At 64.0% G+C, this 57,671-nt stretch carries 48 protein-coding genes and 1 pseudogene (2 of these 49 only partly in view); 38 read left to right on the top strand and 11 right to left on the bottom strand.

The features are described 5' to 3' along the window. Nucleotides 1–1,406: the 5' portion of a serine hydrolase domain-containing protein gene (locus FO013_RS10570; protein ID WP_186293050.1), read on the bottom strand. It extends 28 nt beyond the left edge of the window; the window shows 1,406 of its 1,434 coding nt (coding positions 1–1,406); the start codon lies at nucleotides 1,404–1,406; its stop codon lies beyond the left edge, outside the window. 182 nt (nucleotides 1,407–1,588) lie between these two features. Here FO013_RS10570 and ispG point away from each other — a divergent pair, with 182 nt between their 5' ends. Continuing rightward, the gene (ispG, locus tag FO013_RS10575; protein ID WP_143922641.1) at nucleotides 1,589–2,737 is read left to right on the top strand and encodes a flavodoxin-dependent (E)-4-hydroxy-3-methylbut-2-enyl-diphosphate synthase; all 1,149 of its coding nucleotides are present in this window, start codon (nucleotides 1,589–1,591) and stop codon (nucleotides 2,735–2,737) included. Between the two features lie 59 nt (nucleotides 2,738–2,796). Further along, on the top strand, nucleotides 2,797–3,675 hold the full coding sequence (locus tag FO013_RS10580) for a GNAT family N-acetyltransferase (RefSeq protein WP_143922515.1): 879 nt from the start codon (nucleotides 2,797–2,799) through the stop codon (nucleotides 3,673–3,675). Between the two features lie 18 nt (nucleotides 3,676–3,693). Here the strand turns inward: FO013_RS10580 and FO013_RS10585 are convergent, their stop codons facing one another. Beyond that, on the bottom strand, nucleotides 3,694–4,110 hold the full coding sequence (locus FO013_RS10585; protein ID WP_143922516.1) for an RNA-binding S4 domain-containing protein: 417 nt from the start codon (nucleotides 4,108–4,110) through the stop codon (nucleotides 3,694–3,696). A 77-nt stretch (nucleotides 4,111–4,187) separates the two neighbouring features. Continuing rightward, a complete protein-coding gene (locus FO013_RS10590) occupies nucleotides 4,188–4,919 on the bottom strand; it encodes an NUDIX hydrolase (RefSeq protein ID WP_143922517.1) in 732 nt (243 codons plus the stop codon). Nucleotides 4,920–5,197: 278 nt separating this feature from the next. Between FO013_RS10590 and FO013_RS10595 the strand changes: the two genes are divergently transcribed. Both FO013_RS10595 and FO013_RS10600 read left to right on the top strand, forming a co-directional pair. Then, a complete protein-coding gene (locus FO013_RS10595; protein WP_143922518.1) occupies nucleotides 5,198–7,045 on the top strand; it encodes a proline--tRNA ligase in 1,848 nt (615 codons plus the stop codon). Nucleotides 7,046–7,058: 13 nt separating this feature from the next. Further along, complete coding sequence (locus FO013_RS10600) at nucleotides 7,059–7,865, top strand: TSUP family transporter (protein ID WP_143922642.1); 807 nt, start codon at nucleotides 7,059–7,061, stop codon at nucleotides 7,863–7,865. Between the two features lie 89 nt (nucleotides 7,866–7,954). On the opposite strand, the gene FO013_RS10605 is transcribed toward FO013_RS10600, so the two are convergent. Both FO013_RS10605 and FO013_RS10610 read right to left on the bottom strand, forming a co-directional pair. Further along, nucleotides 7,955–8,974 (bottom strand): aminoglycoside phosphotransferase family protein, encoded by a 1,020-nt coding sequence (locus FO013_RS10605; protein ID WP_143922519.1) that lies wholly within the window; start codon nucleotides 8,972–8,974, stop codon nucleotides 7,955–7,957. Beyond that, nucleotides 8,971–9,948: a hypothetical protein gene (locus FO013_RS10610; protein ID WP_143922520.1), complete on the bottom strand. Its 978-nt coding sequence runs from the start codon at nucleotides 9,946–9,948 to the stop codon at nucleotides 8,971–8,973. The genes FO013_RS10605 and FO013_RS10610 overlap by 4 nt, the downstream gene beginning before the upstream one ends. A gap of 131 nt (nucleotides 9,949–10,079) precedes the next feature. On the opposite strand from FO013_RS10610, the gene FO013_RS10615 reads away from it, so the two are divergent. The 21 genes from FO013_RS10615 (at nucleotide 10,080) to FO013_RS10720 (ending at nucleotide 33,566) form a co-directional block, all read left to right on the top strand. Further along, a complete protein-coding gene (locus FO013_RS10615; protein ID WP_143922521.1) occupies nucleotides 10,080–10,544 on the top strand; it encodes a ribosome maturation factor RimP in 465 nt (154 codons plus the stop codon). An 83-nt stretch (nucleotides 10,545–10,627) separates the two neighbouring features. Next, a complete protein-coding gene (gene nusA / locus FO013_RS10620; RefSeq protein WP_143922522.1) occupies nucleotides 10,628–11,590 on the top strand; it encodes a transcription termination factor NusA in 963 nt (320 codons plus the stop codon). A gap of 77 nt (nucleotides 11,591–11,667) precedes the next feature. Beyond that, a complete protein-coding gene (locus FO013_RS10625) occupies nucleotides 11,668–11,937 on the top strand; it encodes a YlxR family protein (protein WP_260848089.1) in 270 nt (89 codons plus the stop codon). A gap of 132 nt (nucleotides 11,938–12,069) precedes the next feature. Continuing rightward, nucleotides 12,070–15,108 carry a translation initiation factor IF-2 gene (gene infB, locus FO013_RS10630; RefSeq protein ID WP_143922524.1) on the top strand — a complete coding sequence of 1,013 codons (3,039 nt, stop codon included), beginning with the start codon at nucleotides 12,070–12,072 and terminating at the stop codon, nucleotides 15,106–15,108. 284 nt (nucleotides 15,109–15,392) lie between these two features. Then, nucleotides 15,393–15,821, top strand: a complete 429-nt coding sequence (gene rbfA / locus FO013_RS10635) for a 30S ribosome-binding factor RbfA (RefSeq protein ID WP_143922525.1) — start codon at nucleotides 15,393–15,395, stop codon at nucleotides 15,819–15,821. A 205-nt stretch (nucleotides 15,822–16,026) separates the two neighbouring features. Next, nucleotides 16,027–16,920 (top strand): VldE C-terminal domain-containing protein, encoded by an 894-nt coding sequence (locus FO013_RS10640; RefSeq protein ID WP_143922526.1) that lies wholly within the window; start codon nucleotides 16,027–16,029, stop codon nucleotides 16,918–16,920. Between the two features lie 13 nt (nucleotides 16,921–16,933). Next, a complete protein-coding gene (gene truB, locus FO013_RS10645) occupies nucleotides 16,934–17,851 on the top strand; it encodes a tRNA pseudouridine(55) synthase TruB (protein ID WP_143922527.1) in 918 nt (305 codons plus the stop codon). A 100-nt stretch (nucleotides 17,852–17,951) separates the two neighbouring features. Continuing rightward, the gene (locus FO013_RS10650; RefSeq protein WP_143922528.1) at nucleotides 17,952–18,575 is read left to right on the top strand and encodes a hypothetical protein; all 624 of its coding nucleotides are present in this window, start codon (nucleotides 17,952–17,954) and stop codon (nucleotides 18,573–18,575) included. Then, nucleotides 18,565–18,936 (top strand): hypothetical protein, encoded by a 372-nt coding sequence (locus FO013_RS10655; RefSeq protein WP_143922643.1) that lies wholly within the window; start codon nucleotides 18,565–18,567, stop codon nucleotides 18,934–18,936. Before FO013_RS10650 ends, FO013_RS10655 begins: the two co-directional genes overlap by 11 nt. Before the next feature lie 73 nt (nucleotides 18,937–19,009). Then, complete coding sequence (locus FO013_RS10660; RefSeq protein ID WP_143922529.1) at nucleotides 19,010–19,948, top strand: bifunctional riboflavin kinase/FAD synthetase; 939 nt, start codon at nucleotides 19,010–19,012, stop codon at nucleotides 19,946–19,948. A 92-nt stretch (nucleotides 19,949–20,040) separates the two neighbouring features. Further along, nucleotides 20,041–20,310, top strand: coding sequence for a 30S ribosomal protein S15 (gene rpsO, locus FO013_RS10665; RefSeq protein WP_009882989.1), 270 nt, complete (start codon nucleotides 20,041–20,043; stop codon nucleotides 20,308–20,310). A 398-nt stretch (nucleotides 20,311–20,708) separates the two neighbouring features. Next, the gene (locus tag FO013_RS10670) at nucleotides 20,709–22,928 is read left to right on the top strand and encodes a polyribonucleotide nucleotidyltransferase (RefSeq protein ID WP_143922530.1); all 2,220 of its coding nucleotides are present in this window, start codon (nucleotides 20,709–20,711) and stop codon (nucleotides 22,926–22,928) included. A 68-nt stretch (nucleotides 22,929–22,996) separates the two neighbouring features. Next, nucleotides 22,997–24,250 (top strand): M16 family metallopeptidase, encoded by a 1,254-nt coding sequence (locus FO013_RS10675; protein ID WP_143922531.1) that lies wholly within the window; start codon nucleotides 22,997–22,999, stop codon nucleotides 24,248–24,250. 119 nt (nucleotides 24,251–24,369) lie between these two features. Next, nucleotides 24,370–25,011 carry a TetR/AcrR family transcriptional regulator gene (locus FO013_RS10680; RefSeq protein WP_260848091.1) on the top strand — a complete coding sequence of 214 codons (642 nt, stop codon included), beginning with the start codon at nucleotides 24,370–24,372 and terminating at the stop codon, nucleotides 25,009–25,011. Between the two features lie 106 nt (nucleotides 25,012–25,117). Beyond that, complete coding sequence (locus FO013_RS10685; protein ID WP_260848092.1) at nucleotides 25,118–26,374, top strand: glutamate dehydrogenase; 1,257 nt, start codon at nucleotides 25,118–25,120, stop codon at nucleotides 26,372–26,374. Nucleotides 26,375–26,378: 4 nt separating this feature from the next. Next, nucleotides 26,379–28,481 (top strand): acetate--CoA ligase family protein, encoded by a 2,103-nt coding sequence (locus tag FO013_RS10690; RefSeq protein ID WP_143922532.1) that lies wholly within the window; start codon nucleotides 26,379–26,381, stop codon nucleotides 28,479–28,481. Continuing rightward, on the top strand, nucleotides 28,478–30,163 hold the full coding sequence (locus FO013_RS10695; protein ID WP_143922533.1) for a thiamine pyrophosphate-binding protein: 1,686 nt from the start codon (nucleotides 28,478–28,480) through the stop codon (nucleotides 30,161–30,163). The genes FO013_RS10690 and FO013_RS10695 overlap by 4 nt, the downstream gene beginning before the upstream one ends. Next, nucleotides 30,160–31,326 carry an acyl-CoA dehydrogenase family protein gene (locus FO013_RS10700; protein ID WP_143922534.1) on the top strand — a complete coding sequence of 389 codons (1,167 nt, stop codon included), beginning with the start codon at nucleotides 30,160–30,162 and terminating at the stop codon, nucleotides 31,324–31,326. Before FO013_RS10695 ends, FO013_RS10700 begins: the two co-directional genes overlap by 4 nt. Before the next feature lie 197 nt (nucleotides 31,327–31,523). Continuing rightward, on the top strand, nucleotides 31,524–32,150 hold the full coding sequence (locus FO013_RS10705; protein WP_092107348.1) for a superoxide dismutase: 627 nt from the start codon (nucleotides 31,524–31,526) through the stop codon (nucleotides 32,148–32,150). Nucleotides 32,151–32,358: 208 nt separating this feature from the next. Beyond that, nucleotides 32,359–33,108: a 4-hydroxy-tetrahydrodipicolinate reductase gene (gene dapB / locus FO013_RS10715; RefSeq protein ID WP_143922535.1), complete on the top strand. Its 750-nt coding sequence runs from the start codon at nucleotides 32,359–32,361 to the stop codon at nucleotides 33,106–33,108. Continuing rightward, complete coding sequence (locus FO013_RS10720) at nucleotides 33,108–33,566, top strand: hypothetical protein (protein ID WP_143922536.1); 459 nt, start codon at nucleotides 33,108–33,110, stop codon at nucleotides 33,564–33,566. The genes dapB and FO013_RS10720 overlap by 1 nt, the downstream gene beginning before the upstream one ends. Here FO013_RS10720 and FO013_RS10725 read toward each other — a convergent pair. After that, nucleotides 33,563–34,897: a DUF1624 domain-containing protein gene (locus tag FO013_RS10725; RefSeq protein WP_260848093.1), complete on the bottom strand. Its 1,335-nt coding sequence runs from the start codon at nucleotides 34,895–34,897 to the stop codon at nucleotides 33,563–33,565. The two genes, FO013_RS10720 and FO013_RS10725, sit on opposite strands and share 4 nt — an antisense overlap. A gap of 48 nt (nucleotides 34,898–34,945) precedes the next feature. Here FO013_RS10725 and ypfJ point away from each other — a divergent pair, with 48 nt between their 5' ends. The 5 genes from ypfJ to FO013_RS10750 all read left to right on the top strand — a co-directional run bounded on the left by ypfJ (nucleotide 34,946) and on the right by FO013_RS10750 (nucleotide 41,430). Then, nucleotides 34,946–35,827: a KPN_02809 family neutral zinc metallopeptidase gene (gene ypfJ / locus FO013_RS10730; RefSeq protein WP_143922537.1), complete on the top strand. Its 882-nt coding sequence runs from the start codon at nucleotides 34,946–34,948 to the stop codon at nucleotides 35,825–35,827. Nucleotides 35,828–35,943: 116 nt separating this feature from the next. Beyond that, nucleotides 35,944–37,911, top strand: coding sequence for an oxidoreductase (locus FO013_RS10735; protein WP_143922538.1), 1,968 nt, complete (start codon nucleotides 35,944–35,946; stop codon nucleotides 37,909–37,911). A 22-nt stretch (nucleotides 37,912–37,933) separates the two neighbouring features. Next, nucleotides 37,934–38,659, top strand: a complete 726-nt coding sequence (locus FO013_RS10740; RefSeq protein ID WP_143922539.1) for a TetR/AcrR family transcriptional regulator — start codon at nucleotides 37,934–37,936, stop codon at nucleotides 38,657–38,659. Between the two features lie 166 nt (nucleotides 38,660–38,825). Further along, entirely contained in the window at nucleotides 38,826–39,749 is a 924-nt protein-coding gene (gene dapA / locus FO013_RS10745; protein ID WP_143922540.1) for a 4-hydroxy-tetrahydrodipicolinate synthase, read from the top strand. A 34-nt stretch (nucleotides 39,750–39,783) separates the two neighbouring features. After that, nucleotides 39,784–41,430, top strand: a complete 1,647-nt coding sequence (locus FO013_RS10750; protein WP_143922645.1) for a ribonuclease J — start codon at nucleotides 39,784–39,786, stop codon at nucleotides 41,428–41,430. A 173-nt stretch (nucleotides 41,431–41,603) separates the two neighbouring features. Here the strand turns inward: FO013_RS10750 and FO013_RS22835 are convergent, their stop codons facing one another. Together FO013_RS22835 and FO013_RS22840 are read right to left on the bottom strand one after the other, a co-directional pair. Next, nucleotides 41,604–42,515, bottom strand: coding sequence for an L-lactate permease (locus FO013_RS22835; RefSeq protein WP_260848094.1), 912 nt, complete (start codon nucleotides 42,513–42,515; stop codon nucleotides 41,604–41,606). A gap of 82 nt (nucleotides 42,516–42,597) precedes the next feature. Beyond that, a pseudogene (locus FO013_RS22840) lies at nucleotides 42,598–43,440 on the bottom strand (L-lactate permease); the annotation flags it as partial. 316 nt (nucleotides 43,441–43,756) lie between these two features. On the opposite strand from FO013_RS22840, the gene aceB reads away from it, so the two are divergent. The 4 genes from aceB to FO013_RS10775 all read left to right on the top strand — a co-directional run bounded on the left by aceB (nucleotide 43,757) and on the right by FO013_RS10775 (nucleotide 49,587). Further along, the gene (gene aceB, locus FO013_RS10760; RefSeq protein WP_143922541.1) at nucleotides 43,757–45,361 is read left to right on the top strand and encodes a malate synthase A; all 1,605 of its coding nucleotides are present in this window, start codon (nucleotides 43,757–43,759) and stop codon (nucleotides 45,359–45,361) included. Between the two features lie 145 nt (nucleotides 45,362–45,506). Continuing rightward, nucleotides 45,507–46,967 (top strand): FAD-linked oxidase C-terminal domain-containing protein, encoded by a 1,461-nt coding sequence (locus FO013_RS10765; protein ID WP_186293051.1) that lies wholly within the window; start codon nucleotides 45,507–45,509, stop codon nucleotides 46,965–46,967. Further along, nucleotides 46,964–48,115, top strand: a complete 1,152-nt coding sequence (locus tag FO013_RS10770) for an FAD-binding oxidoreductase (RefSeq protein ID WP_186293052.1) — start codon at nucleotides 46,964–46,966, stop codon at nucleotides 48,113–48,115. Before FO013_RS10765 ends, FO013_RS10770 begins: the two co-directional genes overlap by 4 nt. Further along, nucleotides 48,115–49,587 (top strand): heterodisulfide reductase-related iron-sulfur binding cluster, encoded by a 1,473-nt coding sequence (locus FO013_RS10775; RefSeq protein ID WP_186293053.1) that lies wholly within the window; start codon nucleotides 48,115–48,117, stop codon nucleotides 49,585–49,587. Before FO013_RS10770 ends, FO013_RS10775 begins: the two co-directional genes overlap by 1 nt. A 52-nt stretch (nucleotides 49,588–49,639) precedes the next feature. Here the strand turns inward: FO013_RS10775 and FO013_RS10780 are convergent, their stop codons facing one another. Both FO013_RS10780 and FO013_RS10785 read right to left on the bottom strand, forming a co-directional pair. Next, a complete protein-coding gene (locus FO013_RS10780) occupies nucleotides 49,640–50,101 on the bottom strand; it encodes a universal stress protein (RefSeq protein WP_143922544.1) in 462 nt (153 codons plus the stop codon). Between the two features lie 13 nt (nucleotides 50,102–50,114). Continuing rightward, nucleotides 50,115–51,614, bottom strand: a complete 1,500-nt coding sequence (locus FO013_RS10785) for a CitMHS family transporter (protein WP_143922545.1) — start codon at nucleotides 51,612–51,614, stop codon at nucleotides 50,115–50,117. Nucleotides 51,615–51,756: 142 nt separating this feature from the next. On the opposite strand from FO013_RS10785, the gene FO013_RS10790 reads away from it, so the two are divergent. Beyond that, nucleotides 51,757–53,580: a sensor histidine kinase gene (locus FO013_RS10790; RefSeq protein ID WP_143922546.1), complete on the top strand. Its 1,824-nt coding sequence runs from the start codon at nucleotides 51,757–51,759 to the stop codon at nucleotides 53,578–53,580. Continuing rightward, the gene (locus FO013_RS10795) at nucleotides 53,577–54,236 is read left to right on the top strand and encodes a response regulator (protein ID WP_260848095.1); all 660 of its coding nucleotides are present in this window, start codon (nucleotides 53,577–53,579) and stop codon (nucleotides 54,234–54,236) included. The genes FO013_RS10790 and FO013_RS10795 overlap by 4 nt, the downstream gene beginning before the upstream one ends. A gap of 4 nt (nucleotides 54,237–54,240) precedes the next feature. On the opposite strand, the gene FO013_RS10800 is transcribed toward FO013_RS10795, so the two are convergent. Continuing rightward, nucleotides 54,241–55,590, bottom strand: coding sequence for an MFS transporter (locus tag FO013_RS10800; protein ID WP_260848096.1), 1,350 nt, complete (start codon nucleotides 55,588–55,590; stop codon nucleotides 54,241–54,243). 123 nt (nucleotides 55,591–55,713) lie between these two features. Here FO013_RS10800 and FO013_RS10805 point away from each other — a divergent pair, with 123 nt between their 5' ends. Next, nucleotides 55,714–56,313, top strand: a complete 600-nt coding sequence (locus FO013_RS10805; RefSeq protein ID WP_395949617.1) for an ArsR/SmtB family transcription factor — start codon at nucleotides 55,714–55,716, stop codon at nucleotides 56,311–56,313. A 208-nt stretch (nucleotides 56,314–56,521) separates the two neighbouring features. Beyond that, nucleotides 56,522–57,671 carry the 5' end (the start) of a DNA translocase FtsK gene (locus FO013_RS10810; protein WP_260848097.1) on the top strand. 1,760 nt of this gene lie beyond the right edge of the window, so 1,150 of the gene's 2,910 nt are visible here — the first part of the coding sequence; its start codon is at nucleotides 56,522–56,524; its stop codon lies beyond the right edge, outside the window.

A 57,671-nucleotide genomic window follows, 5' to 3' on the forward strand; every position in this document is an offset into this window, starting at 1 on the left:
TCGCCGAGGTGGTCCAAGCTCACCGTGATCGTCGCCGTCGTGTCCGCGGAGTCGGTTTCGTCTCCGGACCGCGAGTCAGGAACAGTCACGGTCCCCTTCAGCGGGGTGGTCATAGTGACATCGTCGGCTGTGAAGGGCTGAGTCAGCTGCAGCTCGTCTCGCCACGCGTCGAATCGTTCACGGCGTTCGGCACGGGGCTCGTCGAGGTCCATGTTGATGGTGAAGAGTTCCTCGGCGACGCTCTCCTCGAATTCGATGACCAGGTTCGCTGCCCGCAGCACGGTCGCGGACTGTGCGGGTGCAACTTGGTGGTGAGGTGCCGGCACCGAAGTGGATGTGCGTGTCAGCCGCAGACCGGGATCGCCGGTGGCCGCGGCCCAGCCGGCGTCGATGGCATCCCTGACGGTGCTTTCGGCCGGGTAGTACGTCGTATTGCCGAACACGACGATGCTCAGGCCCATCTCGGGGAACCAGCGCATGTGCGAGCCGTACCCGGGATAACCGCCGGAATGGCAGACGACGCGACCGAAGCGGGAGTCGAGACGGGGCTGCAGGCCGAAGCCGTAGTTCACCGATTCGGCATGGTGCTCGCTTCTCTGGACCTCGACGAGTCGATGCGACTGCTGGTTGTCCGTCAGGATCCGCGGCAGTGCTCCCGGCGCATAGGCGTCGAGGTGCTCCAGGGCGTCCATATGGGCATTCATCCAAGTCCCGATGTCGTTGACCGTGGAGATGACTCCGCCGATGGGGGAGAAGACACCTGGGCCGGTGAGTTCGGCCGGGTGGCCCTCGCCGTTGCGGTCGATGCGGATGCCGGACATCAGGTCTGGGAAGTCGGCGACGTCGAAACCGGTGCGACTGAGACCGATTGGATGCAGCACCTCGGCGGTGACGAATTCGATGAACGACTTCCCGGTCACGGACTCCGTGACGAGCCCGAGGAGTGCGTAGCCGAGGTTGGAGTACTCGTATCCGGTGTCGGCTGGAGCGATGGGGATGGCTCCGCGCTTGACGTAGTCGATGAGTTCGGTGCGCGTCATCGCCTCCACCCGATCGGCCCAAGGGTCGTCCTTCGTGAACCCGGTGCCCATCGTCAGCGCCTGTCGGCAGGTGCGGTCGGCAATCGATGTGCCTGCAAGTTCGGGGATGATCCGGTCCAATGGACTGTCAAGATCCAGACCATCGGCGGCGAGGAGACCGATCGCGGCGGCCGTGAACGACTTCGTCATCGACGCGATCCGGTACGGAACGTCGCCGTTGGCTGCTATTGCCGTCTCGCCTCGGCGAAAGACACCCCAGGCGAGTGTTCCGCCCTGCTGGGCGAGGGCATCGGCTGCAGTCTCGAGGCGACCGACGATGGCCTGGATATCGGGGTGGGTGAACGGCACGGAATCTCCTCGGCTCACAGGCATCTCCTCTACATGTATCTTCTGATCGGACGGCAAGTTTCCTTCACAATACCTGCGAAATGATGCTGTGGTGAGCGATCACACCGTGGTCAAGGAGCCCGGACACGGTTTGAAGTCCTACAATATGAATGACTCGAACGATCAGTCTGGTCACCAGTGAGAATGAAGGGATTGTCTTCGTGACATCGGTCAACCTCGGAATGCCTGCTCCACCACCTCCCGTGCTCTCGCCGCGACGGAAGACGAGACAGATCCAGGTCGGAAAGGTCGGCGTCGGTTCCGATTTCCCTATCAGCGTCCAGTCGATGACGACGACTCAGACCACAGACATCAACGCCACCCTGCAGCAGATCGCCGAGCTCACCGCCTCGGGCTGTGACATCGTGCGAGTGGCCTGCCCGTCACCTGATGATGCTGCGGCACTGCCGGCGATCGCGCAGAAGTCGCAGATTCCGGTCATCGCCGATATCCACTTCCAGCCGAAGTACGTCTACGCCGCGATCGACGCCGGCTGTGCCGCGGTGCGCGTCAACCCCGGCAATATCCGCAAGTTCGACGACCAGGTCAAGGAGATCGCGAAGGCGGCAAGTGATGCCGGAACCTCGATCCGGATCGGTGTCAATGCCGGATCCTTGGACAAGCGGATCATGGAGAAGTACGGCAAGGCCACTCCGGAGGCGCTCGTCGAGTCCGCCGTGTGGGAGGCATCGCTGTTCGAAGAGCACGACTTCCACGACTTCAAGATCTCCGTCAAGCACAACGACCCTGTGGTCATGGTTCGGGCATACGAAATGCTCGCTGAGCGCGGTGACTGGCCCCTGCACTTGGGCGTGACCGAGGCCGGACCCGCCTTCCAGGGCACGATCAAATCCGCCACCGCCTTCGGCTCACTGCTGTCGCAGGGCATCGGCGACACGATCCGCGTCTCGCTCTCCGCACCACCAGTGGAGGAGATCAAGGTCGGCAACCAGATCCTGGAGAGCCTCAACCTCAAACCTCGCAAACTCGAGATCGTCTCGTGCCCGTCCTGTGGACGCGCCCAGGTCGACGTCTACACCCTCGCGGACAAGGTCACAGCTGGTCTCGAAGGCATGGAAGTTCCTCTGCGAGTCGCTGTCATGGGTTGCGTGGTCAACGGTCCCGGCGAAGCACGCGAAGCCGACCTCGGTGTGGCCAGCGGCAACGGCAAGGGCCAGATCTTCGTCAAGGGTGAGGTCATCAAGACAGTGCCAGAGGCCCTGATCGTCGAGACTCTCATCGAAGAGGCCAATCGCATCGCAGCGGAGTCCGACGCCCCGTCCGGATCTCCCGACGTCGTCGTCGGCTGATACCCGACCTGTCCGAAAAGCTGCCCGGTGTGTGAGGATCAGAACAAGGAGGCTCTCCCGTGCTGAGAGTCACTCGTCTGGGACATCAGCACACCGGTTGGCTGAAGAGTCTGCTCGCGCTCAACCCGTGTGAGAACGTCTACCTCATCGCGCTGCTCGAAGTCACAGGGACAGCGCAGATGGGCTCACCGGCCGGTTCCCTGCTGGGTGTCTTCGATGGCGACCAGCCGGTGGCAGCCTACTGGGTGGGCGGCAACATCATTCCCGTGGCTGCGACCTCGGGAACTAATCAGGCATTGGCGCAGAAGCTCAATGCCGATGGGCGCTACTCCTGCTCCCTCATCGGTTCCCGTGAGATCATCCTCGACCTGCACAGCCGTCTGAACTGGGGACGCCCTCGCGGCGTCCGTGACCGGCAGCCGCTATTGGCGATCAGCTCCGACCCCTTGATCGAACCCGACGAGGCGGTGCATCTGGTCACGGTGGAACAGCTGCCCGCGGTGTTCTCAGCCAGTGTCGACATGTTCACCAACGAGGTGGGCTTCTCTCCGATCGAAAGTGGCCAGTCAAGCTATCTGGCTCGCGTCCGCAACATCATCAGGGGCAAGAACTGCTTCGCTCGCATCTCGGACACACTGCCCCAAGGGGGTCCGGTGCGCCGCTGGCCTGCAACGGACCAGGCCGAGCAGGTGCTGTTCAAAGCAGACATCGGCATCCGGGCACCGCGCATCGTTCAGGTGCAGGGCGTCTGGGTCCATCCCGACGTGCGGCAGCAGGGTCTGGGTGCTGCCGGAATGGCTGCAGTAGTGGCCCAGACCAGGGCGGCCGGCCACCCCACTGTGAGCCTCTACGCCAATGATTACAACGAGGTGGCCCTGCGCATGTACACACGGGTCGGCTTCGAACAGGTCGGCACCTTCGCCACGATCATGTACTGACTTACCGCAGCGTCGGCTTCAGGGGTCTCGGCGATCTCGGTTGCGAGGCTTGGCCATGTCGCCCAGGAACTTCTCCATCTCCCGGCGGTCCTTCTTCGTCGGCCGACCCAAGCCCTTGTCTCTGCGGGGGACGAATCCGCGCAGAGCGGGATCCGGCGGCGGGGTGAGATCCTCATAGCACTGCACTGCGATCGATGACTGCGGACGTGTGGGCACGAAGCCGGTGATCTTCCAGATGAACTCGGTGCTGGCCTTGCGTACGCGCACCTCCTGTCCGATGGAGACCTTCTGCGCCGCCTTGACACGCTGACCCTCGACTTGGACGTGACCGCCACGGCAAGCCTGAGTAGCCAGGTTTCGGGTCTTGAACATCCTTGTCGTCCACAGCCACACGTCCACGCGAACGTGCTTGCCGGGTGAGCGGTCAATCTCCACAGTCAGCCTCCACTACCTCAGTGTCCACTACCTCAGTGTCCACCACAGACAGCCTCCGCTGCCTATGAGCTCCATCCTCAGCGTCCGCCATTCTCAGCGCCGGTGCTCGGGCCCACGATGTCAACATCGCGACGCAGGGCGATCTCAGCGCGGCGGGTGAATGTCTGAGCGGGGCGGCCGCGTCCCTGGGACACGGCCTGACCGGTGGGCGCCAGCAGCGGCAGCATCGTGCGGCGGAAGGTGTCCGCCTGCAGGTCCTCTCCCGAGACGATCTCATGCAGCTCACGCAGCTGCCGCAGCGAGAACTCGTCCGGAAGCAGCCCGAACGGGTCTGGCGTGCGCTCATGCAGCGAACGCAGGCGGTGGACCGCAACTCGGACGATCTCCTGATGTTCGGCGCTGAGCTCACGGACCGAATGCACGGGTGCCAGTTTGCGCCGGCGCGCGTCCTGCGGGTCAGGTTCTGTCTCCGGGGAACTCGCGTCTCCGAATCCCACATCTCTCGTCGACAGCACGTCGAGGTGGGCCACCGAGATCACCCACCCGCGATCGTCACGATCGGGCTGGTCGAAGACATGGAGCTGAACTGGGGCGCGGTCTATGAGCCGCGCCTTTTCGCGCAAGCACCGGGCAACCGCCTCGGCGAGTCGCTCCTGGGGGCGAAGAATCGACCCCGGCAGCTGCCACGCGCCGTCGCCGGAATGGGTGAGGAGCACGTGCAGGCCACGTCGGGGGACGGGGCAGAGGACCGCGGTGTCGACCGCGACCGAGGGCCGCGGGAACTGCGTCAGTTGAGTGGAATCAGGCATGCTCTTCGTATCGGTCAGCGAGTCGGTCGGACAGCGAATCGGCCTGAATCGCTCAGGCCCTGGTGGACGTGTGTGCCCACCAGTCTAATTCGCTTCCACCACCTGACGAATCCAGGCCCACAGCTGGGCGGATCCATGGTCGGCTCACGGCAGAATCTCACCTGCCAGATGACTGTTCTGCGTCGCCGGTCTGATCGGTTTTGCCTCATAATTGCCGTGCGGATACTCGCGTGCGATAGTGTTCGATCTGAGTCTTGACAAGTTGAGGAGTATCACCCATGGCCCTGCGCATGTCGTCCCTGTTTGTGCGAACCCAGAAGGAGGACCCGGTCGGAGCCGAGGTCGCCAGCCACAAACTTCTGCACCGTGCGGGATACATCCGCCGATCGGCCCCGGGGATCTACACATGGCTCCCGCTGGGACTGAAGGTTCTGGGCAAGATCGAAGCCATCGTGCGCGAGGAAATGGCCACAGCCGGATCACAGGAAGTCCATTTCCCTGGACTGCTGCCCGCCGATCCGTACCGAAAGTCCGGACGCTGGGAGGCCTTCGGTCCCGATCTGTTCCATCTCAAGGACCGCAGGGACAACGATTACATCCTCGCTCCCACCCACGAAGAGGTATTTACCCTCCTCGTCAAGGACCTCTACTCCTCCTACAAGGACCTCCCGCTCTCGATCTACCAGGTCCAGACCAAATACCGGGACGAGGCCAGGCCCCGCGCAGGTCTGCTGCGCGGGCGCGAGTTCATCATGAAGGACGCCTACTCCTTCGACATCGACGACGCCGGACTCGACGCCTCCTACGAAGCGATGCGCGTGGCCTACCTGCGAGCCTTCGCCCGACTCGGCGTGCCCTGCCTGCCGGTCAAGGCCACCCCAGGAGCCATGGGCGGATCGGGCACCGAGGAATTCATCTACCCCTCCGAAGTCGGTGAGGACACCTTCGTGCGATCACCCGGAGGGTACGCCGCCAACGTCGAAGCCGTGACCTCGATCGTGCCCGAGACGATCCCGTTCGAGAACTCACCTGCAGCTCACGTCGAGGACACCCCTGACACACCCACCATCGAGTCCCTCGTTGCCGCCGCGAACGCAGACCACCCCCGCGAGGACCGCGCCTGGACCGCCGCCGATACGCTCAAAAACGTCGTCTGCGCCGTCACCCACCCCGACGGCACCCGCGAGATCATCGTCATCGGCCTGCCCGGTGACCGTGACGTCGACCTCGACCGCGCCGCTGGCACCGGAATGCTGGGCAACGGCGAAGTCGACCTCGAGGCCGCCACAGCCGAAGACCTCGTCGCTCACCCTGAGCTCGTCAAGGGCTACATCGGACCGGGCCTCGACCTCGACAATCAGGTTCTCGGCCTCGAGGGCACCTCGAAGCTCCGCTTCCTCCTCGACCCACGTGTCGTCGAGGGCACCCGCTGGATCACCGGCGCCAACGAGCCCGGCCGGCACGTCTTCGACCTCGTCGCCGGTCGCGACTTCACCGCTGATGGCACCATCGAAGCCGCCGAGGTTGTCCTCGGTGACCCCGCACCCGACGGTTCGGGCCCGCTCGAGCTGGCCCGTGGTGTCGAGATCGGTCAGATCTTCAAGCTCGGCCGCAAGTACGCAGAATCCCTCGACCTCAAGGTCCTTGACCAGAACGGCAAGGCCACGACCGTGACCATGGGCTCCTACGGCCTCGGCGTCACCCGCGTCATGGCCTGCATCGCGGAGGAATACCACAGCGAATCCGGTCTCCTCTGGCCCCAGCACCTGGCCCCAGCCGATGTGCACATCATCGCCGCAGGCAAGGGTGAGGACATCGCCGCGGCCGCCGAGAAGCTGACGGCCGAACTCGAATCGGAAGGCGTCACCGTTCTCCTCGACGACCGCCTCAAGGTCTCACCCGGCTTCAAGTTCGCCGACGCCGAACTCATCGGCATCCCGACCGTGATCGTCGTCGGTCGTGGCCTGGCTGACGGAGTCGTCGAAGTCCGCAGCCGTCTGACCGATGAGAAGTCAGAACAGCCCGTCGCCGAGGTCGTCGCCTCCACCGTGGCCACGATCCGTGAGGCCTACGCCACGGCCGCCGCTGCGGCAGACGCCGCAATCGCGGAAACAGCCGCACGGTGAACCGACGCAGGTGATGGAGGCACTCACCGCAGGCATCGATGTCACCCTCGGCATGCTTCTGTGGCTCTTGGCCGCAGGAGTTCTGGCCGGATGGATCGATGCCGTCGTCGGCGGCGGAGGTCTGATCCAGCTGCCGGCACTGCTGCTGGTGCCGGGAATGACACCGGTCCAAGCAGTCGCCACGAACAAGGTGGGATCGATTGCGGGTACGACCGCCTCGGCGGTGACCTTTCTGCGCAAGATCACCCCGGACAGGTCGGCGACGATCCCAGCCGCTGCCACGGCGTTCCTCGGAGCCGTCCTCGGCGCCAAACTCGCGACCTTGGTCCCAGGTGAGCTCTTCACACCGATCATCCTCGTCGCGCTCATCGGGGTCGGAGTCTTCACGGTCCTCAACCCCAGCCTCGGCGCCGATGCGAGCCTGCGCTTCGGGGAGTCCTCGAAACGTCATCATGGGCTGTCGTGGCTGATCGGGCTCACGATCGGCGTCTACGACGGAGTGCTCGGCCCGGGCACCGGGTCCTTCCTCGTCATCGCGTTCGTCACAGTCATCGGGTTCTCATTCCTCCAGGCCTCGGCCACGGCGAAGGTCATCAACTGGGCGACGAACTTCGGGGCACTGGTCTTCTTCATCCCCGATGGCCAGGTCGTATGGGCACTCGGTCTCGTCGTCGCCGTGGGCAATGTCGCCGGCGGAATCTTCGGTGCGCGCACGGCCCTGAAGAAGGGATCCGGATTCGTGCGGGTCGTCTTCGTCGTCGTGGTCTCCGCCATGATCATCAAACTCGGCTACGACGTGATCTCCGGCCTCATCCACTGACGCATCTCATCGCTCAACCTCCCCGACGTCACTAATTGCGCCCGGCGCCACGCGGTATTAGTGACGTCGGGGAGGTTGAGCGGGGGCGCTCAGCCGATGGGTTTGAGCGCGTGGGCGTTGACGCCGGCGACGTCTGCTCCCGACAGTGCCCGCGCAACCCACAGGGACCTCGCGGCATCGGCCAGCGCCCCGGTCGATCCGCTGCGGGCTGACCTGAGGTACCAGAACATGTTCGTGACCTCCCGGGCGACGGCGGCACCCATCCCGTACTGCGGATCCATGCCTGCGCACAGCGCGAGGTCGGTGGCGAAACCGCGCAGCCACGCGGCCTGGGCCTGCGGATGCTGGGACGGAATCTCCATGAGACGGTTCCACAGCACCGGCGCCAAAGTGTAGGCGGTCGGACCAGACAAGGGCTGCGGGTCGATGGCCTTCCAGGTCGAGATGCCCGTGGCATCGGGGTTGCCGGCGAGGATGTTGTAGTAGTGCAGATCGGCGTGGATGAGCCAATTCTCCTCAGACGAGGCAAGAGTGCGCATCCAGTTGCGCGCGAAGGAGAGTAAGAGAGAATCACCAGGACCCGCCTCGGTCCAGCCGCTGAGCAGACTCGCGTCGGCTTCAAAGGTGCTCAGCCATCCTGCGGCCACATCCTGGACACGCAGGAAGTCGGAATCCGAGGGAATCTCAAGCGACTTCTGCAGGGCACCCCAGACCGGGGGCACATCGGCCAGGGGCAGCACGGAGAGATTGTCCTTCGTTCGCAACCGCTCCTGCAGGGTCACCCTGAAGCTGTGATCGTCCCTGATCACCCGGACAGCGCCGTGCCCGTTCCACATCTTCAGCGCCCGCAGAGCCTGCGCATGTGCAGCCGATGCCGCCGAGGTGGGGGCTGCAAAGCGCAGCACCCCCTGATAGTTCTCCTGAGTCAGAACCGGGATGACGAGGCTTTCGCAGCCGGCCCAGGGTGAGCCCGGGACCTCGTCGAAGCTCAGCTTCCACCGGTCGATGAGCTCATTGGCCATGAATTCCAGTGCAGCGACCCAGGAAGAGGTGCGGTACTCGCCGATGATCTCGCGAGTGGAGTTGTACAGGACCGGTGGGACCTTCACTGCTGCGCCTCTGCCTCTCCCGAATCCCCGGGATACGAGTACCGGAGCACCTGCGGGCTGGCGAAGACCGTGCGCGCTCGTGCCGACTCCCACAGCCGCAGCGCGGCCCCCGAATCCATCTGCAGCCAGGGAAGGATCGCTGCTGACACACCGTCTTCGAGAGCCAGAGCCAGTTCCTTCGCGGTCTCCGGGTCACTCGGGGTGGGGTTGAGTTTCCACGAAGGAGCATCAGGATCAGCGTTCTTCTCACCCAGCTTTTCGAGCATCTCGCCTGCCAGTGAGCCCAGGGACTCCAGTCGCGCCACGGCACTGCTGCGCTCGTGTGACTTCGTGTTGAAGTTCACGGCGAGCCGCTCGTAGCCATATGTCGCTGCCCTGGCCTGGTTGAGGATGTCATTCCACACTGGGGGAGAGGTCGAATCGTCTGCGGGCGGCGGCTGCGACTCGGGTGAGTTCGAAGCCGCCGGGGCACCCGATGAGCCGGAAGCTTCGGCAGCGCCGGATTCGCGTGAGCCACGGATCAGGGCGTCTGCGCTGCGAATGATCTCGGCGTGCTCGGTGCCCGCAGTCAGCGCCAAACCGGTTGCCACGTCCACGAGGACCGGAATGAGGGTCGAGCCCAATGTCGGTACGGCGGTGAAGACGGCATCCGACACCACCTCGGCGGCTTCGATGTAGGTGCGGGGATCTTCCGACGGCGGGGGTTCGGTGGCCATTTCGGTTGGCGGCGACCACACGGGACCGATGGCGTCCCGGAGTTTCTGCAGGTCCTCTCCAGCGGTCTCCGGGTCGCTGTCTCCGGCGGTGGTTGCGGCGAGGATTCTGGCGATGCGGTTGCGCAGCCGGTTCGTCTCATCGAGGGTCGGAACGTCCGGGGGAGTATCGAGTCTCACACCGCATCCCGACAGCAGGCTCAGACTCGCCCCGCCCACACCGTAGAGGAGAAGAGAGCGGCGGCTGACGGGAAAACGCATAGGCCAATCCTAGCGGATGCTTAACCTCGCCCTGGGAGTCGCTTAGGGTGGTGCTAAGGCAATCAGCAGGGCAGAAGAGACGTCGCCGCGCGGGGCACACCTTCGTCAGCGGGACGAGGACTGGAGGACACATGGACGAGGACGTGGCGCAGATAGAGAAGCTTCTGCGCGAGCCGCTGCAGACCTCTGGGTTCTACCTGGAGTCGGTGAAGGCCGTGGCTGCGGGACAACGTCGGGCGCTGACGGTCGTCGTCGACCTTGATGAGTCCAGCACAGAGCCCATGTCGATGGAGAAGATCGCCGAATCAAGCCGACTCGTCGGCGACGCCCTCGACGAGGTCGAGGTCTTCCGTGACAAGCCCTATCAGCTCGAGGTCACGAGCCCAGGTGCAACGAGGAAGCTCGAGTCCGCGCGGCACTTCAAACGGGTGCTTGGTCGCCGACTCGAAATCAGCACGAAGAAGGACTCCTTCAAACTCGATCTCGACGATGTGGGCGAGAACTCAATTTCGGGAATCGATCCCGCCAGTCGTGAGAAGCGGACAGTCTCACTCGGCGACATCGTCAAGGCGCAGGTCGAACTCAAATTTCGGTGAGCGTAATCTGAGATAGAATGTCACGCCTGCATAAATGAAGACCGACAATTCAATGCTCGAGGGAGCCGGAGAGGATATAGGCCATGGATATCGACCTCAGTGTTCTGCGCATTATCGAGCGAGAGCGGGAGATTCCGCTCGATACTCTGATCGAACTCATCGAACAAGCTCTCTTCCTTGCCTATCAGAAGACCGAGGGTGCGTGGCCGGATTCCCGCGCCGAGCTGGACAAGACCTCCGGTGAAGTCCGCATCCTTGCCGTCGAGTTCGACAATGATGACAATCCGATCGGCGAATTCGACGACACTCCCACAGGCTTCGGACGCATCGCTGCGCAGACGGCTCGCCAGGTCATCCACCAGCGACTGCGCGATGTCGCAGACGAATCGGTGCTCGGCAACTTCAAGGGCCGCGAGGGTGAGATCGTCTCCGGCACCGTCCAGCAGGGCCGGGACCCGCAGATGGTGCAGGTCGACCTCGGTGATGTCGAGGCAGTCCTGCCGCCGCACGAGCAGACTCCCGGGGAGTCATACCGTCACGGAACGCGCCTGCGCGTCTACATCGCCGACGTCCACAAGGGCCCAAAGGGAACGTCGGTCACTGTTTCGCGTACGCACCCGAACCTCGTCCGCCGACTGTTCGCGCACGAAGCACCGGAGATCGCCGACGGCACTGTCGAGATCGTCTCCCTGGCTCGTGAGGCCGGCCACCGAACCAAACTGGCAGTTCGCGCCACGAAGCCCGGTGTGAATGCGAAGGGCTCATGCATCGGTGAGCTCGGTTCCCGCGTGCGGGCCGTGATGAACGAGCTGGGCCAGGAGAAGATCGACATCGTCGACTACAGCGACGACCCGGCCAAGTTCATCGGCCATGCACTCTCACCCGCCAAGGCGACGAAGGTCGACATCCTCGATGCCGATCTGCAGGAATCACGCGCCATCGTGCCCCGTGACCAGCTCTCCCTGGCCATCGGCAAGGAAGGGCAGAACGCGCGCCTGGCGGCCAAGCTCACCGGCTGGAAGATCGACATCGTCCCAGGCGAATAGGCATCGGGCGTGATCTGAACCACTCGGGGTGTGGCACGGGTGGGGACGGAAGTGCTGTAGAATTATGTACTGTGATTGTGGGCGCGGCACCTCGAAGGACGTGCATCGCCTGCAGGCAAAAGGCCGACCGGGACGAACTCACACGATTTGTGATTCGACCCGATCAGCATCCAGCCATCGTCCATGACGTGTCAGCGACACTTCCGGGACGAGGAGCCTGGGTGCACCCGGACGCCACATGCCTGAAGAGGGCATTGACGACCGCATCCTTCGCTCGAGCCTTTCGAACGAAGGTCACCGCCTCGGACCTGCCGAGGATGGATACCGAACCCAAGAAGAGCGGGTAGCCCGAATGGATGACAAGTTGTGAGTGTCGTGCGATGACACCGCTATCGGAATTCGAGAGAGCAGTGAAATGAGAACTGCTCTTCATTGATGAGGTTCTTTCCTGACCGGGAAAGAACCCGGACAGGAGAACTGTGGCAAAGCCCCGTGTCCATGAGCTCGCAAAAGAGCTCGGCACTACAAGTAAGAACGTCCTCGAGAAACTCCAGGGCCTGGGCGAATTCGTTCGCTCCGCATCCTCGACCCTCGAAGCACCCGTTGTGCGCAAGGTGAAGGAAGCATTCGCCGAGTCCGGTCCGGCCGGCTCCGGCAACAAGCCTTCCGGCGCATCCGCCGACTCGAAGCCGGCTGCTAAGCCAGGCGCCAAGCCTGCCGCGAAGCCCGGAGCTCCCAAGCCCGGTGCAAAGACTTCGGCCAAGCCTGGAGCCAAGCCAGGAGCCAAGCCCGGCGCCAAGCCAGCTTCGGCACCGACCGAAGCAGCTGAATCCACTCCTGCAGAGGCGCCCCCCGCAGCTAAGCCGACCGGCGCGAAGCCGAGCGCGAAACCTGTTGCAGATGCCAAGCCCGCTGCAGAAGCCAAACCCGTTGCAGATGCCAAGGCTGCTGACGCGGACGCGTCCGCTGCAGGCACCAAGTCTGCTGATGCCCCTGCAGAGCAGGCCAAGCCTGCAGCGCGTTCGAACGCGCCGAAGCCCGGTGCTGCTGCGAAGCCCGCTGCGGCTCCTAAGCCAGGTTCGGCACCCAAGCCTGGCTCTGCTCCGAAACCGGGCGGTCGCTCGCCGGCCCGTCCCGGAAACAACCCTTTCGCCCCAGCACAGGGCATGCCCAAACCGGCAGGACGCGGCGGACCGAAGACCGGCAATCGTCCCGGCGGCCAGGGTGGCCAAGGCGGCCCAGGCGCGCGCCCGGGCAACAACCCGTTCGCAAACTCGCAGGGGATGCCGAAGCCAGGTCAGAAGCCACCTCGTGCATCCGGTGAGGAAGGCGCAGCAGGTCCACGTCCGGCACCACGTCCGGGCGCACCTCGCCCCAATCCATCGATGATGAAGAACTCTGCGCTGAACAAGCCGGCTCCAGGCCGCGGTCGAGGCGGAGGACGCGGCAACGCTCCCGCCGGCGGCGGCGCACCCGGTGCGCCAGGTGCAGCTCCAGGCGGCGCACCTGCAGGTCGTCGCGGACCCGGCGGCGGTCCCGGCGGTGGTCCAGGCGGTCGCGGTTCAGGTCGCGGTCGCGGAAGCACCCAGGGCGCATTCGGCCGTGGAGGCGGTCCTCGTCAGAAGGGACGCAAGTCGAAGCGGGCCAAGCGCGCCGAGTTCGAGCAGATGCAGACACCGTCGGTCGGTGGCGTCTCTGTTCCACGCGGCGACGGCAACACTCCTCTGCGTCTGCGTCGCGGATCCTCGCTGGCCGATTTCGCTGAGAAGATCAACACCGATCCGACGAACCTCGTGACGGTGCTCTTCCACCTCGGCGAGATGGCGACCATCACCCAGTCACTGGATGAGGGCACATTCGAGGTCCTCGGCGAGGAACTCGGCTACAAGATCGAGATCGTCTCACCCGAGGACGAAGATCGTGAGCTGCTCGAGACCTTCGACATCGACCTTGACGCGGAAGCCGCGGACGAAGCCGACGAGGATCTCGCAGCACGTCCACCGGTCGTCACGGTCATGGGACACGTCGACCACGGTAAGACCAAGCTGCTCGATGCCATTCGCTCCGCGAACGTGGCTGCGCGCGAAGCTGGCGGAATCACCCAGCACATCGGTGCCTACCAGGCCGAGGTCGAACACGAAGGCATCGATCGCAAGATCACTTTCCTCGATACCCCAGGTCACGAGGCGTTCACCGCTATGCGTGCCCGTGGTGCGAAGTCGACCGACCTTGCGATCCTCGTGGTCGCGGCCGATGACGGCGTGATGCCGCAGACCGTTGAGGCACTCAACCACGCTCAGGCGGCGAACATTCCGATCGTGGTCGCAGTGAACAAGACCGATAAGGAAGGCGCTAACCCCGCCAAGGTCATGCAGCAGCTGACCGAGTACAACTTGGTTGCCGAGGAATACGGCGGCGAGACCATGTTCGTGCCGATCTCTGCGCTCAAGCGCGAGGGCATCGATCAGCTGCTCGAATCCGTGCTGCTGACCACCGATGCTGCGCTGGACCTGAGGGCCAATCCGGACAAGTCGGCTCGCGGCATCGCGATCGAAGCCAAGCTGGACAAGGGCCGTGGCGCGGTTGCGACCGTGCTCGTCGACTCCGGCACCCTGCGTCAGGGAGATGCCATCGTGTGTGGCACCGCCTACGGACGTGTGCGTGCGATGTTCGATGAGAACGGCAACCTCGTCGAGGAGGCGGGACCATCCCGTCCCGTCCAGGTGCTGGGTCTGTCCTCCGTGCCACGTGCCGGCGATACTTTCATCTCCACCGAGGACGATCGCACCGCCCGTCAGATCGCTGAGAAGCGTGACGCCATCGAGCGCAATGCCGCTCAGGCTCGCGGTCGCAAGCGCATCAGCCTCGAGGACTTCACCAAGGCGCTGGCCGAGGGCAAGGTCGACATGCTCAACCTCATCCTCAAGGGCGACGTGTCCGGTGCCGTCGAGGCGCTGGAGGATTCGCTGCTCAAGATCGATGTGGGCGACGACGTCGACCTGCGCATCATCCACCGCGGTGTGGGTGCGATCACGGAGAACGACATCAACCTGGCCACGGTCGACAACGCGATCGTTCTGGGCTTCAATGTCCGTCCGGAGGCGAAGGCGCGCGACCTGGCCGAGCGCGAAGGCGTCGATGTCCGTTACTACTCGGTCATCTACCAGGCGATCGACGACATCGAGAGCTCGCTCAAGGGCATGCTCAAGCCGGAGTACGAAGAGGTCCAGACAGGCACCGCGGAGATCCGCGAAGTCTTCCGGTCCTCCAAGTTCGGCAACATCGCCGGTTCCATCGTTCGCGATGGTCACATCACCAGGAACGCGTCTGCTCGCGTCACCCGTGATGGAGTGGTCGTCGGGGACAAGGTCAAGATCGAGTCCCTGCGTCGCTTCAAGGACGATGCCACCGAGGTCCGCGAAGGATTCGAGTGCGGCATCGGCCTGGGCAGCTTCAACGATCTGCGCGTCGGCGACATCATCGAGACCGTCGAGATGCGTGAGAAGCCTCGCGACTGATCGACACGTCGCTCTCCCAAACCGGGTTCTGAACGGGGGATGCGCGAGCGGGTGGCATAAGTCCACTCGCCTGCGCACCTCCCGGGCAGGACCCGGTCTGCGGTTCGCAGGCCTCTGCGCTGTTGCGCACTGACGTGCCCGGCGATGAGAGAATGTGCCGGGGGAGTGCTCCACGACCACAGCTCCACCCAGACACAGGTACACACAGACACAGATACTCAAGTGGCAGTTCCAAGCGAACTCAGTCACGGACATAGTTCAGACGAAGAAGGAAGTCAGTCACCATGGCAGATGCAACTCGGGCGCGTAAGATCGCCGACCAGATCAAGGTCATCGTCGCCAGCACGATCGAACGCAGACTCAAGGATCCGCGTCTCGGTTTCGTCACGGTCACCGATGTGCGCGTGACCGGAGATCTGCAGCACGCCTCGATCTTCTACACTGTCTTCGGCGACGGGCAGGACCTCGAAGCCACAGGCAAAGCATTGGAGTCCGCGAAGGGCTTCATCCGGTCAGAGGTCGGCAAGGGCCTGACGATCCGGCTGACTCCCAGCCTCGAATTCATTGCCGACGCCGTGCCGGAGGCCGCCGCTCACCTTGACGGTCTCCTCGCCAAGGCCGCAGCAGATGACGCTCGGGTGGCCGGACTGGCCAAGGACGCGAAGCCCGCGGGGGACGAAGACCCCTACAAGAAGGCCGACGAGGAAGGCTGACTGGTCACAGCGCTGTAACGGACCACCGATGCGACAGTGCTCCGGCAGTGTCCTCTCAGTTGAGCGCGGCGGGATTCGTGCGCTCAACCGCGATCTCTGTCACTCTCGCGAAAAAACTTCACGTAACAGTTTTGTAATCTTTCACTTCTCGTTTAGACTTTTTCTGGTAACGAAATGATTACGACTCTGTTAAGGGATTTCTGAATTGGGTAAGCACTCTTCGCCAAAGCCTGGCTTTGCTAAGCAGCTGGTCCGGGATCTGACCCCCGCCAGCAAGCGCTCTTCCGGTCGGCACTCCTCGGACGCACCGTCGACCGCCACCTCTGTGCTGGCGACTGTCAGGCAGCGTCCCGTCGTTGCCGCGATCGCGGTTCCGGCCGCTGCCACCGCTGCCGTCGTCGGCTCCACCGTCGTCATGAGCCCGCCTGAGGCCGGCAATGTCACGACCGAGGCCGCTGACACCTCTGCGCAGCAGGCCAAGTCGAGCCCCTCGGCCGTCAGCCAGGATGAGATCGACGCCCAGCGCGAGAAGGCCGGCGAAGAATACCTCAAGGACGTCAAGGACGATCCCAAGTACAAGAACAAGACCTCGAAGACGACACTCGACGTCAAGACTCCCAAGCCCAAGCCGTCCCCGACGACGGAGAAGGCGCAGACGGAGTCCGGCAGTGCGAAGTCATCCGACGAGAAGTCCTCCGATTCGGATGAGAAGTCATCTGAGGGTTCTGACACTCCAGAGGGCATCTCGAACGAACCGTGCTCGGTCTCATCCTCGATCGAATCCGGACTGCAGCCCAATGCCGTCAACGGCTATCGCGCCGTGTGTGCGAAGTTCCCCGAAGTCAAAACCTACGGTGGCGTTCGGCCAGGCTCCGGCACCTCGGACCATCACACCGGCGCGGCCGTGGACGTGATGATCACCGGCGCCACCGGCGACCGCATCGCCGAGTACCTGATCCAGAACTCCGGAGCACTCAACGTCAAGTACGTGATCTGGGAACAGCGCATCTGGAACCCGGGCAGTGGTTGGAGCAGCATGGAAGACCGTGGTTCACCCACCGACAACCACTTCGACCACGTGCACGTCTCGTTCAACTGATCGAACCTGACACGTGAGCGATACTTCCCCGCAGGGTGTCCTTGTCTGCGACAAGCCCCAAGGCCTGACTTCCCACGGCGTCGTCTCTCGGATTCGGCGCTGGTACGGCACCCGCAAGGTCGGGCATGCCGGAACCCTTGATCCCATGGCCACGGGCGTCCTCGTCCTCGGGCTGGGCCGCGGGACCAAGCTTCTGGGCTACATCACCGGTGTGTCCAAGACCTATCTGGCCACGATCCGTCTCGGATCGGCCACGCCGACCGATGACGCGGACTCCGAGCCAGACCTCTTCGCCAAGCCTGCGGCACTGTCGGCAGTCACCGATGCTGGGATCGCCCACGGCGTCTCAGCTTTGAGAGGCTCCATCGACCAGGTTCCCAGTGCGGTCTCCGCGATCAAGGTCAACGGCCAACGCTCCTACGCCCGCGTCCGTGCCGGTGAAGACGTTGAGCTCAAGGCGCGCCGAGTCGAGATCTCAGATTTCACCATCCTCGCCACTCGGTACTCGGTTGCGGAAGGCCACATCGATGTCGACGTCGAAGTCGACTGCTCGTCGGGGACCTATGTTCGTGCACTCGCGCGAGATCTCGGCAGCAGCCTCGGCGTCCATGGTCATCTCACCGCTCTGCGGCGCACTCGAGTGGGAGCCTTCAGCCTCGATGAAGCGGTGACGATCCCCGATGATCTCGACGCCGAAGCGCCCGCGCTGACCTCTCTCGCCGAGGTGGCCCGGACCCTGCTTCCGACCGTGGACGTCGATTCCGCGGAGGCCAAGGCTCTGATGCAGGGCAAGACGATCGGCACCGAGCGGAGCCCGGATCAGGGTAGTGAGGTGGCCGTGATCGTCGGCGAGGAGCTCGTCTCGATCGCCGAGGTACGAGCCGGGGGAGTGCTGAAATCCCAGACGGCCTTCGCCATCGACCTCGCCTGAGATCGCAATGACGCCGCCGGCAATACAACGTAATCGATTGTATTCGATAGATACAACCGAAACGGTTGTTTATCGTGGTGGACTTTGGTGTACTTGAGTCATGTACGTCATGACCATCGACCAGCGGGGATCTCGTGAACGCACTGATGAGGTGCCCGGGCTGCTCGATATTCTGACCCGCGTCGAGACCCAGCGGGGCTTCGAGCGCACGATCGGCGATGAGGTGCAGGGCGTTCTCGACTCACCCGAGCAGGTGACTCTGGCCGTCCGTCTGCTGGCCGCACGGACCGGGTGGCATATCGGAATCGGAGTCGGCCCGGTCGACACTCCATTGCCGACTTCCACCGCCGAGGGCAGGGGAGAGGCCTTCTATGCAGCCAGGCGCGCGGTCGAGGCCGCAAAGGGTGCACCCGCTCATCTTGTCGTCGACCCGGAGACCGAGCACTCGAACCTGGCTGAAAGCGCCCTGCGCCTGGTGGTCTGGACGTTCGAGAACATCCGGTCCCAGTCTCGGCGCTACATCGACCGCAGGCTTGACCATCCCGACTCCACTCAGCACGACATCGCTGAACACTTCGACGTCTCCCAACAGGCTGTGTCCAGGGTGCTCTCCCCGGGCGGTGTGGAACTCATCGAGGGTGCCTGCGCACTGTCGACCTTCCACCTGGCCCATGTAGGAGAGACCGGGGACAGCGACTCTCAGGCAGGTGACCATGTGGTTTGACGTACTCATCGCTGCTATTGCGGCGATCGTGTCCGCAGCGGGTGGCTACCTGCTCGTTCCGCTGTTCCTGCGGATGACCCACGACGGGCCCGGCTCGAAGCCGAGTCGCACCGGCAGCGAGGACATCGAAGTCCTGCGCGGCGGAATGTGGATCGGCATCGTCGAGCGCGCACTCATCGCCGGAGCCATCGTGCTGGGCAGGCCCGAACTCATGGCCGTCGTCGTCGCAGTCAAAGGGCTCGGGCGCTTCGCGGAGATCAAATCCTCGGCGGCCGCGGGCGAGCGATTCATCATCGGAACGTTCCTCTCCATCGCGATCGCATCCCTGGTCGGCGTGATCGGCTGGGCCGTCATCTCCTGAGGCGAGCGTGGGTTAGCACGTGAGAACATCTCTGCGATAACCTGAGTCGGTGCACGGAAGGAGCAAGCGTCGAGTGGAGCTTTATCACGGACTGAATGAGGTCGGGACCGACGATGTCGGCACCGTCGTGACCCTGGGCAACTTCGATGGGGTCCACCGCGGTCACCAGACTGTTCTCCAAGCCGTAGCGGCACTGGCCCGCGAGCGCTCTCTGCGCTCCGTGGCCATGACCTTCGACCCGCACCCGCGCACGGTCCACCGCTCTGACGAGCCGACGCTGATGATCACGAGCACCGAGCAGAAGGCCGATTTCATCGCGGACACCGGCATCGACGCCCTGTTCGTCCAGCACTACGACCTCGACTTCGCGGCCCAGAGTGCCGAGGAGTTCGTGCGCACCTACTTCGTTGAGGCCCTGGGCTGTGAGATCGTCGTCGTCGGTGATGACGTGAGGTTCGGCAAGGACAACGAAGGCACCATCGAGACTCTGCGCCACCTCGGCGAGAAATACGGATTCCGGACCGAGACGATCGAGGAGGTCGGGCGCGGGGGACGCTACTCCTCCTCGCGGATCCGGGATCAGATCGTCGGCGGAGATGTCGCCGAGGCTGCCGATCAGCTGGGTCGCTACCACCGGGTCGAAGGGGCCGTCGTCCACGGCGACGCCCGCGGTCGCGACCTCGGATTCCCGACTGCGAACCTGTCCGAAGATGCCGAGGGCCTCATTCCCGCCGATGGTGTCTATGCCGGGTGGGCGACATTCTCCGATGAAGACCTGGCATACCCCGCAGCCATCTCGGTGGGCACCAACCCCACATTCGAAGGCAGCGTCCGACGGGTCGAGGCGCATGTCCTCGACAAGGAGTTCGGTGAATTCGACGTCTACGGCAGGCATATGACTCTCGAGTTCGTCTCACGCATCCGTGGACAGGTGACGTTCACCGGCATGGACGAGCTCGTCGTGAAGATGCACGAGGACATTGCCGATGTGCGCGAGGTGCTCCACACCTGATAAACTGAACCTTGCCGTTTTCACCGGCCGCGGTTCGATAGTGCTGAGACTGACAGGTTTCGGCGCCGCGCAACGATCAAAAGGAGAAGTCCATGGCTCTCAGTACTGCTGAAAAGCAAGAAGTCATCAAGGAATATGCAACTCACGAGGGCGACACCGGTTCTCCCGAGGTTCAGGTTGCGCTGCTGACCCGCCGGATCACCGAGCTCACCGAACACTTCAAGGATCACAAGCACGACCACCACTCGCGTCGTGGCCTGCTGCTCCTCGTCGGCCAGCGCCGCCGGATGCTCAAGTACTTGCAGCGCGTCGAGATCGAGCGCTACCGCTCGCTCATCAAGCGCCTGGGCCTGCGTCGCTGAGACCAGCCCCATGACATTGAGCGCGACTCGGACGAACTGACACAGACTCGGACGAGACACCTCAGACGAAACGAAGCGTCCTGCATCATGCAGGGCGCTTCTTCGTTGTCCGCGGCAGCTCGACTACCCATGGCATGCCCGGGAGGAATGCGAGGCAATGGCTCACAGGGGCAACTGCGGTAGACTTCAACGTGGACAACCATGCCATGGACGTTTTTCGGTCCTCGGTAGTGGCTTCCGGAAGAGCACGCATGTGCATGCTGTTTCCGTGGGCCCCGATCGATGACCGGCTTGGATCCATGGGGTTGTCCGAGCCAATATCCACCGGATCGACGCGGGCTTCTTTCGCCTTCATTCTTCGAAGGTGTCCGCGTACCGGTTACAAACAAGGAGAATACGTGGGACTCAACCCTGAATCCGCCGTAGCGCACATTGACAATGGCAGCTATGGTTCACACACCATCCGCTTCGAAACAGGACGGCTTGCACAGCAGGCCGCCGGTTCTGCCGTCGCCTACCTCGACGACGAAACCATGCTGTTCTCGGCCACCTCGGCGGGCAAGAACCCCCGTGAGGGCTTCGACTTCTTCCCTCTGACCGTCGACGTCGAAGAGCGCATGTACGCCGCGGGTCGCATCCCCGGTTCGTTCTTCCGCCGTGAAGGACGCCCCTCGACCGACGCGGTCCTCACCTGCCGCCTCATCGACCGCCCTCTGCGCCCCTCCTTCGTGAAGGGACTGCGCAACGAGGTTCAGGTCGTCGTCACAGTGATGTCGATCCACCCCGACCACATCTACGATGCACTCGCCATCAACGCGGCCTCGATGTCGACTCAGCTCTCCGGACTGCCCTTCTCCGGTCCCATCGGCGGCGTGCGCATCGCACTCATCGACGGCCAGTGGGTTGCCTTCCCGAACCACTCGCAGCTCGATGACGCCGTCTTCAACATGGTCGTCGCCGGCCGTGTCGTCGGTGACGACGTTGCGATCATGATGGTCGAGGCAGAAGCCACCGACAACGCCATCGACCGCATCAAGTCCGGTGCCACCGCACCGACCGAAGAGGTTGTGGCCGAGGGACTCGAAGCCGCGAAGCCCTTCATCAGCGAACTCTGCCGTGCGCAGCAGGAGCTGGCCGACAGTGCAGCCAAGCCCACCGTCGAGTTCCCTGTTTTCAAGGACTACCAGGACGACGTCTACGAGGCTGTGCGCGAACTCGCCGAAGCCAAGCAGACCGAGAATTTCCAGATCGCTGACAAGCAGGAACGCGAAGCAGCCGGCGAAGTTCTGCTGTCTGAGCTCTTCGACAAGCTCGGCGAACGCTTCGCCGGCCGCGAGAAGGAAATCGCCGGGGCCCTCAACGCTCTGACGAAGCAGGTTGTGCGCAAGCGCATCCTCACCGAGCAGATCCGCATCGACGGTCGTGGTCTCAAGGACATCCGTCCTCTGACTGCCGAGACCAACGTGATCCCACGCGCTCACGGCTCGGCCATCTTCGAGCGTGGAGAGACCCAGATCCTCGGTGTCACCACGCTGAACATGCTCAAGCTCGAACAGCACATCGACTCTCTGTCGCCTGTGACCACGAAGCGCTACATGCACCACTACAACTTCCCGCCCTACTCGGTCGGAGAGACCGGTCGTGTGGGCAGCCCGAAGCGCCGCGAGATCGGACATGGTGCACTGGCTGAACGTGCACTCGTGCCGGTTCTGCCCAAGCGCGAGGACTTCCCCTACGCCATCCGCGAAGTCTCAGAGGCACTCGGATCCAACGGCTCGACCTCGATGGGTTCGGTCTGTGCATCGACTCTGGCCATGCTCTCGGCTGGTGTGCCGCTGCAGGCTCCCGTCGCAGGCATCGCCATGGGACTCGTCTCCGACGTCATCTCCACCGACACCGGTGATCAGACCGCATACGCGGCACTGACCGACATCCTCGGTGCCGAAGACGCCTTCGGCGACATGGACTTCAAGGTTGCCGGTACGCGTGACTTCATCACTGCGATCCAGCTCGACACCAAGCTCGACGGCCTTCCCGCCTCGGTGCTCGGTGCCGCCCTCAAGCAGGCGCAGGAAGCCCGCATGGTCATCCTCGACGTCATCGCCGAGGCCATCGATGCTCCGGCAGAGATGGCTCCGACTGCTCCGCGCATCATCTCGGTGAACATCCCGGTCGACAAGATCGGCGAGGTCATCGGACCCAAGGGCAAGATGATCAACCAGATGCAGGAAGACACCGGCGCTGACATCAGCATCGAAGACGACGGAACCGTCCTCATCGGTGCCGCCGACGGAGCAGCCGCAGATGCCGCCCGCTCGATGATCAACGCCATCGCCAACCCGCAGGTGCCCGAGGTCGGCGAACGTTACCTCGGAACTGTCGTGAAGACGATGAGCTTCGGCGCATTCGTCTCCCTGACACCGGGCAAGGACGGCCTGCTGCACATCTCCGAGCTGCGTAAGCTCAACGATGGGAAGCGAGTCGAGGACGTCGAAGACGTCGTCGGAGTCGGCCAGAAGGTCCAGGTCGAGATCACGAAGATCGACGACCGCGGCAAGCTGTCACTCTCGCCTGTCGGCGACGATGACGAAGAAGCAGAAGAGGAATCAGACAACTGATACTCAAGGATTCTCACACCGGGGAGGGCAGCCGAATCGATCGGTCTGTCCTCCCCGGTGGTTTGACAGTGACCACCGAACACATGCCCGGACTGGCGTCGGAGACCATCGGCATCTGGGTCGCGGCAGGTTCGCGCGACGAATCGACCGAGACCGCCGGATCGACCCATTTCCTCGAACACATGCTCTTCAAAGGAACGCCGACGAAGGACGCGAAGACGATCGCGGCAGCCTTCGACCGGACCGGAGGAGACTCCAACGCCATCACGGCCAAGGAGCTCACCTGCTACTACTCGCGCTGCCTGGTTACGGACCTGTCGGACATCACCTCGCTGCTCGTCGACATGGTCTCGAACTCGAACCTGGACGCCGAGGAGTTCGAACGCGAACGCGGCGTCATCATCGAAGAGTTGGCAATGTCGGCCGACGACCCCGGCGACGTCCTCTTCGATGACTTCGACGAGCTCATCTTCGGCGACCACCCATTGGCACGCCCAGTCGGCGCGACGAAGGACCAGATCCGCGTGCTGGGCCATCACACACTCCTCGATCACCACTCGACAACCTATGTTCCCCCGCGTCTGGTCATCGCCGCCGCCGGCGGTGCCACCCACGAGGAAGTCCTGGGAATGGTCGATGACGCATTGGCTCAGGCCGGTGTCGGCTCCCAGGCCGGCTCACACACCTGGGACAGCCCCGCCGCGACAGCAGGCGGGGTGCCTGGCCGCGGCGCACGTGAGGTGCCGACGTTCCATTCGGGTCGCTCACACACGGTCAAAGACACCGAACAGCTGGGAATCCTGCTCGGCTGCGAGGGTCTCGAAGAGGGCCATCCGGATCGCTTCGTCTATTCGGTGCTGCTGACGATGCTCGGCGGCGGAATGTCCTCCCGGCTCTTCCAGAGCGTGCGAGAAGAACGCGGTCTCGCCTACGCCGTCAACTGCGTGGCAAGCCAGTTCACCGACTTCGGAACGTTCGGCATCTACGCCGGCTGCACACCGGAGAACGGGCAGGCCGTCGTCGACCTGGCATTGGCCGAATGGGACCGTCTGGCGCAGGAGGTGCCCAGTCGCACCGAACTGGACGCGATCGTCTCCCAGCTCTCGGGTTCGATGATCCTCGGGCTCGAGTCCTCGGCCGCACGGATGAATCGACTGGCCCGATCGGAGATCTTCGGAATCCCACTCGAATCTCCGCTCGACCTCATCGAACGCGTCCGCTCGGTCACGGCGGAGCAGGTGTCGACGATGGCAGGAGACCTCATGGGTCGCCCGAAGTCGCTGTCTCTCGTGGGTCCACAGGCCGACGTCGTTCTGCGCTGAGGATGAGATGACGCTGGCCTGAGGCGATGCCCGCAGGCTCCGAACCGTGAGCATCTAGAATGGCTGTACAACAAGATTCTTGTTGTACAGCCATTTCTGTCTGTGTGGGGGAGAGGTTCATGTCGCGAAAGAGCGCATCGGTGCGTCGGGACGAGATCCTGGCTGCGACCGTGGAGGAGATCGAAAGCACCGGCCTGCGCACCCTCCGAGTCGCCGATGTCGCCGCACGGCTGGGACTGAGCCCGAGCCTGGTCATCTACCACTTCGTGACGAAGGAAGCACTCGTCGCCGCAGCCTTCGCCCACGCCGGGGAGAACGACCTCTATCGCGCGCGTCGACTCGCCGCGACGCAGAAGCCAGCATCGCAGCGGCTCAGAGATGTCATCCAGTGGTACATGCCGACAGGCTCGACGAGGAGCTGGAAGATCTGGATCGACGGGTGGTCTGCCGGACTCTTCGACGATGGGGTGAAGTCGACGTTCTCCACACTTGACCGAGAGTGGAAGACAATACTGTCCGAGCTCATCGTCGCTGGGCTCGAGGCGAAGGAATTCCGATTCAGCCCCGTCCGAATGGCCACGGAAGCCTCCGCGAACGAGCCCACAGGAGCCGCCGTCGCAGAGCTGGCCGATGGCTGCGCCACGAGGATCCTCGCGTACCTCGACGGGCTCGCAGTCCAACTCATCTTCAACCCTGAAAGCGTGTCGCCTAAGACCCTATCCGCTTGGGTCGATGCCTTCGTCGCACGCGAATTGGAATGATCCCGGAACTCTCGCTCCGACACTCTTGACGAGGCAGCCCTCCGACGGTCAGACTGGTGATCTCAACCTAACTGAACAGCGATTCAGTAAAACCCTTGGGAGCGACATGTTCATGGACATCACCTGGCAGGATCCGATCACTGGAGCACACGGATTCGTCGTCATCGACACGCTGGTGAGGGGAACAGCCTCGGGCGGGCTGAGAATGCGTCAGGGATGCACTCTCGAGGAGGTGCGGGGTCTGGCTCAGGGGATGACGCGCAAGGAGGCGATCCATCTGCGTCCTGGCCGGCGCTATGTTCCCGTCGGCGGTGCGAAAGGCGGCATCGACTTCGACCCACGTGCTCCCGGAGCCACCGACATCCTCGAGAGGTTCCTCGTCGCCGTGAATCCGATCATGCGCGCCTATTGGGCACTGGGCGAGGACCTGGGCGTGCGCCAGAACGATATCGACGAGATCCTTGCCAGGCGTGAGCTCGGCAGCGGCCTGTCGGCCGTGGAGAAGCTGCTGAGTGACCCGGAAGCGGCCAGGGCGCGGACGGCCACCGCCTTCTCTGCGGTCGTCGACGGTCTGGCTCAGGATGAGCTCGTCGGCGGCCTGGGAGTGGCCACCTCGGCGATCGCCGCACTCGAAGCCGAGGGGAGGGACCCGGCCGACTCGACCGCAGTGATCCAGGGATTCGGATCGATGGGTGGGGCGAGCGCCCGATTCCTCGCCGAGGCGGGAGTGCGCATCGTCGGCATCGCTGATGCCGACGGGTTCGTGTCCAACCCGGCCGGACTCGACGTCGAGGCCCTGCTGGACACACGCGATCCCTTCGGCGGCATCGACCGAGCCACACTTCGTCCCGCTGATGTGGACGGTGATCGCAGAGACTGGCTGGCCGCTGACTGCGATGTGCTTGTCCCTGCGGCAGTCAGCTACGCGATCACGCGTGCGAACTGTGAGGCCATCACCGCCGGGCTCATCGTCGAGGCCGCGAACATGCCCGTGCTGCCCGATGCGGAAGAACGCCTGCAGGCCCGAGGGGTCACGGTTGTTCCCGATTTTCTCGCGAACTCCGCGACGAATGCGTGGTGGTGGTGGGTGACGTTCGGCGATGTCGACGGCAGCTGGGACGACAGCAGGTCCCTGGTCACCGAGACTCTGCGCGAACTCACGATTCAGGTGCTCAGTGATGCCGACCGTTTGGGAATCACGCCCCGGCAGGCGGCACAGTCCCGGGTGGATGCGAACCTCGAAGCGCTCCGGGCTACGCCTGATCCAGCGATCAGGGTCGATCCAGCGATCGGGGTCGATTCAACGATCGGGGTCGATTCAGGGGACACTGATCAGATGGCCGCCGCCAAGGCAGAGCGTTAGAGCCATGGATCGGTTCTTCGACCCCGGCAGCGTCGCCGTCCTCGGAGCCTCGAACGACCCGGCCAAATGGGGATTCTGGCTCTCCGCGGGAGCGTTGAAGGGAACACATCGGCGCCGGGTCCATCTCATCAACTCACGAGTCGCCTCGATCCAGGGTGAACCCACCTTCCCCAGCCTCGCTGAGCTGCCTGAGACACCGGAGCTCCTTGTCATCTCGATCCCGGGCAGCGGGGTCCCGGCCGTCGTCGATGAGGCATTGGCCGCAGGAGTGCGAGCCTTCCTCATCATCTCGGCCAGGGTGCCCGGCGCCGCCGAGGTGGCCCAGCGAATCATCTCCGCAGGAGCCCGCCTCATCGGCCCGTCGTCCTTGGGCGTCGTCGATGCGAGCAATGATCTGCTTCTGGCTTGGGGCAACTTCACCCCCGGGTCCCTGGCCGTGGTGACGCAGAGCGGCCAACTGGGAACGGAGATCGCCACCCTCTCCGCACGCAGCGGCCTCGGGATCTCACGCTTCGCCTCCATCGGCGGACAGTCGGACGTCCGGGCCGCAGAGATCCTGTCCTCCCTGGTCGACGATGCCGCCACCACGCAGGTCGTGCTCTACCTAGAGTCATTCACCGGCGGCAGCGCCCTGGTGTCGGCCATGCAGGCACTGCGTGCGGCGGGGAAGCCCACGATGATCCTCACCACGGGCCAATCGGACGCCGGAGCCAGGCTTGCGCGATCGCACACCGGATCGCTCACCTCGGCGATGGACACGGTCGATGCCGCCTGCCGCGCCGCCGGTGCAATCCGACTCTCGACACCCGGCGAGGCGGTTGAGCTGGCCGGTTTCCTCGCCACGTCCTGGTTGCCTGCGGGGAGGAGGATCGCCGTCATCTCCGATTCAGGCGGGCAGGGCGCGATCGCCGCAGACCGAGCCGAGTCCCACGGTCTGCGCGTCAACGTCCTTGACGCTCTCACACGCACCAGGGTCGCAGAGAATCTGCCGCAGGCCGGTCACATCGACAATCCGATCGACCTCGACGGGGCAGGGGAGGCCGACCTGTCCGTCCACTCACGTCTCGTCGATGCGCTCCTGGCCGATGAAGCCATCGACGCAGTCGTCCTGAGCGGATACTTCGGCTGCTACGGCGAGGACATCCCTGCTCTCCTCGACGCGGAGCTGGCCGAGGTGAGCAGGCTGGGTGAGTCCGTGCACAGTCATCGCAAGCCACTCATCGTCCACTCGATGAGTGCCGATTCGCAGGCCGTCGCGGCCCTGTGGGAGAACTCGATACCCGTCTACACCTCGATCGAATCGGTCATGCGCGTCGTTGCCGGAGCCGGGTTCTACGCCTCCCATTCCGGTCGAATCACCGAGGCTCTGGAGCGGTCGGGTCCGGTGACGCCCTGGGGGACCGGGTACGGTGCGGCCCGGGACACGATCAGCGCGGCCGGGGTGCCGGTGCCGCGGGCCCTGACGCTGAGTCGCGGAGCCGAGCTCGCCGAGGTGGTGGCCGGCTCGGATCTGACACCGCCGTTCGTACTCAAGGCCTCTTGGCCCGCGCACAAGACCGAACTCGGGGCGATCGCCCTCGGCCTCGGCGATGCCACAGCCCTCGAAGACGCCTACGTGGAGATGGTGGGCCGCCTCGGCGAGGGTGAGTACATCGTCGAGGAGATGGACACCCGCGATGGGGCCGTCGAGATCCTGGTCGGCGGACGCCAGGACGAGAACTTCGGGGCGATTGTGATGGTGGGAGCCGGAGGAACCGAGACGGAGCTCTACGGCGACACCTGGCTCGAGCTGGCGCCGGTCTCGCATGCAGAAGCTCTCGACATGGTCTCCCGGCTCACGTGCTATCGGCTGCTCACAGGATGGCGAGGTCGGCGTGCGACGGACCTCGACGAACTGGCCGAGATCATCGTCTCGGTCTCCCGTCTGATCGCCGGCAGCAACGAGATCCAGGAGATCGAGATCAACCCGGTGCGCGTCACCCCGGACGGAGCGTTGGCCGTCGACGCGCTCGTCGTCACGAACCGAGACGACGACGGCAGCACCGACAACGACAGCAGCATCCATAACGACGGCAGCACCGACAACCCCGACAAGGAGTCACGATGACAGAGGAACAGGCAGAGATCACCGGCGGTGCGCACCTGGCCCGGGCGCTGAGAGCCGAGGGAATCTCGCGGGTCTACGGGATCCCAGGGACCCACAATCTCGAGATCTTCGCACAGCTGGCTGCCGAGGGAATCGACATCGTCTCACCTCGCCACGAACAGGGGGCCGGATACATGGCCGACGGCGCGGCTCGCGTCACCGGTGAGGTGCAGGTCGTCGTCACAACGACGGGACCGGCGGTGTTCAATGCACTGACCGCGCTGCTGCAGTCCTTCACCGATTCGGTCCCGGTCCTGCTCGTCAGCCCCGGTATGCCCCTGACCCATCCCGGACGCGGCAACGGACTCCTCCACGAGGTGCGTAACCAGAGTCAGGCCATCGACGCCGTCCTCGGCGACAGCCACCGGGTGACCAGTCCCGGTGAGGTCTCCCTTGCGGTCGGACAGGCACTCTCACGCATGCGCACCGGCCGAACCCGCCCCGCCTACATCGAGATCCCACTCGATCTCATCGAAGCCACCGGACCCGGTTGGCTGCACCCGGCTCTGGCCCGTCCCAACCCTGCTCCGCAGCCGTCGGCGATCAGGACAGCCGCCGAGGCGCTGGCAACCTGCCAGCGCCCCCTTATCATCGTCGGGGCCGGGGCGCGCAGCGCCGGAGCGGAGGTGGAAGAGCTCTCCCAGGTACTCGGGGCCGGGGTCATCCTGTCCTCGAACGCGAAGGGAACGATCGACGATGAGTTCGTCAACAGCCTCGGCGCCATCGGAGTCCTCGAAGCGCTGCCGGAGGTGCTCGGTGCTGCCGATGCCGTGGTGGCCATCGGCACGGAACTGGCTCCCAGCGATTTCTGGCCCGAGCCGTTGCCGCTGCCGCACACGGTCGTTCGCATCGACCTCGACGAGGTGCAGATGCTGCGCAACGCCCGCGTCAGCCACCCGATCCCAGCCCACGCGAAGGACGCGACGATCGCGCTGACGCACCGGCTGCACCAGACCAGATCGACCAGCCTCACCCGGGCGGCAATCGAGTGGCTGCGCGGCTGGCAGGACACGATCACGGACGCTGCCAAGACCGAAGGCGCACCCTGGTCACAGCTGTGCGGAGCACTCAACGACTACACCACCTCGGCGACCTCACCTGTCATCGTCGCCGCGGATTCCACGATGTGCTGCTACTACGGGGTGCAGACCGGATGGGCGGCGCGCAGAGGAGATCGCTTCCTCTACCCGGCAGGCGCCGGAACCCTGGGATACGGGCTGCCCGCGGGGATCGGTGCGAAACTCGCCGTGCCCGAGGCCAGGGTCGTGGCGATCGAGGGCGACGGCGGAGCGATGTTCACGATCGTCGAACTCGCCGCGGCTGTGCAGGCCCAGGTGTCGATGTCCGTCATCATCGTCGACAACGGCGGCTACGGGGAGATCCGCAACGAGATGGCCGATCGCGGCGATACTCCTGCGGGAGTGGCACTGCTGGGACCCGACTTCCCGGCACTGGCCGAGTCGATGGGCGCTCGCGGTCTCCACATCGAGACTCAGGAGCAGCTGACGACGGCACTGCAGCAGGCCGAGGACTTCGCCGGACCCACCCTGATCCACATGACCGAGGACTCCCGCGCCGCCACGGACATGCTGGGTGCTGCCCGGCCGAGTGAGAATTCGAACGAGACGAGGAGAGAGCCATGAGCTACACACCCTGGCCGCTGAGCGATGAGCAGAACGACATCATCGAACTGTGCCGGACCTTCGCGAAGGACAAGATCCGACCGGCGGGTCCTGCCGTCGACGAAGCAGACACCCGATCTCCGGTCGAGCTGTTCCACGAGGCCGCGCGCGTGGGCATCACAGACTTCATGATCCCCGAGGAGTACGGAGGCGGCGGCTTCACCGACGTCTTCACACAATGCCTCGTCCAAGAGCAGCTGTGTTTCGGGGACCCCGGCATCGGCAACCTTCTGTGCTCCAACGGCTTCTTCGCCGATCCGATCCTGGCACTGGGAACAGAGGAGCAGAAAGAGACCTGGCTGCGCCCTCTGACCGGACCGGAACCGATGTTCACCGCGCTGGCGACTACCGAGCCGGGGTCTGGATCCGACTCCGCCTCGATCACCACCAGGGCCGAATCTGTCGACGGCGGCTACCTACTCAACGGACAGAAGGCCTGGATCTCGAACGCGGGACTCGCCGAGGGCTATGTCGTCTTCGCCAAGACCGACCCTGCGCAGCGCTCACAAGGAGTCACCGCCTTCCTCCTGCCGCGCGAGACCGAAGGCATGGAGTTCGGGGCACCGATGAAGAAGATGGGCCAACGTGCGATCGTGTGCCGGGAGATCTTCTTCTCCGACGCGTTCGTCCCGAGTACCAATCGCCTCGGCGCGGAGGGGCAGGGCTTCTACGGACTGATGCGCACCTTCGACATCTCCCGCGTGGTCCTCGGCGCCGCGGCACTGGGCACAGCCAGGGCCGCCTACGAATACGCCCGCGACTATGCGCGTGAACGCACACAGTTCGGCAGAACGATCATCGAACACCAGTCCGTGGCCTTCCGGCTGGCAGACATGGCCGCGCGCATCGATGCCGCCTGGCTGCAGGTCCTCAACACCGCCCGCATGGTCGATGCGGGGGAGGCGGTGCCGCGGGAGAAGGTCACCGCCTCGGCAGCCATGGCCAAACTGGGTGCCTCAGAGACGGCGATGTTCTGCACCTGGGCCGGAGTCCAGACCCTGGGCGGCTGGGGCTACTCGCGCGAGCACCCCGTCGAGCAGTGGATGCGCGATGCGAAGCTGGAGGAGATCGAAGAGGGGACCTCAGACATCATGCGGCTGCTGATCTCGCGGAATCTGCCCTGACACTGTGTGATTTCGTGTGGATGCATTCGTGTGGCGCCTGGATGCATTCATGCGGCGCTGCGATCTTTTCCGAGGTCACTTGGCGTCATCTGGAATAGTCCTCACGACTACCGTGTTGTTCGAGATGAGACCCTGCTATAGGGTCGAAACGAAGCCGCCGACTCTGGCGGACATCAATTCTCTTCAGGAGGAATTTCATGGCTGAGCAGTACGTCCTTCCGGAACTGCCCTACGACTACTCCGCACTTGAGCCGCACATCTCGGCTCGCATCATGGAGCTGCACCACGACAAGCACCACGCGACCTACGTCAAGGGTGCCAACACCGCTGTTGAACAGCTGGCAGAAGCCCGCGAAAGCGGAAACCTCGCCAACGTGCCGAAGCTGACCCGCGATCTCGCGTTCAACCTCGGCGGACACGTCAACCACTCGATCTTCTGGAACAACATGTCTCCAGACGGCGGCGACAAGCCCGTGGGCGAACTCGCAGCGGCCATCGACGACCAGTTCGGCTCCTTCGACAAGTTCCGTGAGCACTTCACCACGGCAGCCACGACGATCCAGGGCTCCGGCTGGGCCGTGCTCGTCTACGATCAGCTCGGTGGAAACCTCTTCATCGAACAGCTCAAGGACCAGCAGTCGGACATCCAGCTCGGCGGAACCCCGGTTCTCCAGCTCGATATGTGGGAGCACGCCTTCTACCTCGACTACCAGAACGTCAAGCCTGACTACGTCAAAGCCTGGTGGAACATCGTGAACTGGGCAGATGCAGGCGCACGTTTCGACCGCGCCGTGGCTCAGACCAAGGGCCTCCTGCTCGGCTGATAGCCGTACAGACCCTGAAACGGCGGCTCCGACCCATCGCGGCGGGGCCGCCGTTTTCGTGCAACTCCGGTAAAGGCTGCGCAGCGCCTGCGCGGCGATCAACGAGCCTCGGGTCGTCGGCTGCCGATCACGTCACCTGATGACGGTGGCAGCGCCGTGAGTCGTTAGACTGGCCTGCGGAGATCGTCGAGCAAGGAGTTACGAACTTATGAATGCGATTCGGGTAGCCGTCATCGGAGCACAGGGCCGCATGGGCGCCCAGGCTGTCGACGCCATCACCGAGGCCGAGGGCCTCGAACTCGTTGCGACCCTGGGCAGCAGCGACTCCCTGGAGAGTCTGCTCGAGAAGAGCATCGACGTTGCGGTCGAACTCACAGTTCCCGCCTCGACTGAGGCGAACGTGCGCTTCCTCGTCGAGCATGACATCGACACCGTGGTCGGTACGACCGGCTGGGACGCTGAGAAGCTGTCCGGTCTCGAAGAGCTCTTGGCCAAGCATGCGGACACCGCCGTGCTCATCGCCCCGAACTTCTCGATCGGCGCGGTCCTGGCCATGCGCTTCGCTGAGCTGGCCGCACCGTACTTCGACTCCGCCGAGGTGGTCGAGATCCACCACCCACGCAAGCTCGACGCTCCGTCGGGAACGGCCAACCACACTGCGCAGCGAATCGCGGCAGCCCGGAACGATGCCGGCCTGCCTCCGGTGCCTGACGCCACCGAAATCGATCCCAACGGTGCTCGCGGCGCGGTCGTCGACGGCATCCATGTGCACGCGATCCGGCAGCAGGGCATGACAGCCTCGGAGGAGATCCACTTCGGTTCCAGCGGCGAGGCCCTGACGATCCGGACGGACTCACATTCCTCCTCGGCGTTCATGCCGGGAATCGTCACCGCAGTGCGGTCGATCTCCGACTACACCGGCCTTCTGCATGGCCTCGAGAATATGCTCGACCTCTGATGTCCAAAGGAAAAATCGGGGCGATCGTCGTCTCAGTGGTGCTCGTCTTCTACTTCGTCCTCATGGGGCATCGAGCATGGGTTCTGGTCAGGGAACCCGATCTGATTCCACGACTGATGGGCATCGCACTCTTCGTCCTGCCGCTCATCGGAGCCTGGACGCTGATCGTCGAACTCATGTTCGGTGCGCGGACCGAGAAGTTGGCGCGGATCCTCAAATCAGAGGGTGGACTGCCTGTCGATGATCTTCCGCGATCTCCGGGCGGAAGGATCATCCGCGAATCCGCCGATGAAGCCTTCGGCCAGTACCAGGCCGAGGCAGAGGCCGCACCCGAGGACTGGCGTTCATGGTTCCGCCTCTCCTGTGCCTACGATGCGTGCGGAGATCGCAAGCGCGCCAGGTCAACGATGCGCAAGGCCGTCAATATGCATCGGGCGGGTGTGAAGCAGAATTCCTAGCCGGCCGCGGGCCCTGACCGTTCGGGGCTATGACTCGGCCCAGGCCCAGACCCAGGCCCAGACCCTTGGACTGGTCCAGGTCCCGGAACCGGCGACGCGGATCGGATGATCGCTGCGACTCCACCCTCAAGCGGGCCATGGGCACCGATCGCCAGCTTCCACACCAGGGCGAAGCCGATGAACACGAGAGCATGCAGACCGAACTCGACGGTCTGCGGCGACATCGCCTCACCGCCGAGCATCGGATTGGCCTCGATCCAGGGGCGTGTGATCTCGAGCAGGACGACATGGGCGGAGTACACGCTCAAGGGCATTGAGCCGGGAGCCGTCAGCGGCGCCAGCACCCAGGTGCTGCGCCCCAGCAGCATTGCCAGCGACTGACAGACAACGATGGTCGTCAGCGCGGTCCCAGCCGTGGACAGCAGGTCGAAGGGCGTGCTTGAGTGTGGGCCCGCGATCGCCAGCCACCACCACGACGTCGTCGGCGTCACCCCATAGCTGCCGGTGAACAGCGCCGCATTGAGATCGGTCCCATACAGCTCGGAGACTCGAACCAGGATAGGGCTGCCGCCAGCGACGTTGATGAGCAGCCAGGAGACTCCCTTGCCGACGAGAAACAGCCCCAGACCGGCGGCGAAGAGCGACATGAGGTGCTTGCCGATATCGACCTTCGCGACTGCCATCCCCATCAGGATGTACGACAGCCACTGCAGTATCGGGTAATAGCCGGTGAGCACCAGATCGTGGAGCATGGTCAGTGGGCTCGCGAAGTCGAACCATGACATCGACGAATACATCGGCTCCAGGCCGAACTCACTGCGGATGAGCATCGAGAGCACTGGGCTGAGGACCATCCAGGCACCGGCGATGACGAAGAGTGTGCTGGCGCGCAGGCGCAGAAACAGCATCGCAATCGCGAACATGACCCCGTAGTTGACGAGGATGACCGCCAGCAGTGACGAGATCGAGCCCAGGCACAGTCCGATGATGACGATCGCTCCGGCCCGGATGAGCACACTGGGCACGGCATCGCGCAGACGTCCAGAAGCTGCCATCCGCGACCGAGTTGAGAGCACCAGCGAACAGCCGGCCAGGACCGCGAACAGCGCCGAGGCACGCCCCGCGAACACGGCGGCCCAGCTCGGGAGGCCCTCGGGATCGGACAAGGCGAAGATGTGCGTGACCATCATCGCGAACAGGGCGATTCCGCGAGCGGCGTCGAGGCCGATGAGTCGCCCGGCAGGGCTCAGACGATCACGGACCGTTGTGCTGCCAGCAGTCGCCGATGTGTTGTCTGCAGTCGCCGAGGTGGGGGAGCGGTGTGAGCTCATGCCTCGATTCTCACATGAGAGGTGACAAGCCGTTGTATCTTTATGGCTATGACCTTCAATCCGAATGCTGACATCTCGGGCAACAAGACCAGCCGACGAGGACGCAACACCGCCATCGCCGGCGGTGGCGTCGGAATCGTGGGCCTCCTCGTCTTCCTCATCGGCCCGCTGCTCGGCGTCGATGTCACCGGGCTCGTGGGCGGCGGCATGCTCGACGGCGAGCAGTCATCGCAGTCCTCGGGTGTCGAAGAGATGGCCCAATGCGACACCGGCGAGGACGCGAACACGTCCACCGACTGCCGGATGGCCGGTGCACAGGTCGTCCTCGATGACTACTGGTCCCAGCACGTCGACGGTTACGAACCTCCCCAGCTGACCATCGTCGACGGTCAGACCTCAACCCAGTGCGGCACCGCCTCGAATGCGGTGGGCCCCTTCTACTGCCCGCCCGAGCAGGGCGTCTACATCGATCCGAGCTTCTTCGAGATCATGCGGCAGCAATTCGGTGCCTCTGCCGGCGAGCTCGCCCAGCTCTACATCGTCGGACACGAGTGGGGCCACCACATCCAGAACATCACCGGCACGATGAGCGATCATCCGAACAACGGCACCGGAGCAGACAGCAACGGCGTGCGCGTCGAACTCCAGGCCGACTGCTACGCCGGAGCGTGGCTCGGCGACGTCACCACCTTGACCGACGACAACGGCACGCCCTACCTGCAGACACCCACCCAAGAACAGATCGACGATGCCCTCAACGCAGCATTCGTCGTCGGTGATGACCACATCCAGAAGCAGTCCTCGGGCTCGGTCAACCCCGAGTCCTTCACCCACGGTTCGAGCGAGCAGCGCCAGAAATGGTTCACCAGCGGATACGAGAACGGCCTCGGAAGCTGCGACACCTTCGGCGGGAACGGCGCGGACCTGTAGCAGAGCGCCAGCTGTCCAGGCCTTCCACCGTCATCAATACCGTGGCCTTCCATCGTAATTAATACCGTGATATGAATTACCTGTCAGGACCTACCCCGCATGCATCAAGGACGATCATGTCTTCACTGTTCCCTCATCTCTTCGAACCCATCACGCTGGGACCCAAGACCATCCGCAACCGCATCGTGTCCTCGGGCCACGACACCGTACTCGATGACCACGGGATGATCGGCGAGGATCTCGTCGCCTATCACGAAGAGCGAGCCAGGGGCGGCTGCGGACTGATCGTCCTCCAAGTCTCCGGCGTCCACGAGACAGCCCGCTACACGAGCCACGTGCTTATGGCCACCGACGATTCCTCGGTGCCCGGATACCGGGCCGTCGCCGAGGCGGTCCACCGTCACGGTGCCGCCATCTTCGCCCAGCTCTTCCACCCCGGCCGTGAGGTCATGGACGGCGAGCGCGGCATGGCACCTCGCGCCGTGGCTCCCAGCGACGAACCACAGGAGAGGTTCAAGGTCGTCCCCGAGGCGTTGACCACCTTCGCGATCAAGGACATCATCGCCGGGTATGCCAGCGCCGCGAAGCGCATCGCCGACTCCGGCATCGACGGCGTCGAGATCGTGGCCAGCCATGGGTACCTGCCGATTCAGTTCTTCAACCCGCGAGTGAACACGCGCACCGATGAATACGGCGGCAGCCCGGCCAATCGTCGTCGCTTCCTCGCCGAGGTCGTCGCCGGGGTTCGCGAAGCGGTGGGTCCAGGCGTCGTGGTGGGCCTGAGGATCTCGGGAGAGGAGAAGACCGAGGACGGTCTGGTCGCCACCGAGGTTCTCGACCTCATCGGCCACCTCGACGCGATGAACTGCCTCGATTACTTCTCGATCACCGCCGGAGACTCCTCGACCCTGCAGGGTGCGGTGCACATCGTCCCCTCGATGCAGATCGACCCGGCCTATGCCGCGACCCTGTCTGAACAGGTCAAGAAGGTCACCGACCGTCCGGTGATGGTCGCCGGACGGATCAACCAGCCCCACGAGGCAGAGAAGGCCATCGCCGAAGGCCGCACCGACATGGCGATCATGACCCGGGCGATGATCTGCGATCCGGCGATCGCGAATAAGGCCCAGCACGACGCCGTGGACGAGATCCGAGCCTGCATCGGTTGCAACCAGGCCTGCATCGGGCACTTCCAGATGGGCGTGCCCATCTCCTGCATCCAATACCCCGAATCGGGTCGGGAGCTGACGTTCCTGCCTCGGCCCAGGGTGAGAACCCGACGTCGAGTGCTCGTCATCGGCGGTGGCCCCGCCGGACTCAAGGCGGCGGCGGTGGCGGCAGAACAGGGTGATGACGTCGTCCTCTGCGAACGCGAGCCTCACCTCGGCGGGGCCGTGCTGCTGGCACAGGAGCTGCCCTACCGGTCTGAATTCGGGGGAGCGGCGACGAACCTGAGCGCCGAGGCACGACGTGCGGGAGTAGACATTCGAACGTCGACGCCGGTGACCCAGCAGATTCTCGCCGAGGTTGCACCCGATCACGTGATCGTCGCGACGGGTGCCAAGGCGCGTATGCCACAACTCGAGGTCGACGATGAGGCTTTCGTCATCGGTGCCCGCGACTATCTGAGCACCCAGCCGAATCTGCCTTCGGGACGTGTGCTCGTCACCGACTGGAAGGGCGACTGGATCGGTCTGGGCATCGCCCTGCGTCTGGCCGAAGCCCGCGTGCCGGTGACCCTGGCGACCGCGGCGAACTTCGCCGGAGCTGCAATCCAGCAGTACACACGCACACTGCTCATGTCCCAGGCTCTGCGGGCGGGAGTCGACTTCCTCAACGACGCACGCCTCGTCGGAGTCGATGCATCGACCGGCTACCTGCAGTCGACGCTGTGTGAGGTCGTCCACGAGGTCGACGGTGTCGCTGCGACCATCGTCTCCGGCGCACCGCAGTCCGTGACCCCAGATCTCGATTTCGGGTCCGCGAGCGTTCGCACCATCGGGGATGCCGTGGCACCGCGGACGGTGGAGGAAGCGGTCTTCGAAGGACTGCAGGCCGCGAGCAGTTTGGCGGCCGTCTCGTGAACATCGTGAGATCGGCATTCTCGTGAGCCCACGTCCTCAGCACTCCGCGGCAGAGGTCGCGTCCAGGCGCAGCGCTATCGTCGATTCTGCCCTTGACCAGATTGCCCAGCACGGTCCGGAAGCCGTGCGGATGAAGGACATCGCCGCGGCGGCGGAGCTGTCCGTGGGTACTCTGCAGTACTACTTCGGGTCCCGGGAGTCCCTGCTCGACCACGCCTTCTCGACCCACAGCAGCAGTGTCGTCGACGCCATCGCGGGGCTCACCCAGAAGCAGGGGACAGCGTGGGAAAGGCTTCAGTCGAGTCTGCGCGCCGTCCCGCGGATCGGTGACCTGCAGCGGCGCTCGAAGGTGTGGATCGAACTCGTCGCAGCCTCGCCCCGCAACGAGTACCTGCGAGACTCGGTCGACGCGATCTTCGACACATGGAGTGCCCACTTCCGGGCGCTGATCGCCATCGGCATCGACGACGGGAGCTTCCGGCCGCACGCCGATGTGGATCTCATCGTCGACACTCTCATCGCGGTCATCGACGGCTATGATGTCGGCGTGGCCGCTGGTCGCAGTGCCGCGACGTCCGATCGGATCGCGGCATCCCTCGAACTCACCGCCAGAAAGCTGCTGGGCGTCGACGATGCGGGCGCAGCCGATGACGGCGCTGGCGACGGCGCAGCCGATGACGGTGACGCCGGCGCTGCCACCGCTGGCAACGCCGCAGCCAGTGTAGGGGTCAGAACCCGGCGGGTGTGATCTGCCTCTCGCAGCCTCACCGCCATGAATGGTCGAAGCTGACTCTCTCGCACGCCGCCGATGAGCGTCATGCGGCCACGGGTGACAGAGGGCGATAAGGAAATGCACTGGTGGCGCGCGCAAGGCCACTGCCGCAGTCAAGAGCTGTGCGCGGTATCCTTTTCGTATGGCGATTCTCGGTGACAACGCAGCAGCCGCTGCAATTGATGCGTTCGGTACGGTCGGCACGGCGATGGTGACGCCGTTCAATGACGACGGAACCATTGATTATCCTGCCGTGGAGAAGGTTGCGAACCACCTTGTCGACCTCGGCAACAACATGCTCGTGGTGTCCGGAACCACCGGCGAATCACCGACGACGACCGATGATGAGAAGATCGAACTGCTCAAGGTCGTCCGCGGTGTCATCGGCAACCGGGCGAAGATCATTGCGGGTACCGGCAACAACGTCACCTCGCACACCATCGATCTGTCCAAGCGCTCGGCCGAGGCCGGTGCGGATGGAATCCTCATCGTCACGCCCTACTATTCGAAGCCGACACAGCCGGCCATTGCCGCCCACATGCGTGCAGCCGCCGACTCCACCGACCTTCCCGTCATGCTCTACGACATCCCGGGACGATCGGGCGTGCCGATTCGGACGGAGACTCTCCTCGAGTTGGCCGATCACCCCAACATCCTCGCGGTCAAGGACGCCAAGGGCGACCTCTTCGCCTCGGCGCAGGTGATGAACCGCAGCTCCCTCGTCTACTACTCGGGTGAGGACGCGCTCAACCTTCCGCTGCTGGCTCTCGGTGCCCTCGGTGTCGTCTCTGTGGCGGGCCATGTCTGCACACCGCGGTTCGCTGACATGGTCGACGCCGTGGCGAACAACGACCTCACCACCGCCCGCGCGATTGCCCATGAAACGGCAGACATGGTCGACGCGCTCATGAATCATATGCCGGGAGTCATCTCGGCCAAGGCCGCACTACAGGCCCAAGGAATACTTGACAACCGCGGTACGCGAATGCCGCTGCTCCCAGCAGATGATGAGCAGATGGCCCTCGTGACCGCCCAATTGACCAGGAGTGGTTACCTCAGTGAATAATGCATTGACTCAAGAACTGAAGCTTCCGCCGAAGATGGATGCAGAAGCCGTCCGCATCGTCGCGCTCGGCGGCCTCGGCGAAGTCGGCCGCAACATGACCGTGTTCGAGTACCACGGCAAGCTGCTCATCGTCGACTGCGGCGTCCTCTTCCCGGAAGAGGACCAGCCCGGCGTCGACCTCATCCTTCCCGACTTCGCCTACCTCGACGATCGCCTCGACGACATCGTCGGCCTCGTGCTCACCCACGGCCACGAAGACCACATCGGAGCTGTGCCCTACCTGCTGCGTCGCAAGGCCGATATTCCGATTCTCGGTTCGAACCTGACGATCGCTCTCATCGAGGCCAAGCTCAAGGAACACCGGATCAAGCCGATCACCCGCGTGGTCAAGGAGAACGACCTCGATCAGCTCGGTCCCTTCGACCTTGAGTTCGTTGCCGTCAACCACTCGATTCCTGATGCTCTCGCGGTCTTCATCCGCACCGGCGCGGGCAACATCCTCCACACCGGCGACTTCAAGATGGACCAGCTCCCGCTCGATGGTCGGATCACGGACCTGCGCGCCTTCGCTCGCCTCGGCGAGGAAGGCGTCGACCTGTTCATGACGGACTCGACGAACGCCGAGGTCCCCGGATTCACCGCGTTGGAGAAGGACATCGGACCGGTTCTCGAGAACCTCTTCGGCCATGCCGAGCGTCGGATCATCGTCGCCTCGTTCTCCTCGCACATCCACCGCGTCCAGCAGGTGCTCAACGCCGCCGACGCACACGGCCGTAAGGTCGCCCTCGTCGGTCGCTCGATGGTGCGCAACATGAAGATCGCCGAGGACCTCGGCTACCTCGAGGTGCCCAAGGGCGCGCTCATCGACATCAAAGAGGTCGACAAGCTCCCCGATGACCAGGTCGTGCTCATGTGCACCGGCTCGCAGGGCGAGCCGATGGCTGCGCTCTCACGCATGGCCAACCGCAGCCACCGCGTCGAGGTGGGCGACGGCGACACCGTCATCCTCGCCTCCTCGCTCATCCCCGGCAACGAGAACTCCGTGTTCAAGGTCATCAACGGGCTGATGAAGCTGGGTGCCAACGTCATCTCCAAGGCCGACGCCAAGATCCACGTGTCCGGTCACGCTTCCGGCGGCGAGCTGCTCTACTGCTACAACATCGTCCAGCCCCGCGGCGTCATGCCCGTCCACGGCGAATGGCGCCACATGCTGGCCAACGCCAGGCACGCCGAGGCGACTGGTGTCGATCCGAACAACATCGTCCTCGCCGACGACGGTTGGGTGGTCGACCTCAAGGACGGCCACGCCGAGGTTGTGGGTGCGGTGGACTGCAACTTCGTCTTCGTCGACGGTTCTTCGGTCGGCGAAATCACCGAGGCGGATCTCAAGGACCGTCTCGTGCTCTCCGGCGAAGGCTTCGTCACGATCTTCATGGCCATCAACAGCCAGTCCAAGTCCCTCATCGCCGGTCCCGAGATCCACGCCCGCGGTGTGGCCGAGTCCGATTCTGTCTTCGACTCGATCATGCCGAAGGTCACGAAGGCCGTCGAGGATGCACTCAAGGACGGCAACACCGACCAGTACCAGCTGCAGCAGGTCGTGCGCCGCACTGTGGGACGCTGGGCGTCCTCGAAGCTGCGTCGCAAGCCGATGATCGTCCCCATGGTCGTCATCGTCTGAGTTCATTAGTCAGAGTTCGTTCGCCAGAGCACACACAGAACGCCCGCGGTGTCCCTTCGAAGGAGGGTTCACCGCGGGCGTTGTGCATCTCCGGCACTTCTGGCTTATATCGACCGAAGCGTCGATCATCGCGCAATCTCAATTCGCCTGGGCTGTGCACGGGGGCTGTGGGCTCAGTCCTCACGCGTCTTCTTAGCCCGGGCTTTCGCTGTGGCCACGAGCTCTTTGCCCGGCGATCTCCGGACAAGGAGGACGGCCGCGATCAGGCCCACGAGCACTGCTCCGAAGACCACGGTTCCGGCATTGAATCCGAGGCCGTTGATGCCGATGAATGCCAAGGCACCGGCGGTGAGTGAGTAGACGAGCATCGGGATGGAGGTGCGTCTGATGAGCTCGCCTTCTCGGCCCACGAGACCGACGGTCGCCGAGGCGGCGACCACGTTGTGGACTGCCACCATGTTTCCGGCCGCCCCGCCGACAGCCTGAGCCGCGACCACTGTCTCTGGGCTCGATGCACCGATGGCTGTTCCGGTGGAGAACTGGAACTGCGAGAACATGACGTTCGAGACCGTGTTGGAACCGGCGACGAAGGCGCCGAGCGCACCGACGAACGGGGCTAGCAGAGGCCAGCCGTCTCCGACGGTACTCGCGGCCGCCTCGGCGAGGGTGACCGGCATCGAATCGAGGCCGGCATTGTTGTAGTCGGCTCCGGAGTTGATGAACACGCGCACGAGCGGCAGCGAACACAGCAACGCCACCGCAGCACTGGCGATCTGTGATCCGGCGAGCTTCCAAGACCCGCCGATCTGCTTGCCCGTCATGCGGTGGATGAGATAAGTCAGCCCGCAGGCGAGGACGAAGATGGCTCCGGGGGAGTAGAGCAGATCCATGTTCTGACTGATCGGGGTGCCGAAGATCCCCTCGACCTTGATCACCGCCGGACCGGTGAGGAACTCCTTGACGGAAGGGATGTTGCGGGTGAGCAGCAGGATCACGACGACGATGAGGTAGGGCGACCATGCGCGGACCAGCGACATCTTCTTCGTCAGCTGGGCCTTCTCCTTCGCGGGATCGACCGTGCCCATCCAATGGGCGGGCCACTTCTCTCGGGGGGGCGAAGTCCCAGATCGTCTTCGGCATGAGGAAGCCGAGCTTGCTCGTCGTGACGACGATGGTCAGGCCGATGAGACCGCCGAGCAGGGCAGGGAACTCGGGCCCGAGCAGGTTGGCCACGATGAGATAGGGCACGACCATGGCCAGCGCAGAGAAGATGGCGAAGGGTGCCACGGCGAGACCATCGGCGAAACGTCTGTTCGAACCGAAGAAGCCGGTCATCAGGCATGCCAGCAGCAGAGGAATGAGGATTCCGCAGACGGCATGGATGAGTGCGACCTGGGTGGCCGTGTGGGCGATGAACTCGGACTGGCTGAGGCCGAGCTGAGCGGCGCGTTCGGCGACGTCGGCGGACATGGTCCCGTCCTCCTTGGCCAGTCCCTCGCCGATGCCGACGAGCATCGGCGTGCCGACGGCGCCGAAGCTCACGGGTGTGGACTGGATGATCAGTCCGGCCAGGACCGCGGCGATGGCGGGGAATCCGAGGGCGAGCAGGAGCGGTGCTACGACGGCCGCGGGGGTGCCGAAGCCGGCAGCGCCCTCGATGAAGGAACCGAAGAGCCACGCGATGATGATGACCTGGATCCTCCGGTCGGGAGAGATCGAGACGAAGCCGGCGCGGATCGTCTCGATGGCACCGGAGCGGGTGACCGTGGCCAGGAGCAGCAGGGCGCCGAAGACGATCCAGAGCAGGCCGACGGCCACGAGAATACCCTGGACGACGGAGGCGCCGATCGTCACCCAGTCGATCTGCCACGCAAAGTTCGCAACCAGGGCCGCTGCGACTAGGCCGATCGGCATGGCATATTTCGCGGGCCAGCGAAATCCGATGAGCAGGATCCCTGCCAGGAGAATAGGGGCGAGCGCCAGAAGCGCTGCGACAGCGAGGTTGTCCATCGTGAATCCGATCCGCGGCGTCGTTGCCGCTTGGTCGAGGAGTCCGACCCGGCGCCTCTGATCGGTTGACCAGCAGACGATATGGTGCAGACTCTGCAAACGAAGTACCTTCGCTCATCGTGCCTGGTGGTGTGTTGTACCGTCAAGGGACCCACCAGTCTCACCTCGAGGGAAGCGTTTGACGAGAGGTGGATCACCTCCTATTCTTTTCGGTGTGTGAACATTAAATTTCACGATGTGAAAGTTTCGCAGGCCAAACCCCGTTGCCAGCGATCAGCGATGCACTAGTGAAAGTGCCGACTAAGGAGAACCACCGATGACTGCTCAAATCGAGAATCTGGACATTCCAGAGGGCATGGAGATCACCGGCGAACTGCCGGACGGGGCAGAGAAGGTACTCACCCCTCAGGCCCTCGAACTCATCGTCGAGCTGAACCGGAAGTTCAATGGGGTCCGCCTCGAACGATTGGAGGCTCGCAAGGAGCGCCAGGCTCAGATCGCCGCCGGCGCCGATCTCGACTTCCTCCCCGAGACCGCCGAGATCCGCAACGATCCCAGCTGGCAGGTCGCACCGCCGGCCCCCGGTCTCGAGGACCGGCGCGTGGAGATGACCGGACCGACGTACAAGAAGATGACGATCAACGCCCTGAACTCCGGAGCCAAGGTATGGCTGGCCGACCAGGAGGATGCGAACACCCCACAGTGGGATTCCGTCATCGGCGGACAGCTCAACCTGCTCGACGCACTCAACCGCGAGATCGACTTCACCTCACCCGAGGGCAAGAGCTACACTTTGGCCCCCGACGAGGAGCTGCCGACCATCGTCGTCCGTCCCCGCGGCTGGCACATGCCGGAGAAGCACATCCTCGTCGACGGCGAGGAGACATCGGGTTCGCTCGTCGACTTCGCGCTCTACTTCGCCACCGCCGGACAGCTCCAGATCGAGAAGGGCAAGGGCCCGTACTTCTACCTCCCGAAGATGGAATCCCATCTCGAAGCCCGTCTGTGGAACCAGGTGTTCGACCACGCAGAGGACTCCTTCGGTCTTGACCGTGGGACCATCCGCGCCACCGTGCTCATCGAGACCTACCCCGCGGCCTTCGAGATGGAAGAGATTCTCTACGAACTGCGCGAGCACTCCTCAGGTCTCAACGCCGGCCGCTGGGACTACATCTTCTCCGTGATCAAGAACTTCCGCGCCCGCGGTGCTGACTTCCTGCTGCCCGACCGTTCTGACGTGACGATGACGGTGCCGTTCATGCGCGCCTACACCGAGCTCCTCGTGCACACCTGCCACAAGCGCGGCGCACACGCCATCGGCGGTATGAGCGCCTTCGTTCCGGCGAAGGACCCGGAGGCGAACGAGGCCGCATTCAACAAGGTCCGCGAGGACAAGTCCCGTGAGGCCGGCAAGGGCTTCGATGGCTCCTGGGTGGCCCACCCCGGTATGGTCGCACTGTGCAAGGAGGTCTTCACCGAGACGCTGGGTGCCAACGCCAACCAGATCGAGAACAAGCGCGATGACGTCTCCGTGTCCGCAGTCGAGCTCCTCGACGTCAAGTCGACCCCGGGCTCGATGACGGAACAGGGTCTGCGGACCAACGTCTCCGTCGGCATCCAGTACCTGCGCGCCTGGTTGGAAGGAAACGGCGCCGTCGCCATCAACGGACTCATGGAAGATGCCGCGACGGCTGAGATCTCAAGGTCCCAGGTCTGGCAGTGGATGGATGCCGGAGTCGAACTCGACACCGGAGTCACCGTCACTGCCGATTTCGTGCGCCAGGTCGTGACCGAAGAGGTTGCGAAGCTGCCGGGCGAAGAGGCCGATTGGAAGGACGCCGTCGACATGTTCCTGTCCGTGGCCGTCGCCGAGGAATACGTTGACTTCCTCACCCTGCCGGCATACGCCAGCATGCCCTGACAGTCAGAGCCGTGCAGGCCTTGAATCTGCGCGGGTCAGGAGTCTCACCACGTAAGAACGCCGTCGAAAATGTGCCGCGGAGCACATTTTCGACGGCGTTCTTCGCTAAGCTCGACATCATCGACGCAAGGAGGCGGGAGTGGACATGAGCAGAATCGAATCGGTCCTCACACGGATCGAACCACATTTGCCACCAGGGGCGATCGTCACCGACGAGAACGAGCGCAAGACCTACGAGTGCGACGGTCTTGCCGTGCACAGGACCGTCCCAGCCCTGGTCATCCGCGTCACCTCCACCGCCGAGGTGGGCCTGACCGTGCGTGCCTGCCACGAGTTCGACGTCCCCTTCGTCGCCCGCGGTTCGGGCACCGGGCTCTCCGGCGGGGCTCAGCCGCACGCAGAAGGCGTGCTCATCGTCATGTCGACGATGAGGGACATCCTCGACATCGACCCGGCCGCCCAGCGCGCGATCGTGCAGCCAGGCGTCATCAACCTCAACCTCTCCAATGAGGCCAACCCCGACGGCTACTATTTCGCCCCGGATCCCTCGAGCCAGAGCGTGTGCTCGATCGGAGGCAACGTCGCAGAGAACTCCGGCGGTGCCCACTGCCTCAAATACGGTTTCACCACCAACCACGTCACCGGCGTCACTCTCGTCACCGCCCAGGGCGACATCGTCGACATCGGGGGACAGGCTCCCGAATACCCCGGCTTCGACCTCCTCGGCGTGCTCTGCGGATCAGAGGGGACGCTGGGGATCGTCACCGAGGTGACCGTGCGTCTGACCCGGCTGCCCGAAGCAGTGGAGACGCTGCTCATCGGGTTCGAGTCGACCGATGCGGCAGGAGAGGCGGTCAGTGACATCATCTCTGCGGGGATCATGCCAGCCGCCATCGAGATGATGGATGCGTTGGCCATCGAGGCCGCAGAGAAGGCCGTGGCCTGCAACTATCCGGACGGTGCAGGTGCCGTCCTCGTCGTCGAACTCGACGGACCGGCCATCGACGTCGATCTCGAGCGGGAGACGGTCATCGCCAGGGCGAGGGACCACGGTGCCGGTGAGGTTCGCGTCGCCGTCGACGATGTCGAACGCGGTCTGATCTGGAAGGGCCGGAAATCGGCGTTCGCTGCCGTCGGTCGGATCAGCCCCGACTACATCGTCCAGGACGGAGTCATCCCACGGTCGCGGCTCGGGCCCGTCCTGGCGTCGATCTCGACGATCGCGGAGGAATGCGGCGTGCGCGTCGCCAACGTCTTCCACGCCGGCGACGGCAATCTGCATCCGCTTGTCCTCTTCGATGGCAGCATCGAAGGCCAGACCGAGTTGGCCGAGACCGCTTCCGGTCGGATTCTCGACCTGTGCCTGAGCGAAGGCGGTTCGATCACAGGCGAACACGGGGTCGGATCCGACAAAGCCAAGTTCATGCCGCGCATGTTCACGAATGAGGATCTGGACACGATGCAGATCCTGCGCTGCGCCTTCGACCCGGACTATCTGTCCAACCCGGGAAAGGTCTTCCCGACACCACGACTGTGCGGGGAACCACCTCGGCGAACATCCGGGGAGCATCCCCTCCAGGCGGCAGGAAAGGCGGAGCTGTTTTGACCGAGGAACTTCCCAGATTCGCTCGACCCGAGAGCGTCGAGGAGCTCTCCGAGATCATGTCCAACGCACACCGAGACGGACACAGCGTCGCCGTCTACGGCGGCGGGACGGCCCTCGACGACCACCCGCCGGGTGAGACACCGGGGCTCCTCATCGACATGAGCGGGCTCAACCGGATCATCGAACATTCTCCTGGGGACCTCATTCTCGTCGCCGAGGCAGGTGCGACGATCGCCGATCTCAAGGATGTCGCCGAATCCGGTGCCCAGGAACTCCTCTCGGACTTTCCTGCAGATCGGGTCGACTCGGGATCGACGCTGGGCGGCGCCATCGCAACCAGAGCCGTGGGGCCACGGAGAATCGGCCGTCTGCCGCTGCGTGAGGTCGTCCTCGGCGTCACCGTTGTCCTCGCCGACGGCACCATCGCGAAGGCCGGTGGCAAGGTTGTGAAGAACGTGGCCGGCTACGACCTGTCAAAGCTCATGACCGGGTCCTGGGGCACGCTGGGGATCATCGTCAGCGCAGCGATCCGACTGTACCCGAAGCCGGAGACCCAGGGTTACGTCGAGATTCCCGGCGCCGAGGCTGCATTGGGAGTCCTCGGCTCCCAGATGGCGCCGGCGGCAGTCGAAATCGACCGGTCGCCGGGTGCAGAGGCCACGACCGTCGTCATGGTCGAAGGACTCCCGGAGTCGGTCGAATCCCGAACCCGACAGATCATCGAGGCCTACCCCGGTGCGAAGGTGGGCATCGAGCCGAGCTGGTGGGCACGGCGTGCTCAGGCCCCCGTGACGATACGGGCCTCGGTCTCACCGGCGCTGGTGCCGGAGCTGGTGGCTCAGATCGCCCGACTCGAAGACGCCATCGGCTACCCGATCCAACTGCGCGGGTCCGCCATGGGTGTCTTCGACCTCGGCGTCGGCGCACCCGACATGGACCCTGCGATCGCGACACGGGTGGTCCTCGAGCACCTGCGGACCTGGGATCGGAAGCAGCTGATTGCGACTGTGCTGTGCGCGCCGCCCGCAGTGTGGAACGAGGTCGACGCCTGGGGCGAGATCCCCGGGTTCGCGCTCATGGCCACCATCAAGGACCAGTTCGATCCGAACGGTCTGCTCTCACCCGGACGTGGAATAGGAGGACTGTGATGTCATGCGATTGCGGTGGCGCAGGAGGCTGCCAAGGCGGCGGGACGCCCAGCGAAGCGACTGGCCAGACACCGTTGGAGGCCACGATGGCGACCGGAGGTCAGGCAACGATGGAGATGGCTCCGCCGACCATGGACCACTCGGCCTTCGACGTCTTCAACCCGCCGGACCCGAGTCTCATCGCCGACTGCGTCCACTGCGGCTTCTGCCTTCCCGCCTGCCCGACCTACCAGCTGTGGGGAAATGAGGAGGACTCACCGCGCGGACGCATCTACCTCATGGAGAAGGGCCTGGAGGACGGGCCGATGAGTGCGTCCATGGTCGAACACTTCGACGCCTGCCTGGGATGCATGGCCTGCGTCAGCGCCTGCCCGTCCGGAGTCCAGTACGACAAGCTCATCGAAGCCACCCGCGGACAGGTCGAACGCAACGGCAAGCAGCATCGCAGCCGCGGCGAGGTGGCACTGCGGGAGGCGATCTTCCAGCTGTTTCCGTACCCCGATCGTCTGAGGACCATGTTGGCACCCCTCAAGCTCTACCAGCGGACGGGACTGTCATCGGTCATCCGAAAGTCCAAGATCCTCGAGAAGCTCTCACCGACTCTGGCCACGATGGAGGCCATCGCACCGCCTGTGACCAAGAAGGTCACCATTCCAGCGACTAACCCGCCACGCACGGCCGAGGGCGAAAGCCTGCCTGTCCGGTCGCGAGTGGGGATGCTGCTGGGATGTGTGCAACGAACCTTCTACCCCCAGGTCAACGCCGCTACGGTGCGTGTTCTCAACATGGAAGGCTGCGAAGTCGTGGTGCCTCAGTCACAGGGCTGCTGCGGTGCCCTGTCCGTCCACGCCGGGCGCAGCGAAGAGGGCGAGGACTTCGCACGCAGAATCGTCGACACATTCACCTCGGCGGACGTGGACTATCTGGTCGTCAACTCCGCAGGCTGCGGATCGACGATGAAGGAGTACGCCGATATCCTCGCCGATGATCCCGCCTACGCTCAGCGCGCGAAGGAGCTGGCGGACAAGGTCAGGGACGTGACCGAGATCCTCGTCGAACTCGGACCCAGCGCCCCACGGCACCCGGTGGCCCGCGGTGGGCTGCGTGTGGCCTACCACGACGCCTGCCACCTCTCCCATGCCCAAGGTGTGCGCAACCCGCCACGCGAGCTGCTGGGGCAGATCCCCGGGGTCGAACTGGCTGCGATCAAGGACGCCGACACCTGCTGCGGCTCGGCCGGAATCTACAACCTGGTGCGCCCTGAGGCAGCCCGCGAACTGGGGGACAAGAAGGCCACGAACATCGCCGCTACCGGAGCCGATCTCGTCGTCACCGGCAATCCCGGCTGTCTGCTGCAGGTCACCGACGCACTTCGCCGACAGGGAGAGGCCACACTGCCGAGTGCACACACGATCGAACTCCTCGACGCCTCACTCACCGGTGCAGGAGCAGGGGATCTGTTGGCGGGGTGAGGCACCCGGTCTGCTGCGGCCGCTGGAGGACGCTGCGTGAGTAGGAGCCGCGCTACTTGACGATGAGCACCGGGCACTCTGCCTCGAGGATCACCCTCTGCGTGCTAGAGCCCAGAAGCAGCTTGACCACGGGGGAGCGGCGCTTGGAGGGCATCACGATGAGCTTCGCCTGCCATGTCTCGGCGAGGTCGATGATCTGGGAGGCCACATCGGAATCGGCGCGTTGGATCTCGAACTCGAGGTCCGCCTCGGCGAGCCGATCGGCCAGTTCCTTCGTCTGAGACAGGGCACCGGTGGACGGAGCGGTCGTCGTATCCGATTCGAAGTGGACCGCGCGCACAGCCGCGTTCTCTCGCCGGGCGCCGGCGATCGCCTGCTCGAGGAGCGCCGTGGAGGAGTCCGATCGGTAGGCCAGGATGACCGTGGCCGCAGCATCGTCGATGCCGGCCGAGGCCGCTACCCGCAGCGAGGGAGCCGGGAAGCGGCGACGCGGGGCTGAGTAGAAATCAGTCATGTCGGTCGTGGTCCTATCCGATTGCGATGACGCCGATGAGGACGCCGACGGTCAGCATGACCAGTGACACGATGAGGGCGCGCCACAGGACCTTCTTGTGGTGGTCTCCGAGTTCGACTCCCGAGAGTGAGACGAGGAGCAGGATCGCGGGCACCAGCGGTGACTGCATGTGCACCGGCTGGCCCGTGATGGAGGCTCTGGCCATATCGGCCGCGGAGATGCCGAAGTGTCCGGCGGTTTCGGCCAACACTGGAAGGATGCCGAAGTAGAAGGCGTCATTGCTCATGAAGAACGTCATCGGGATCGAGAGCAGCCCGGTGATGACGGCCATGTAGGGGCCCATGGATGTCGGAATGACGTCGACGAGCCACTCGGCCATGGCGTCGACCATGCCGGTTCCGCTCATGATGCCGGTGAGAACGCCGGCGGCCATGACCATTGCGACCACGGCGATGATCGCCGAGGCATGCGAGGCCAGCTCTTCCTGCTGTGCCTTGATATTCGGGAAGTTGACCATGAGGGCGATGACCATGGCGATCATGAACAGGTAGGGCAGGGGCAGCAGGTCGGCGACGAGCATGACCATCACGGCCACGGTCAGCGTCAGGTTGAACCAGAAGAGCTTGGGACGCAGCGTCGCTCGGTTGGGGTCGAGCGCGGTGTCGGTCAGAGCGGAACCGGAGCCGGAACCGGCTTCTGAGCCGTCATCGGAACCCGCGGTCTCCGCGAGCGATGATCCCGCCGAGGCTGGCGCGCCGTGATCGGATCCCGACGTGGACCCGGTGCTGGGAGCAGAATCTGAACCCGAGGCTGAACCCGTGCTCGAGCGGGCGACTGCACCGACGAGGTCGGAGCGCTTCGATCCTGAATTGGACTCATCGACCCAGGCCACACCGTTCTTGGCAAGACGGCGTCGTTCGGAGATGCCGAGGAAGTAGGCGAAGACGAAGCACACCAGCAGGCCCGCAGCGAGAGCCGGGACCATCGGAGCGAAGATCTCGTTGGCATCGATCTGCAGGGCCGAGGATGCGCGTGCCGTCGGACCGCCCCAGGGGACGATGTTGAGAGTGCCGTTGATCAGACCCGCGACACAGGTCAGCACCACGGGCGACATCTCCAGGCGCTGGTAGATCGGCAGCATTGCGGCGGTGACGACGATGAACGTCGTCGACCCGTCGCCGTCGAGGGAGACCGCTCCGGTCAGCAGGGCCGTGCCCATGACGACTTTGACGGGATCGTGGCCTGCGACCCTGAGGATGAACTCGACGAGCTTGTCGAAGAGTCCGACGTCGATCATGATGCCGAAGTAGATGATGGCGAAGAGCAGCAGCGCTGCCGTCGACGACATGTCCGCGATGGCGTCCATGACCATTTCGCCGATTCCCAGGCCTGCGCCGGTGAACAGTCCGAACACGGTCGGGACGATGATCAGCGCCAGGATCGGTGAGAGTCGCTTCGTCATGATCAGCGTCATGAAGACGATGATCATTGCGAAACCGAGAACTACGAGCACGTGCTTCTCCTATGAAGGCGGATGTGATGCCCGATACACCCTAGATCGCGTTCTGTCGCGGCGCGCGTTTGTGTGCACTGAACACGTTCTGCCTCTTTGGCACCTTTTGCGCATTTCGCTCATGCGTGGTTAGTGTGGGTCGGTGCGACGTCCCACCCGATCCTTCTCGCGCCGTGTGCTGCTCAGCCAGCTCGCGGTCGTTGTGGTGACGCTGGCGCTGGTGACCGGAGTCTTCGCTTGGATGGGTGCGCGCTCGGTCACTGAGGTCACCGAGACCGAGGCCCTGGCGACTGCCCGGGCCCTGGCGGTCGATCCGGAGGTGAGGAGGGGCGCGACTCGGGCTTCGGCCGAACATGCACAGGAGCCTGATGACGCGATCACATCGGCGCTGATCAAGATCACCGACGACCTGAGGGACTCTTCGGGCATCGTCTTCGCGGTCATCACCGACGATCGTGGAATCCGACTGACCCACCCGGACCGGGACAATATCGGCAAGCATGTGTCGACTTCCCCGGATGAAGCACTGGCCGGGCGGGAGAACATCAGCCATGAGCGCGGCACCCTCGGCGAGACCGTGCGGGCGAAGGTGCCGATCTATTCCTCCTCCGATGATGAGACTGTCGTCGGACAGGTCTCCGTCGGCATCCACGCTTCGGTGCTTGATGCCGACCTGCGACGAGAATTCCTTGTTCTCGGCTCTGTCGCAGTCCTCGCCCTGATCATCGGCGTGATCGCCTCGCTCGCTCTGGGCCGCAGGCTGCGCCGCGAGACTCTGGGTGTGGGCCCCGAGGAGCTCGCGGAGATGGCACGTGATCAGGGTGCAGTCCTGCGCGGCCTCGACGACGGTGTTCTGGCCTTCAGCTCATCCGGGGAGCCGACCTTGTCCAATGCGACGGCCGAAGAGCTGCTCGGGATCGCCCATGTCGATGCCGACGAAGACGATGCCGACACAGGCGAGGACACCACGGCCTCGGTCACGGCCGGGGCCGCGAACGCCTCACAGGCGGACGTGCCTGAGGTGATCAGAAGCATGATGCTCGATGCACCCGATCACGGTGCCCTGCGTCGGCGAGTCACCGTCGGCGATCGGATCCTGTTGGCCACGGCTGTGCGGGTGAGCCGTGATGGGGTCTCTGTCGGCGGGGTCGTCACCCTGCGCGATGAGACCCAGGTGCTGACGATGGCCCGTCAGCTCGAATCGGTGACGTCGATGGCCCGGGCCCTGCGCACTCAGCGCCACGAGTTCGCCAACCGGCTGCACACTGTCCTCGGCCTCGTCGACACAGGTGCCACCGATGAGGCACGGAACTACCTCGCCACGATCCTGCGGACCGGACCGATCGCGACCCCCGTCGAAGGCATCGAGGTGATCACCGACCCGTATCTTCGTGCGCTGCTCGAGGCGAAGGGGACCACCGCCGCCGAGGCGGGTGTGACCCTTGCAGTCACCCCGGATTCCTTGGTGCTGGGTCGGGTGAAGGAGCCCGAGGACGTCACACTCATCCTCGGCAATCTCATCGACAATGCGGTGCGAGCGGTGGTGACGAATGCAAGCGGCAGCGGTGCTGACGGTGCTTCTCGAACCGACGAGGTGTTCGGCAGAGTCGAGGTGACGCTGCTCGGCTCCGGTCCGGAGCTGCATGCCGTCGTCACCGACTCCGGTGGGGGAGTCGATGACGCTGATGCGGAGTCCATCTTCGACGAGGGGATCAGCAGCGCCGACGGTCTCGACCCAGAACATGGCCACGGCATCGGTTTGGCGCTGTGCCGAAGGACCGCCCGGAGACACCACGGCAGAGTGTGGCTGCTCAGCGGTCACGATCGAGACCTCGGGGGTGCCAGCTTCGCCATGGGCCTGCCCGATGTTCTCAGCGAGGATGCGGACGACGACATCTCCACAGGCGGCAACCACGAAGACGACATTCCTGCGGACGAGACTTCCGCAGACGACAAGGAGAGATGATGGTCAACGTTCTGGTTCTCGATGACGACTTCTATGTGGGGCAGATCCACTGCCGGTACGTCAACGAAGTTGCCGGATTCCACGCCCTGGAACCGGTCAGAGATCTGCGTACCGCGCGCACGATCATCGCCGAGGACGATGTGGACCTGCTGTTAGCTGACTACGTTCTGCCCGAAGGTAACGGTGTCGAACTGATCCGTGAGACCGATGTCGATGCCATCGTGCTCTCGGCCGTGGCCGATCCCGACGTGGTGCGCTCGGCTCTGCGGGCAGGAGCGATGACCTATATCATCAAACCCTTCGCTGCCGAGGAGCTGCAGGACTTCCTCAGGCGCTATGCCCGCTTCCGGCGCTACTGGGACCGCGAGAAGGTCAGCCAGCCGGAGCTCGAACGTCAGCTGCGCAGTCTGCATGATGTCTCCGCGCCTGGGAGTGCACCGGCCAAAGGCTCGGGCTCGTCGACCAGCGGACGGATCCTCGAGGCGCTCGAAGGCGCAGATCGTTCGCTGACGGCGATGGAGGTCTCTGATGTCGTGGGCACCTCCCGCGCAACTGCCCAGCGCCACCTGGCGAAGCTGGCCGAGTCCCGAGCCGTCACCGTCTCGCTCCAATACGGAAGCACCGGCAGGCCGGAGCACCTCTACGGAGTGGGCTGAGGGATCAGCTCGACTGATCATCATCCCCATCGTCATCGAGCAGATTGAGTGAGTCCGGGAGGACGCGCATCGAGATGAGTGGGGAGATGAGGACGGGCAGCGAGGAGAACACGGCTGCAGCGGCGAAGATCCACAAGGTCGGAACGATCCCGATCGCATGTCCGATCGTTCCACCGAGGAAGGCCCCGACTGGCATCGGGCCCCACACGAGAAACCGAATCGAGGCGTTCATGCGTCCGAGAAGGGGTTTCGGACACAGCCGTTGGCGGAAGCTGACCTGGGTGACGTTGTAGACGACGACGGCCCACGAGATGAGGAACCAGCCGATGAACAGAGTCGGCATCGAGGGAAGCAGATCAGCGGCGGGCACTGTCAGGAAACATACCCCGCTCAGTGCCGCGGAGACGGCGATCGAACGGCCTTCGCCGACGATTCGCTGCACCCACGATGTGCTGATGGCTCCGAGAATGCCGCCAGCCGCACCGACCGACATGACAATCCCGAGTTGGAACTGGCTGAGACCCAGTGTGCGCAGGGCATAGAGGACGATGAGAGCGAAGATCGCCGAGGACGCGAAGTTGGACAGTCCCGTGCAGGCGACGATGCGGCGCAGGAGCACGTGTCCGAGGACCAGGGAAAGGCCCTCGCGGATTTCAGCGAGGAGGCTGGAGCGTTCCCGTTCCTCCGGCCGGTGCTCGCGATGGTGGATCCGGCTGATGAACAGGCTCGACAGCGCCATGCACACACTTGTGGCTCCGACCGTCAGCGGACCCCCGATGAGACTGACGAGTCCTGAAGCCAGCGATGGGCCTGCGACCTGGGCCGTCTGCTGGGTAGCCTGCAGCTTTCCATTGCCGTCGGCAATCTGGTCGCCCGAGACGATCGAGGGCAGATAGGACTGGTTGGCCACGTCGAAGAAGACAGTGACGATTCCGATCACGGTGGCGACGATGCAGAGATGAACGAAGGACAGGGCATCAACGACCCAGGCGACGGGAATGGTGAGAAGGACGAGTGCTCTGAGGACGTCGCCGGCGACGATCACGTGTTTTTTGCGCAAGCGGTCGACCCATGCTCCAGCCGGAAGACTGATGAGAAGAAAGGCGAGGGACTCCAACGTCGAGAGCACCCCCATCTGGAAGGCATCCGCATGCAGGAGCTGTACGGCGATGAGCGGCATGGCGAAGGTGACGAACTCGACGCCGAACACTGAGACGGTATCGCCCATCCACAGCTGCCGGAAGTCGTGATGTCGAAACAGCGTGCTCCGCGGTGGGGGTGTGGACCGGGCCGCGTCGTGTGGCTGACCTTCGGAGTTTGTCGGCAGTCGGTCGGGCACGTCGTCGGTCGGCACTGTGCGGCTCCTAGGCGAGCGATTGGCGTCTCTCAAACACTTATCAAAGCGCACTGATTGGGATAAGTCAATCACTTCAGGTTTCCTGATTGGTCTGAGCCCACCGCTGGTACCGTTGAAGCCATGAGAGACGAGGCGTCGAACAGGACTGGCAACGAGCAGTCGGTTGAATATTCGATGCCCGAATTCGAGCGCCGAGACGCGACCGACGCCGAGGCAAAGGCGCTGGCATCCGGCGTGCGCTTGCGCATTCTTCGGTTGTGCTTGGATGAGCCGCTGAGCAATCGAGAGATCGCGACCGAGCTCGACCTCAATCCGGCCACGGCTCTGCACCATGTGAGAATGCTTGTGGGGACAGGCTTTCTTGAGGCTCAGGAGGAGCGTCGGGGCAAGCGCGGATCACGCGAAATCCCATATCGCGCCACCGGTAAGAGCTGGTACGTCAACACCGGTGACATGACGCACCCGATGATCGATGCCTTTGTGGCCGAATTCGATTCTGCGCCTTATGAGGACCGCACGATGGCGCGCATGGCCGCGATGCTGACCGAGGATGAAATAGCAGAGTTCAGGGACCGCATTCAGGAGCTGCTTGAGGATTTCAAATCTCGACGCAAAACCGAGGATGCTCAGCAGTGGGCCCTCTTCATCGCCATGCACCCCAGTGAAGCATCCGGGCGTGACCTCGATCAGCTTGCTGCTGAGAACTCAGACGACTCCTGACATGAAGAACAGTCACCGGACCAACGAGTCCCGGGATGCGCCGGACCGCCCACGACACGGGTGCGTCTTTGTGGCCTGAATACTGTGAAGACGTATCCTGCTATGGGTTGAACGGCACTCGATCTAACGGTGTATCGAGCCGGCCCCGGCGCGCCGAACCCTGCGGATTTACTGGGCAGGAGCGCATAATCGCCCTAAGATGAGAAGCATGGCGACCAGAACGACTTCCCCCGCTTCTGGTAAAGGAAAAGGCACAGCGCGCAAAACTGCTGGTCGGACCGGGCAAGCGGGGAACAAGGAAGACCCCGGGACAAACGTTGTCACCGGTGCGTGGAGGGGAGTGGCCCACATGGCCGGAAACCGTGCGCGAAAGATCCTCAGCGACGAACCGAGCGATCAGTCACCGACCAAGAGAGACGGCACCGCCTTCTTCCTCATCGGTCTCTCGATCATCATCGCAGCCTTCGAATGGTGGAACATCCCCGGTGCCATCAGCGACGTCGTCCGCAACGTCGTCGAAGGCACCTTCGGCAGGGTGGCACTCGCATTGCCGGTGATCTTCACCTGCTACGCGATTCGATTGTTCCTGCGCGGAGACGATAACCGGGGCAACAACAGGATCCTCATCGGTATCATTCTCCTGCTGCTCTCCGCATCCGGACTGGCCCATATTGCCGCGGGCAATCCGACTTTCACCAACTCCAATGATGCTATGGCCAACGGCGGCGGCGCACTCGGATTCGTCATCTCATCGCCACTCGTGATCGCGACCACCGTCTTCGTGGCCGTGCCGCTGCTTGTGCTGCTCGGACTCTTCTCCCTGCTGGTCATCACCGCGACACCCGTGCGTTCGATCCCTAAGCGCCTGATGGATCTCTACCTGCGTCTGACCGGGGGAGCGCGCCCCAGTTCTGAGAAGCAGGACGGACAGGACTCGACCGACCTCGTCGCTGAGAACGCGCGCACCTCCACCCTCAAGCCCGTCATGGGCACCAAACGTCGGACCAAGAAAAAGAAGACCGACCTGCCTGAGGGTGAACATGCCGACGATGACACGACTACCAAGGCCTACGACAAGGCCTACATCCATGAAAACGATGTCAGCGATGAAGAAGCCGACACCACCGTCATCGAACGACCGAAATTCAAGCCGGGTGAACGTCGACCGACGAAGGCCGAGCGGGAAACAGCTGCGCTGAAGAAGACCATCGGCATGGACGATGATGCCGCCACGGTCACGAACAAGGCCGCGCCAGGTGACGCCTCGGCGCCGGTGCCGGTGACGAACAATCCGGCACCGCCACCCACCGAACAGCTGCCGGAACGCGTCGAGCAGCTCACTCTGGCCGGGGACGTCA

Source organism: Brevibacterium aurantiacum (assembly GCF_007558825.1).
GTDB classification, from domain to species: Bacteria; Actinomycetota; Actinomycetes; order Actinomycetales; family Brevibacteriaceae; genus Brevibacterium; species Brevibacterium aurantiacum_A.

Excerpts from the sequence above, each read along its gene's own strand:
- FO013_RS10590 (WP_143922517.1), bottom strand. The coding sequence starts at position 4,919 with ATGCCTGATTCCACTCAACTGACGCAGTTCCCGCGGCCCTCGGTCGCG.
- FO013_RS10595 (WP_143922518.1), top strand. The coding sequence starts at position 5,198 with ATGGCCCTGCGCATGTCGTCCCTGTTTGTGCGAACCCAGAAGGAGGAC.
- FO013_RS10600 (WP_143922642.1), top strand. The coding sequence starts at position 7,059 with ATGGAGGCACTCACCGCAGGCATCGATGTCACCCTCGGCATGCTTCTG.
- FO013_RS10610 (WP_143922520.1), bottom strand. The coding sequence starts at position 9,948 with ATGCGTTTTCCCGTCAGCCGCCGCTCTCTTCTCCTCTACGGTGTGGGC.
- FO013_RS10615 (WP_143922521.1), top strand. The coding sequence starts at position 10,080 with ATGGACGAGGACGTGGCGCAGATAGAGAAGCTTCTGCGCGAGCCGCTG.
- nusA (WP_143922522.1), top strand. The coding sequence starts at position 10,628 with ATGGATATCGACCTCAGTGTTCTGCGCATTATCGAGCGAGAGCGGGAG.
- rbfA (WP_143922525.1), top strand. The coding sequence starts at position 15,393 with ATGGCAGATGCAACTCGGGCGCGTAAGATCGCCGACCAGATCAAGGTC.
- FO013_RS10650 (WP_143922528.1), top strand. The coding sequence starts at position 17,952 with ATGTACGTCATGACCATCGACCAGCGGGGATCTCGTGAACGCACTGAT.
- FO013_RS10655 (WP_143922643.1), top strand. The coding sequence starts at position 18,565 with ATGTGGTTTGACGTACTCATCGCTGCTATTGCGGCGATCGTGTCCGCA.
- rpsO (WP_009882989.1), top strand. The coding sequence starts at position 20,041 with ATGGCTCTCAGTACTGCTGAAAAGCAAGAAGTCATCAAGGAATATGCA.
- FO013_RS10680 (WP_260848091.1), top strand. The coding sequence starts at position 24,370 with ATGTCGCGAAAGAGCGCATCGGTGCGTCGGGACGAGATCCTGGCTGCG.
- FO013_RS10685 (WP_260848092.1), top strand. The coding sequence starts at position 25,118 with ATGTTCATGGACATCACCTGGCAGGATCCGATCACTGGAGCACACGGA.
- FO013_RS10690 (WP_143922532.1), top strand. The coding sequence starts at position 26,379 with ATGGATCGGTTCTTCGACCCCGGCAGCGTCGCCGTCCTCGGAGCCTCG.
- FO013_RS10695 (WP_143922533.1), top strand. The coding sequence starts at position 28,478 with ATGACAGAGGAACAGGCAGAGATCACCGGCGGTGCGCACCTGGCCCGG.
- FO013_RS10700 (WP_143922534.1), top strand. The coding sequence starts at position 30,160 with ATGAGCTACACACCCTGGCCGCTGAGCGATGAGCAGAACGACATCATC.
- FO013_RS10705 (WP_092107348.1), top strand. The coding sequence starts at position 31,524 with ATGGCTGAGCAGTACGTCCTTCCGGAACTGCCCTACGACTACTCCGCA.
- dapB (WP_143922535.1), top strand. The coding sequence starts at position 32,359 with ATGAATGCGATTCGGGTAGCCGTCATCGGAGCACAGGGCCGCATGGGC.
- FO013_RS10720 (WP_143922536.1), top strand. The coding sequence starts at position 33,108 with ATGTCCAAAGGAAAAATCGGGGCGATCGTCGTCTCAGTGGTGCTCGTC.
- FO013_RS10725 (WP_260848093.1), bottom strand. The coding sequence starts at position 34,897 with ATGAGCTCACACCGCTCCCCCACCTCGGCGACTGCAGACAACACATCG.
- ypfJ (WP_143922537.1), top strand. The coding sequence starts at position 34,946 with ATGACCTTCAATCCGAATGCTGACATCTCGGGCAACAAGACCAGCCGA.
- FO013_RS10735 (WP_143922538.1), top strand. The coding sequence starts at position 35,944 with ATGTCTTCACTGTTCCCTCATCTCTTCGAACCCATCACGCTGGGACCC.
- dapA (WP_143922540.1), top strand. The coding sequence starts at position 38,826 with ATGGCGATTCTCGGTGACAACGCAGCAGCCGCTGCAATTGATGCGTTC.
- FO013_RS10750 (WP_143922645.1), top strand. The coding sequence starts at position 39,784 with ATGGATGCAGAAGCCGTCCGCATCGTCGCGCTCGGCGGCCTCGGCGAA.
- FO013_RS22835 (WP_260848094.1), bottom strand. The coding sequence starts at position 42,515 with ATGGGCACGGTCGATCCCGCGAAGGAGAAGGCCCAGCTGACGAAGAAG.
- aceB (WP_143922541.1), top strand. The coding sequence starts at position 43,757 with ATGACTGCTCAAATCGAGAATCTGGACATTCCAGAGGGCATGGAGATC.
- FO013_RS10765 (WP_186293051.1), top strand. The coding sequence starts at position 45,507 with ATGAGCAGAATCGAATCGGTCCTCACACGGATCGAACCACATTTGCCA.
- FO013_RS10775 (WP_186293053.1), top strand. The coding sequence starts at position 48,115 with ATGTCATGCGATTGCGGTGGCGCAGGAGGCTGCCAAGGCGGCGGGACG.
- FO013_RS10780 (WP_143922544.1), bottom strand. The coding sequence starts at position 50,101 with ATGACTGATTTCTACTCAGCCCCGCGTCGCCGCTTCCCGGCTCCCTCG.
- FO013_RS10795 (WP_260848095.1), top strand. The coding sequence starts at position 53,577 with ATGATGGTCAACGTTCTGGTTCTCGATGACGACTTCTATGTGGGGCAG.
- FO013_RS10805 (WP_395949617.1), top strand. The coding sequence starts at position 55,714 with ATGAGAGACGAGGCGTCGAACAGGACTGGCAACGAGCAGTCGGTTGAA.